Annotated in this window: 42 protein-coding genes (2 of these 42 only partly in view); 18 read left to right on the forward strand and 24 right to left on the reverse strand. The window is 33.0% G+C overall.

The features are described from left to right. Positions 1-2,629, reverse strand: the 5' portion of a protein-coding gene (locus AC2DGP_RS10145) for a SusC/RagA family TonB-linked outer membrane protein (RefSeq protein ID WP_484489947.1). It extends 467 nt beyond the left edge of the window; the window shows 2,629 of its 3,096 coding nt (coding positions 1-2,629); the start codon lies at positions 2,627-2,629; the stop codon falls past the left edge of the window. A 520-nt stretch (positions 2,630-3,149) separates the two neighbouring features. On the opposite strand from AC2DGP_RS10145, the gene AC2DGP_RS10150 reads away from it, so the two are divergent. From AC2DGP_RS10150 to AC2DGP_RS10160, 3 genes are all read left to right on the forward strand, one after another. Then, positions 3,150-3,905: a sensor histidine kinase gene (locus AC2DGP_RS10150; RefSeq protein ID WP_484489948.1), complete on the forward strand. Its 756-nt coding sequence runs from the start codon at positions 3,150-3,152 to the stop codon at positions 3,903-3,905. 13 nt (positions 3,906-3,918) lie between these two features. Further along, complete coding sequence (locus AC2DGP_RS10155) at positions 3,919-4,632, forward strand: LytR/AlgR family response regulator transcription factor (protein ID WP_484489949.1); 714 nt, start codon at positions 3,919-3,921, stop codon at positions 4,630-4,632. Between the two features lie 94 nt (positions 4,633-4,726). Continuing rightward, complete coding sequence (locus AC2DGP_RS10160) at positions 4,727-5,818, forward strand: acyltransferase family protein (protein WP_484489950.1); 1,092 nt, start codon at positions 4,727-4,729, stop codon at positions 5,816-5,818. Between the two features lie 56 nt (positions 5,819-5,874). On the opposite strand, the gene AC2DGP_RS10165 is transcribed toward AC2DGP_RS10160, so the two are convergent. Further along, the gene (locus AC2DGP_RS10165; protein ID WP_484489951.1) at positions 5,875-7,194 is read right to left on the reverse strand and encodes a sugar MFS transporter; all 1,320 of its coding nucleotides are present in this window, start codon (positions 7,192-7,194) and stop codon (positions 5,875-5,877) included. Positions 7,195-7,458: 264 nt separating this feature from the next. Here AC2DGP_RS10165 and AC2DGP_RS10170 point away from each other — a divergent pair, with 264 nt between their 5' ends. From AC2DGP_RS10170 to AC2DGP_RS10195, 6 genes are all read left to right on the forward strand, one after another. After that, complete coding sequence (locus AC2DGP_RS10170) at positions 7,459-9,573, forward strand: Tex family protein (protein ID WP_484489952.1); 2,115 nt, start codon at positions 7,459-7,461, stop codon at positions 9,571-9,573. Positions 9,574-9,648: 75 nt separating this feature from the next. After that, entirely contained in the window at positions 9,649-13,572 is a 3,924-nt protein-coding gene (locus tag AC2DGP_RS10175) for a hybrid sensor histidine kinase/response regulator transcription factor (protein ID WP_484489953.1), read from the forward strand. Positions 13,573-13,700: 128 nt separating this feature from the next. Then, positions 13,701-14,759 (forward strand): twin-arginine translocation signal domain-containing protein, encoded by a 1,059-nt coding sequence (locus AC2DGP_RS10180; protein WP_484489954.1) that lies wholly within the window; start codon positions 13,701-13,703, stop codon positions 14,757-14,759. Beyond that, complete coding sequence (locus AC2DGP_RS10185) at positions 14,759-17,068, forward strand: PSD1 and planctomycete cytochrome C domain-containing protein (protein WP_484489955.1); 2,310 nt, start codon at positions 14,759-14,761, stop codon at positions 17,066-17,068. The genes AC2DGP_RS10180 and AC2DGP_RS10185 overlap by 1 nt, the downstream gene beginning before the upstream one ends. A 5-nt stretch (positions 17,069-17,073) precedes the next feature. Beyond that, complete coding sequence (locus AC2DGP_RS10190; protein ID WP_484489956.1) at positions 17,074-18,528, forward strand: DUF1501 domain-containing protein; 1,455 nt, start codon at positions 17,074-17,076, stop codon at positions 18,526-18,528. 23 nt (positions 18,529-18,551) lie between these two features. Beyond that, positions 18,552-20,678, forward strand: coding sequence for a c-type cytochrome domain-containing protein (locus AC2DGP_RS10195; protein ID WP_484489957.1), 2,127 nt, complete (start codon positions 18,552-18,554; stop codon positions 20,676-20,678). A gap of 74 nt (positions 20,679-20,752) precedes the next feature. Here the strand turns inward: AC2DGP_RS10195 and AC2DGP_RS10200 are convergent, their stop codons facing one another. From AC2DGP_RS10200 to AC2DGP_RS10235, 8 genes are all read right to left on the reverse strand, one after another. Then, complete coding sequence (locus tag AC2DGP_RS10200; RefSeq protein WP_484489958.1) at positions 20,753-21,211, reverse strand: Lrp/AsnC family transcriptional regulator; 459 nt, start codon at positions 21,209-21,211, stop codon at positions 20,753-20,755. A 284-nt stretch (positions 21,212-21,495) separates the two neighbouring features. Continuing rightward, positions 21,496-21,777 carry a pyrimidine/purine nucleoside phosphorylase gene (gene ppnP / locus AC2DGP_RS10205; protein ID WP_484489959.1) on the reverse strand — a complete coding sequence of 94 codons (282 nt, stop codon included), beginning with the start codon at positions 21,775-21,777 and terminating at the stop codon, positions 21,496-21,498. Between the two features lie 302 nt (positions 21,778-22,079). Next, positions 22,080-23,300, reverse strand: coding sequence for a sulfate reduction electron transfer complex DsrMKJOP subunit DsrP (gene dsrP / locus AC2DGP_RS10210; RefSeq protein ID WP_484489960.1), 1,221 nt, complete (start codon positions 23,298-23,300; stop codon positions 22,080-22,082). Positions 23,301-23,333: 33 nt separating this feature from the next. Next, entirely contained in the window at positions 23,334-24,416 is a 1,083-nt protein-coding gene (locus AC2DGP_RS10215; protein WP_484489961.1) for a 4Fe-4S dicluster domain-containing protein, read from the reverse strand. Between the two features lie 33 nt (positions 24,417-24,449). Beyond that, positions 24,450-25,100 (reverse strand): multiheme c-type cytochrome, encoded by a 651-nt coding sequence (locus tag AC2DGP_RS10220; RefSeq protein ID WP_484489962.1) that lies wholly within the window; start codon positions 25,098-25,100, stop codon positions 24,450-24,452. A gap of 75 nt (positions 25,101-25,175) precedes the next feature. Continuing rightward, positions 25,176-25,853, reverse strand: coding sequence for a nitrate reductase cytochrome c-type subunit (locus AC2DGP_RS10225; protein WP_484489963.1), 678 nt, complete (start codon positions 25,851-25,853; stop codon positions 25,176-25,178). A gap of 2 nt (positions 25,854-25,855) precedes the next feature. Beyond that, entirely contained in the window at positions 25,856-28,186 is a 2,331-nt protein-coding gene (locus AC2DGP_RS10230) for a molybdopterin-dependent oxidoreductase (protein ID WP_484489964.1), read from the reverse strand. A gap of 6 nt (positions 28,187-28,192) precedes the next feature. After that, a complete protein-coding gene (locus tag AC2DGP_RS10235; RefSeq protein WP_484489965.1) occupies positions 28,193-28,429 on the reverse strand; it encodes a hypothetical protein in 237 nt (78 codons plus the stop codon). Positions 28,430-28,649: 220 nt separating this feature from the next. Between AC2DGP_RS10235 and nrdG the strand changes: the two genes are divergently transcribed. Continuing rightward, the gene (nrdG, locus tag AC2DGP_RS10240; RefSeq protein ID WP_484489966.1) at positions 28,650-29,099 is read left to right on the forward strand and encodes an anaerobic ribonucleoside-triphosphate reductase activating protein; all 450 of its coding nucleotides are present in this window, start codon (positions 28,650-28,652) and stop codon (positions 29,097-29,099) included. A 3-nt stretch (positions 29,100-29,102) separates the two neighbouring features. Next, positions 29,103-30,893 (forward strand): anaerobic ribonucleoside-triphosphate reductase, encoded by a 1,791-nt coding sequence (nrdD, locus tag AC2DGP_RS10245; RefSeq protein ID WP_484489967.1) that lies wholly within the window; start codon positions 29,103-29,105, stop codon positions 30,891-30,893. A 64-nt stretch (positions 30,894-30,957) separates the two neighbouring features. Here nrdD and AC2DGP_RS10250 read toward each other — a convergent pair whose 3' ends face one another. After that, complete coding sequence (locus AC2DGP_RS10250; protein ID WP_484489968.1) at positions 30,958-31,740, reverse strand: T9SS type A sorting domain-containing protein; 783 nt, start codon at positions 31,738-31,740, stop codon at positions 30,958-30,960. A 208-nt stretch (positions 31,741-31,948) separates the two neighbouring features. Between AC2DGP_RS10250 and AC2DGP_RS10255 the strand changes: the two genes are divergently transcribed. Together AC2DGP_RS10255 and AC2DGP_RS10260 are read left to right on the forward strand one after the other, a co-directional pair. After that, positions 31,949-33,256 carry a T9SS type A sorting domain-containing protein gene (locus AC2DGP_RS10255; protein WP_484489969.1) on the forward strand — a complete coding sequence of 436 codons (1,308 nt, stop codon included), beginning with the start codon at positions 31,949-31,951 and terminating at the stop codon, positions 33,254-33,256. A 264-nt stretch (positions 33,257-33,520) separates the two neighbouring features. Next, on the forward strand, positions 33,521-34,831 hold the full coding sequence (locus AC2DGP_RS10260; RefSeq protein WP_484489970.1) for a T9SS type A sorting domain-containing protein: 1,311 nt from the start codon (positions 33,521-33,523) through the stop codon (positions 34,829-34,831). 531 nt (positions 34,832-35,362) lie between these two features. Here AC2DGP_RS10260 and AC2DGP_RS10265 read toward each other — a convergent pair. Further along, the gene (locus tag AC2DGP_RS10265) at positions 35,363-35,764 is read right to left on the reverse strand and encodes a glycosyltransferase (RefSeq protein WP_484489971.1); all 402 of its coding nucleotides are present in this window, start codon (positions 35,762-35,764) and stop codon (positions 35,363-35,365) included. A 170-nt stretch (positions 35,765-35,934) separates the two neighbouring features. Between AC2DGP_RS10265 and AC2DGP_RS10270 the strand changes: the two genes are divergently transcribed. Genes AC2DGP_RS10270 through AC2DGP_RS10280 form a run of 3 tightly spaced genes read left to right on the forward strand, consistent with a single transcriptional unit; the run spans position 35,935 to position 41,749 of the window. Further along, the gene (locus AC2DGP_RS10270) at positions 35,935-39,024 is read left to right on the forward strand and encodes a hypothetical protein (protein WP_484489972.1); all 3,090 of its coding nucleotides are present in this window, start codon (positions 35,935-35,937) and stop codon (positions 39,022-39,024) included. Then, entirely contained in the window at positions 39,024-40,238 is a 1,215-nt protein-coding gene (locus AC2DGP_RS10275) for a hypothetical protein (RefSeq protein WP_484489973.1), read from the forward strand. The genes AC2DGP_RS10270 and AC2DGP_RS10275 overlap by 1 nt, the downstream gene beginning before the upstream one ends. Then, entirely contained in the window at positions 40,232-41,749 is a 1,518-nt protein-coding gene (locus tag AC2DGP_RS10280; RefSeq protein WP_484489974.1) for a glycoside hydrolase family 2 TIM barrel-domain containing protein, read from the forward strand. The genes AC2DGP_RS10275 and AC2DGP_RS10280 overlap by 7 nt, the downstream gene beginning before the upstream one ends. A gap of 4 nt (positions 41,750-41,753) precedes the next feature. Here the strand turns inward: AC2DGP_RS10280 and AC2DGP_RS10285 are convergent, their stop codons facing one another. From AC2DGP_RS10285 to AC2DGP_RS10295, 3 genes are all read right to left on the reverse strand, one after another. Next, positions 41,754-42,932 carry a glycosyltransferase gene (locus tag AC2DGP_RS10285; protein ID WP_484489975.1) on the reverse strand — a complete coding sequence of 393 codons (1,179 nt, stop codon included), beginning with the start codon at positions 42,930-42,932 and terminating at the stop codon, positions 41,754-41,756. A gap of 95 nt (positions 42,933-43,027) precedes the next feature. Beyond that, on the reverse strand, positions 43,028-44,278 hold the full coding sequence (locus AC2DGP_RS10290; protein ID WP_484489976.1) for an oligosaccharide flippase family protein: 1,251 nt from the start codon (positions 44,276-44,278) through the stop codon (positions 43,028-43,030). Between the two features lie 17 nt (positions 44,279-44,295). Then, positions 44,296-45,432 (reverse strand): response regulator, encoded by a 1,137-nt coding sequence (locus tag AC2DGP_RS10295; RefSeq protein ID WP_484489977.1) that lies wholly within the window; start codon positions 45,430-45,432, stop codon positions 44,296-44,298. 211 nt (positions 45,433-45,643) lie between these two features. Here AC2DGP_RS10295 and AC2DGP_RS10300 point away from each other — a divergent pair, with 211 nt between their 5' ends. Beyond that, entirely contained in the window at positions 45,644-47,707 is a 2,064-nt protein-coding gene (locus tag AC2DGP_RS10300) for a tetratricopeptide repeat protein (RefSeq protein ID WP_484489978.1), read from the forward strand. Positions 47,708-48,213: 506 nt separating this feature from the next. Here AC2DGP_RS10300 and AC2DGP_RS10305 read toward each other — a convergent pair. From AC2DGP_RS10305 to AC2DGP_RS10345, 9 genes are all read right to left on the reverse strand, one after another. Further along, positions 48,214-50,655 carry a DUF4114 domain-containing protein gene (locus tag AC2DGP_RS10305; RefSeq protein WP_484489979.1) on the reverse strand — a complete coding sequence of 814 codons (2,442 nt, stop codon included), beginning with the start codon at positions 50,653-50,655 and terminating at the stop codon, positions 48,214-48,216. Between the two features lie 125 nt (positions 50,656-50,780). After that, on the reverse strand, positions 50,781-51,098 hold the full coding sequence (locus tag AC2DGP_RS10310; RefSeq protein WP_484489980.1) for an Hpt domain-containing protein: 318 nt from the start codon (positions 51,096-51,098) through the stop codon (positions 50,781-50,783). 2 nt (positions 51,099-51,100) lie between these two features. Continuing rightward, on the reverse strand, positions 51,101-52,156 hold the full coding sequence (locus tag AC2DGP_RS10315) for a sensor histidine kinase (RefSeq protein ID WP_484489981.1): 1,056 nt from the start codon (positions 52,154-52,156) through the stop codon (positions 51,101-51,103). Next, positions 52,156-53,289, reverse strand: coding sequence for an FIST signal transduction protein (locus tag AC2DGP_RS10320; protein WP_484489982.1), 1,134 nt, complete (start codon positions 53,287-53,289; stop codon positions 52,156-52,158). The genes AC2DGP_RS10315 and AC2DGP_RS10320 overlap by 1 nt, the downstream gene beginning before the upstream one ends. After that, positions 53,286-55,274: a PAS domain-containing sensor histidine kinase gene (locus AC2DGP_RS10325; protein WP_484489983.1), complete on the reverse strand. Its 1,989-nt coding sequence runs from the start codon at positions 55,272-55,274 to the stop codon at positions 53,286-53,288. Before AC2DGP_RS10325 ends, AC2DGP_RS10320 begins: the two co-directional genes overlap by 4 nt. Before the next feature lie 6 nt (positions 55,275-55,280). Then, positions 55,281-55,820 carry a heme NO-binding domain-containing protein gene (locus tag AC2DGP_RS10330; protein WP_484489984.1) on the reverse strand — a complete coding sequence of 180 codons (540 nt, stop codon included), beginning with the start codon at positions 55,818-55,820 and terminating at the stop codon, positions 55,281-55,283. 1 nt (position 55,821) lies between these two features. Beyond that, positions 55,822-56,238 carry a response regulator gene (locus AC2DGP_RS10335; RefSeq protein ID WP_484489985.1) on the reverse strand — a complete coding sequence of 139 codons (417 nt, stop codon included), beginning with the start codon at positions 56,236-56,238 and terminating at the stop codon, positions 55,822-55,824. 160 nt (positions 56,239-56,398) lie between these two features. Beyond that, positions 56,399-56,575 (reverse strand): hypothetical protein, encoded by a 177-nt coding sequence (locus AC2DGP_RS10340; RefSeq protein ID WP_484489986.1) that lies wholly within the window; start codon positions 56,573-56,575, stop codon positions 56,399-56,401. Positions 56,576-56,719: 144 nt separating this feature from the next. Continuing rightward, positions 56,720-57,178: an RrF2 family transcriptional regulator gene (locus AC2DGP_RS10345; RefSeq protein WP_484489987.1), complete on the reverse strand. Its 459-nt coding sequence runs from the start codon at positions 57,176-57,178 to the stop codon at positions 56,720-56,722. A 107-nt stretch (positions 57,179-57,285) separates the two neighbouring features. On the opposite strand from AC2DGP_RS10345, the gene AC2DGP_RS10350 reads away from it, so the two are divergent. Further along, positions 57,286-57,671, forward strand: partial view of a Crp/Fnr family transcriptional regulator gene (locus tag AC2DGP_RS10350; RefSeq protein WP_484489988.1) — the 5' portion only. 247 nt of this gene lie beyond the right edge of the window; only the first 386 of its 633 coding nucleotides appear in the window; its start codon is at positions 57,286-57,288; the stop codon falls past the right edge of the window.

Here is a 57,671-nt window from a genome sequence, read left to right on the forward strand (position 1 = left end):
TTTTGTATTCAAAATTATTGTTCCACCCTAAAGTATAATCAGGTTGTGCATGTGCAATCGTTTCAAAATCTGTAGATTCTATAGTTAAGTTTCCTGCACCATCATCTGTTACTATTGGTAAACCGTCTGCGTTTCTAACTACTGATCTACCTCTAATTGAACCAAAATCTTCTCCTTCAACTAATGAATACCCATAACCATTTACTCCTGGAGCTGTAAGAACCGCTTCACCATTTTCTAAATCTGGATGTACAGAAACTACTTTATTCTTATTCATTGCAAAGTTCAATGAAGAATTCCAAACGAAATTATCATTTACAATAGGTTTACCGTTAATTACCAACTCAATACCTTCGTTAGAAATTTCACCAGCGTTTACAATATTCTGAACATATCCTTGCGTATTAGGCTCCGCTTGGATGTAAAATATTTGATCTGTCGTTTTTGAGTTATAGTAAGTCAAATCAAACCCTACTCTATTTCCTAAGAATCTCCATTCTGTACCGATTTCAAATGATTTTTGTCTTTCTGGTCTTAATGTCTCTCCTTCTTTTACACCAAAAGTAGGTTTTGCAAAATTCCCTTGTCCTAGTGGAATAGAGTTTAATGGAATTGTAGCATATGGTGGAATATCTTTACCAACCTCTGCATAAGAACCTCTAATTTTCGCAAATGAGATCGCTTCTGGCAACTCAATAATATCAGATAAAACTCCTGTTAAACCAACCGATGGATAAAAGAAAGATTCTGATGCAGTGTTTACCAATGTAGAAGACCAGTCAGTTCTTCCCGTTACATCTAAAAACACTTTGTTATAGAAACCTATGTTTGCTGATGCAAAAACCGACTGAACCTCTCTATTAGATACTGTTTGTTGAATATCATTTGTAGAAGTAAAGTTTGCAATTGTAAAATAGTTAGGATAGTTTAATCCTGTACCATTTCCAGAATCTAAAAAGATTTGATCACCAGTTGAATATTTTGTCAAACTTGTCCCCAACAAAGCTGTTAAAGAAACATTTTCAGAAATATTCTTGTTATAATTTGCTATTAAATCAATGTATTGCTGTGTGTTTTCTGTTTTTTCAACAATATATCGTCCTGTTGCAGGCACAAATGTCAAATCACTACCAGCGTACATTTTTTTGTCAAACGTAAAGAAGGACTTATCATAACTAACTCTTGATTGTAAAGAGAAGGCTTCTGTAATTTTATAATTTACAGATACATTTGCCAAAACTCTTTCTGCAATATCTTGTGATGGATTTCTGTGAATCAACCAATATGGATTTTGCTGAATATTCTCATCAAAAGAGGTTGCATATTGATCCATCATATTTGTTGCCTCATTGAAATATTCATATTTATTTTTATAAATACCTCTATCAATTCCTACAGGATGCAAGTACAAACCTGTTAAAGGATTTGAATACAAACCATTTGTAGGTCTGTTATTAATTCTCTGATCAGACAAACTTACACTTGCATTGATTTGCAACTTGTCTTTATAAAAACTCATCGTTTCTCTTAAAGTTAAGTTGTTACGAATCATTTTGTTTTGAGGAATAACTCCCTCTGCCAAAGTATTTGCATAAGATAAATACGTTTGTGCTTTTTTGGTACCTGCTGTTAAAGCAATAGATTGAATTGCTGTATATCCCGTTTGAAAGAAATCTTCAGCATTATTTGACAATCCATCTGCTTTAGCTCCCCATGATTTTGGGTCTGCAACATTTCCGTTCTCTGCAATAGGTTGCCCTACGGAATTAGATTGATATTCTGATTGTAATTTAGGGGTTACAAACACATTATCCATTGTAAAAGCAGAACTTACGTTGGCAGACAATCTACCTTCTTTTCCTTTTTTTGTGGTAATCAAGATTACCCCATTCGCTCCTTGAGAACCATATAGTGCAGCAGCAGAAGCTCCTTTTAGAACCGACATACTCTCAATATCATCAGGATTGATCATAGACATTGCATCACCACCATCACGGTTTCCTGTTTGACTTCCGAAAACATTTGTTCCTGGTGCTTCACCATTTGAACCGTTACCGCTATTTTGCATTGGCACACCGTCAATAACATACAAAGGATCATTGTTTGTTGTAGAAGAGTTACCCCTTAATACAACCTTTGAAGCTCCACCCACACCCGAAGAACTACGCGTAATAGAAATCCCGGCTGATTTACCAGATAAACTATTTACTGGGTTGGTTTGTTTTACTCTAGTTAATTCAGCACCGCCAACTTCTTGTGCAGAATACGTCAAGGCTTTTTTCTCTTTTTTAATACCAAGAGCTGTCACGATTACTTCATCTAAGGCCTGAGAATCTTCTTCCATGGCAACAGTGATAGAATTCGAATCTCCTACCGTTACCGAAACATCTTTCATTCCTAAAAACGAAACCTTCAATTGCTCACCTGCAGATGCTTCTATAGAGAATAGACCATCAAAATCTGTTGTGGTACCTCTATCAGTTCCTACCACAAATACAGAAACTCCAGGTAGGGGAACTCCATCAGCAGCCGTGGTTACTGTACCAGTAATACTTTTTTCTTGTGCCGAAACCTGAAGGCTAAACAGCATGGAAAAAATCGTAATAAATACTAAGTTAATTTTTTTCATAAAAATATTGTTAATTGGTTTTCATGATAAAAGTATGAGGTGATTGGGCCTGTAAAAAAAAATCTCGCCAAACGACAGAAAACGACCAACCAATGACATTTATTAAGATACAAAGTATATTTCAAAAATTTTTAATCATAATTTTATCATAAAAAATATTACATTTGACAAAACACAACACGTTAAAAAACAAATATTTACCAATAAAAACAGGACTTTGCCGATAGTTAACATCTTAAAAAAAGCCAACTTTAGAATCCCTTTAAAATATCATTTGATTTTTTGGGCGAGTTATTTTACTCTGAATTTTATTCGATGGGGAAGCTACTTTGATGACTATTGGTATTCATTAAAGTCAAACTTGGTCGAATTTCCTCTGCATATTATTTTGGTGTATTTCACCATCTATTTTTTAATACCAAGATTTATTCTGAATAAAAAATATGCTTTGTTTTTTATTTTTTTCACAACCTCTTTAGCAATTTTATACATTACTCGAACAGGCTTTAATTATTTCCTAGTGAGTAAAAATATTTGGCCAGAGGCAGAAGGTGTTCAAAATGCTTTTCAATTCAACCATATTGTTGCAGTAACCCTTGGTGAAATTTATGTAGTGGCTTTTGCCGCAGCAATCAAACTTACAGTGGAATGGATTTATCAAAAACAAAAAGCCGAAAACTTAAAAAAATTACAACTTAGAACGGAATTAAATTTTTTAAAATCTCAAATTCAACCGCATTTTTTTTTCAACACTTTAAATAATTTATACGCTCTAACCCTAGAAAAATCAGATATCGCTCCGAGTGTTGTCTTGAAATTATCAGACATCATGCAATATGTTTTATATGATGTAAAAGAACCATCTATTGCCCTCTCTACAGAAATAAAATACATTCAAAACTATATAGATTTAGAAGAAATGAGACATGGAGAAAGCATCAAAGTAAAGCTATCCATCAAAGGAAATATTTCGGATATTATGTTACCTCCTCTATTATTTTTACCTTTTATAGAAAACGCTTTTAAACATGGAAAAAACGGAAATGACAAACTAAAAGTTAAAATAGGATTCAAAATAATAGAAAATAAAAAACTTATATTTACCACAGAGAACAACTTTGTAAAGGTTACTAAAACCGAAAAACATGGGATTGGCAACCCCAACGTTGCAAGACGACTTCAGTTACTTTATCAAAATTCATATAAGTTAAAGTCGAAAGCTGATAAAAATATCTACAAAGTAAAAATGACGATACCCTTAAACCAGAAGCAATAAACCTAAACATACTGTGAACATAAAAGCGATCATAATTGACGACGAGCCTTTAGCTATAAAAGTGATTGAAACTCATTTACAAGAATTCAATAATTTTGAAATCATAGCCACTTTTAATAATCCTATTGCTGCTCTTGAGACTTTGAAACAAGAAAAAATTGATGTTATTTTCTTAGATATCAATATGTCGAAAATGAATGGTCTAGAGTTCCTAAAAACCGTTGATGTGCAACCAAATGTTGTAATCACTACCGCTTATAGAGAATACGCCCTTGAAAGTTTTGACCTTGATGTGCTAGACTATTTGGTCAAACCAATTCCTTTTACAAGGTTTTTAAAAGCTATTAATAAAATTACTCAAAAAGTACAATTACAACGCGGAGCAACCAAAACGGAAGAAGAAACTAATAATGAGGGTTTTATATTTTTGAAAGTTGAAAAAAAACTTGTAAAAATAAAATACGACACCATTTTATATATTGAGAGTTTGAAAGATTATATAAAGGTATTTACAAATACAGGTGATTATTTGGTGCACAAATCTCTTACAAGTATTACAGAAGAACTTCCAAAAGAAAAATTTTTAAGAATCCATAGATCTTTTACGATTGCCATAGATAAAGTAAACAGTATTGAAGGAAACCTGATAGAAATTGCGACCAAACGAGTACCTATAGGAAGAAAATATGTAGCAACCACCAAAAAAACTATTCTTAACCAAGAATAGAACAGTTGTTTATCGCCTAGATTCTGTTTTCTAAAGAAGTTTTTTATATCTTAATAAGTGTTTTTTTACATTTCATTTGATAAATAAAGATCTTATGAGAAATCGAATACAATCTGTGGATATTTTACGTGGCTTTACGATTGCTGCAATGATTTTAGTGAACACGCCAGGTGACTGGAATCACGTGTACGCTCCTCTTTTACATGCTAACTGGCATGGGCTTACCCCCACTGATTTAATTTTTCCCTTTTTCTTGTTTATTGTAGGGATCTCAATTTCATATGCCTATAAAAACGCAGAAAACAATTCAAAAACCTATAAAAAAATCCTGATTCGAAGTTTAAAATTAATAGGACTCGGATTGTTTTTAAATATTTTCGTTCCTTCTTTTCCATTTTTCTCAGACGTTAATAACCTAAGAATTCCGGGAGTCTTACAACGTATAGGAATCGTATTTTTTATTAGTTCGCTTTTATTTTTAAAATACAATTGGAAAACCCTGCTTTCTATCTCTATAGGAACCCTGGCAGTTTATTGGTTATTTACCAATTTTGTCCCCTTACCTAATGGAAGCATACCTTCACTAGAACGTGGTCCAAATAATTGGGCCAATTATATAGACCTACAATTATTAAAAAATCATACTTGGCAAATTGATTATGATCCTGAGGGAATTCTGAGTACCATCCCTTCCGTTATCACCTGCATTATAGGGATATTGCTTGGGAAAATATTACAGGTACATGCCGATAACAAAATAAATCTATTAGCATTAACTGGATTTACATTGCTTCTTTCTGGATATATTTGGAGCATTTGGTACCCTCTGAACAAGGCGCTTTGGACAGGCTCTTTTGTACTGGTTACAGCTGGTTATGGAACCCTTTTCTTAACAATTATCTATTATTTTTCTGATGAAGTGCAACTGAACTTTGGAAATATCTTTAAATATGCAGGTACCAATGCCATATCCATTTATTTTCTTTCCAGCCTACTTTCAAAATGTTTTTATTTGATAAAATTAAACGAAACAGAAAGCATTCACTCTTTCCTATTCCAAAATTATTTTGTCTCACTCATAGGAGATTTAAAACTAGCTTCATTGTTATACGCCTTTTCTGTAACTCTTTTTTATTTAGGATTAGCATATATCATGTTTCGTAAAAAATGGATCATAAAAGTCTAACAAACAAAAAAGTCCACTTTTGTTAAGTGAACTTTTTTATAAACTATATTTATGAGCTATTTTTTCCAACTATGAATTTTATGCCCTTTTAAAGCAAAAAACAAAATAAACAAATAGCACGGAATTAAAATCCAATAACTACTCGTTGCAGAAACTGTAGTAGCATCTAAAACATCTACCCCTTCGGCTATCATCTCATGCTTACTCGCATCTACCAATCTACCATATAAGGGAGGTATAATGGCTCCTCCTGAAATTGCCATAATCAACAATGCGGAGGCCGTTTTGGTAAACTTTCCTAATCCATCTAAAGTCAATGGCCATACTGCCGGCCACACCAAAGCATTGGCTATTCCTAAAGCCGCAACAAATAATATTGAAACAAAACCAGTGGTACTTAATATTCCAACACTAAAAATAATCCCTAATATCGCACTTACAATCAATGCTTTTTTCTGACTGATATAATTTGGTATCAATACCGCACCAAGCAAATAGGTAACCACCATGGCCATGAGTGTAAAGGTGGTAAAAAATTTAGCATCGGCTTCCTCGAAGCCTAATGAAATACCGTATGAAATAATGGTATCTCCAGCAATAACCTCTGCTCCAACATAAAAAAACAGCGCCAATACTCCGAACCACAAATGTGGAAATTCAAAAATACTAGTTTTCTCTGTCGCTCCCTCTTCAGAAGTTTCCTCAGCAGGTTCTACGTGTGGCAAAGGAGCTTTTCTAATTAATATTCCCAAAACACCTAACACAATTGCCATAATAACATAGGGCATAAAAACACTGTCTGCCATGCTATCCAACAGTCTTTCTTTTTCTTGTTCAGACACAGACTCTAATTTCTTATTCACTTCGCCAATACCTGACAACAACAAAGAACCAAAAATGATAGAACCTAAAGCCCCTGCCACTTTATTGGCAATCCCCATAATTGATATTCTCTTGGCAGCGCTTTCAATTGGCCCCAAAATAGTAATATAAGGATTCGCAGCTGTTTGCAATAAAGTCATCCCTATTCCTTGGATAAAAATCCCGGTTAAGAAAACCCAATACGTTCTTGCCTCTGCAGCAGGAATAAATACTAGCGCCCCAATCGCCATAACAAAAAGCCCCAATGACATCCCTTTTCTGTAACCTATTTTATTCAAAATAGAAGAAGCGGGTAAAGCCATTAAAACAAACGAAATATAAGAAGCAGATGCAACCAAATAAGACTGAGCCTCAGTCAATTCATTGATCGTTTTCATAAACGGAATCAACGCTCCGTTGATCCATGTTACAAATCCAAAAATAAAAAACACTCCAGCAATAATACTAATAGGAATGATACTTGATTTTTTGGTGTTTACTGTAGCTGACTCCATAATACAAATTAAGTTATTGGTTATTTATTTTGATTCGAAAATTCAAAAAGGTGAAAATACAAAAATGAACCTTCACCGAACAATATCGCTCAACATTCATTGTTCAAAAAAATATTTCGACAAAAGACACTATTTATCGCACAAAAAACCAAACTATAAACATAAAATCTAGATAGTTTTGAATGAAAGCAATTATAAAAGTATCTTTTTTTAAAGTATTAATCTATTTTTGTTTCTTCACTATACGTACAGCATATACAAATTATGGAAATCCTTGACTATATAAAATCCAATACTGACCTTAGAGATATCAGTATTATTAATACCTTAAAATTAATTTCTGAAGATTGTACAGTTCCTTTTATTGCACGATATAGAAAAGAAATGACTAATAATTTAGATGAGGTTCAAATTAGCGACATCTTAAGTCATAAAAAGGTATATGATGAGTTAGAAAAAAGAAAAAAAACAATTTTAAAATCTATAGAAGAGCAGGGTTCTTTAGACAGCGTATTAGAACATAAAATCAAGAATACTTTTTCTAATACTGAGTTAGAAGATCTATATCTACCCTATAAAAAATCTCGTAAAACAAAGGCAGACAAAGCAAGAGAACATGGCTTGGAAGGATTGGCAAAAATAATCATGGCCCAAAACTCCAATGATTTAGAGTACACAAGTCATAAATTTATAAAAGGAGAGATTCAATCTTCTGAAGAAGCTTTAGAGGGTGCAAGACATATTATTGCTGATTGGATCAATGAAAGAATTGATATCAGAACTTCATTAAGAAATGAATTTAAAAGAAGAGCTACTATTACTTCTAAGGTAGTAAAATCTAAAGCTAACGACGAAAAAGCCCAGAAGTACAAAGATTATTTTGATTGGTCAGAATCTCTTTTCAGATGTCCTTCTCATCGATTAATGGCTTTATTAAGAGCAGAAAAAGAAGGTTTTGTTAGAATCAAAATTGACATTGATAAAGAACAAGCATTGACAAGAATTGCTTCTAAAATGATTCGATCACAAAACGAGTGTTCAGAACAAATAGAACTCGCTATTAAAGATGCATACAAAAGATTATTAGCTCCAGCACTTTCAAACGAAGTACTTTCTATTGCCAAAGAAAAAGCGGACACCAATGCCATTCAAGTTTTTGCAAAAAACTTAAAGCAACTACTGTTACAAGCACCTTTAGGAGAAAAAAATATTCTTGCTTTAGACCCTGGTTTTAGAACAGGTTGTAAAATGGTATGTTTGGATGCTTATGGGAATTTGAAACACAACGACACCATTTTTTTACATAAAGACAGAGAGGCTATTGGTAAAATTACAACAGCTGTAAATGCGTACAAAATTGATGCTATTGCCATTGGAAATGGTACCGCCTCTCGTGAGACAGAAAGCTTGATCAAAAAAATTAGGTTTGAAAAAGACATTCAAGTTTTTATTGTAAACGAAGCAGGTGCCTCAATTTATTCGGCCTCCAAAATAGCTAGAGATGAATTCCCAAATTATGACGTTACCGTTAGAGGTTCGGTTTCGATAGGAAGAAGACTTGCTGATCCTCTTGCAGAATTGGTGAAAATTGATGCAAAATCTATCGGAGTAGGACAATATCAACATGATGTAGATCAAACTAAACTAAAGGAAGAGTTAGACAGAGTTGTAGAATTCTGCGTAAATAAAGTAGGTGTCAATATCAATACTGCGAGTAACTCTTTATTAAGCTATGTTTCAGGAATTGGTCCAAAGCTAGCGGAAAATATTGTTACTTACCGAAAAGAAAATGGCGCTTTTGTAAGTAGAGATCAAATAAAAAAAGTTCCTCGATTGGGTGCAAAAGCCTACCAACAATCTGTTGCCTTTTTAAGAATTAAAGACGCCAAAAACCCCTTAGATAATTCAGCCGTACATCCTGAAAGCTATGCTATCGTAAAAAAAATGGCCAAAGACACCAAAACGGCATTAGATGATTTTATTGGAAACAGAGAGATCTTAAAAACCCTCGACTTGAACAACTATTGTACTGACGCTGTTGGAATCCCAACTTTAAAAGATATAATCTCTGAACTTGAAAAACCAGGATTAGATCCAAGAAAAAAAGTAAAAGTCTTTGAATTCAACGCGACTATCAAAACCATAGATGATTTAAAAACAGGACAAATTCTCCCTGGGATTGTAAATAATGTGACCAATTTTGGATGCTTTGTAAATATCGGAATCAAAGAAAGTGGTTTGGTTCATATTTCAAAACTTAAAAAAGGTTATGTAGGAAATGTGAGTGATGAAGTTCACTTAAATCAACATGTAAAAGTACGTGTTGAAGAAGTAGACACCGTTAGAAAACGTATTCAATTGTCTATGAATTTTGATTAAAACAACACTTCCCTTTTTTTCAAAATTTTTAAACTATCTTTTACCCCACATAAACAGCGTTTTAAGTAAAAAACCGTGATTCTAAGAAGATTATTTCTAATTGTATTGTTGTGCTGTATCAGTCAAAAAAACTGGTCACAGAAATTTATTGAAGGCTATAAAGTTAGTCACTTTCAATTGCCAATTGAAACCAACACCTATGATATTGCTCAAGATTCATTCGGATTTGTTTGGATTGCCACTTTAAACGGACTTTGGAGATACAATGGTGGTAACTTTAAAAACTACATTAAAAATCCACAAAACAAAACAGGGATTACCGACAATCATATCTCTTGTATTTATGAAGATTACCAGGGAACTTTATGGATTGGAACCTATGGAGGTGGATTATTAAGATACGATAGAGATTTTGATAGTTTTGAGCGTTTTACCCATGACCCAAAAAACCCTAAAAGCCTCTCTTTTAACGAAGTTAGAACCATCTATGAAACAACAGACCATCAACTTTATATTGGTACCGATGGAGGCGGATTAAACTTGCTTGACAGAAAAACAAATACATTTAAAAGATATACTTTTTCAAAAACAGACGGCACAAGCATTAGCCATAATAACGTACTCTCAATCCGAGAAAAGCCAAATGGGAATCTATTTGTTGGAACTTGGATTGGGTTGAATATTTTCAATCCTAAAACTGAAAAATTTACTAGAATTTTTCATGAACCACTAGAACAATCTCAAAGTCATGGTAGCATAGAAATTTTCAACAAAAAGCTCTTATCTTCCTCTAAAAATCATTCACAACTTACAAATACCAACAAATTAGCAACCTTTGAAAGTGACATGGGAGGTTTTACTTTTCTAAAAAAAGAAAATGACAATAATTGTTGGTTTACCGCCGGAAAATATGTTTCTATTTGTGATTCTAGTTTTCACCTAAAACATCGCATTGATTTAAATTCTTTATTTCACAACGAAACTTCCTTCCAAGCAAACACAATATTTCATGATCAAAAAAGCAAAAACACATGGATACTTGATAGATATGGAAGTTTTTTCTTGTTTGAAAGGAAAGCTACAAATTTCAAAAATTTCTTAGGAACCAAACCTAATACCACTGTTAAAGAAACTCTGAATTACTATTGGGTTCTTGAAGGTAATGTGATGCATTTATTTTCAAAAACAACTCATAAGTTATTTAAAACATTCCCTATACCAGGTACTACTATTAATTTCAACAACGCTATAGATAATACTATCTGGGTAGTGAACAGACATCATATTTTTAACTATTCTGAAACAGGAAAACTTCTAAAAACGGAAAAAAAAGACTTGTTTCCATTTTCCTTATTACACACTAAAAAAAATGAACTTTGGATTGGAGAAGTTTTAGGAATCTCTGCCTTTTATCCCAAAACAGGAGATTTTACTCATTATGAATGTGAAGCTGAAAACCCTAATGGAATTGGCTACTTTCATAGTGCAAGAAAAGTTTTTGAAGATCATCTAGGGAATTTATGGTTCGGAACTTTTGGAGATGGATTAAAAAAATATGACACTAACCTTGATCGATTTATAAACTACCGACATCATCTTGATGACAATACTAGTATATCAAACAACTTTATCAATGACATTTATGAAGATCAAAATTACAACCTTTGGATCGGGACCAAAGCCGGACTTTGTAAACTAGACCCAGCATCAAATAGCTTTACACAACTAAACAATCCCATTTTACAAGACAATGTTATTAAATCTATATTAGAAGATATTGAAGGTAACTTGTGGATTGGAACCCTAAATGGATTGATTCAATTCAATCCAACAAAAAACACAGCCAGAATTTTATACGAGCAAGACGGACTTATTTCAAACAAATTCACAAATGCAAGTATCAAACTAAGTTCTAACAAACTACTTTTTTCAACCGCCAAAGGTCCGATGTTGTTTGATCCAAAAGACATTAAACCAAACAATAAAAAACCACAATTGTATATCTCTAAACTTTGGGTAAACAATGAGTTGGTTGCTCCAAATAGCAGCTATATTTTAAAAAATATTGAAGTAGAAAAAACGGTAACACTTGATTATTCTGACAAAAAATTCGAATTAGAATTTCAAGTAATTAATTTTAATAACAACCAGCGTAGTAAATATAAATACAAATTAAAAGGCTACGATAAATCTTGGATTGAGGCACACAACTCACAAAAAGCAACCTATACAAATATCCCCTCCGGAGCGTATACTTTTCTCGTAAAAGCGTCTAATGAATCTGGTATATGGAACGAAGAACCTACAGCTCTTCAAATTCATATTCAACCTCCATTTTGGGAATTTCTTTGGGTCAAAATTTTGATTGGCATTATATGCATTGGATTTCTGTTTTTAATTTATGGGTGGACTGTTCGAAAGGAACGTAACAAATTAAAATTTGAAATTGAAAAAGAAAGAGTTTTACAATTTGAGGAAGTTGCAAAAATGAAATTAAAATTTTTCACTAACATCTCACATGAACTCAGAACTCCCTTAACATTAATCACCTCTCCTTTAGAAAAATTTGCTAAAGAAAACACAAAACCTTCGGACAAAATTTTAGAGATGATGTACCGAAATAGTTCTAGACTTTTAGTGTTAATCAATCAAATTCTAGATTTCAGAAAACTTGAAACCACAAAAAAATTACAGATTAGTCCTCAAACAAACCTATCCGTTTTTGACACTATAAATGCCGCTGCCGAGTATTGGAACAAAGAAAAAAACATCCAATACTCCTATGAAATTCCTAAAGAAAATTACACCTTCTTTTTTGATAGTGATGTCGTTGAAAAAATTGCAACCAACCTAGTCTCAAACGCCTTTAAATATACTTCAAAAGGAGGAATTATAAAACTTACTGTTTCCTTCACCGACATACACCTCAACGAAAAAAATGAGGTAATTCAAGGCTACCTAGAAATTAATGTAATTGACAATGGTATAGGAATACCTAAAGAACTACAACAAAAAGTTTTTGAACGTTTTTACCAACTTGATGAAAATCCAGAATTTGGATACAGCAGTGGAATCGGACTTTCTTTAACATCAGAATTAGTACAACAACATAAAGGAAATATAACCCTTCACAGCGAAAAACAAAAAGGTTCACACTTTAAGGTAATCTTGCCAATCGGCTTAAAAGAGCATAACCTAACGACCAAACATAACGACAAAGTTCCGCAACAAGATGAATTTCAAACCGATAAAAATGTTATTTTACTAGTTGAAGATAATCTTGATATTCGTTCTTATATCAAAGAGGAACTATCAGAAAAGTACCATATTCTAGAAGCTGAAAATGGTAATCAAGGACTCAAGACCGCCATCAAAACAATTCCTAATCTCATCATCAGTGATATAATGATGCCTGACACTGATGGTATTCAAATGGCAAATCAACTCAAAAACAATGAACTTACAGCTCACATTCCACTCCTATTTTTAACGGCAAAATCAGGCGATGAAAATAAAATAACTGGTTTACAAAGTGGGGCAGAAGATTATATTCAAAAGCCATTTAATCTGGCCGAAATAAAATTAAAAATCAGAAACTTACTAGAGTCAAGAAAGCTCTTGATAGAAAAACATAGAAAATCTCCTGCTGAATTATTAGAAAAAACACTTGATAATAACTACATCCAGAAATTAAATAACGCTATAGAAAGTCAGATTGAAAACCCTGAATTTTCTGTGGACCTTATTTGTTCAGAACTGGGTATTAGCAGATCTCAATTATATAGAAAAACACAAGGTTTAACTGGTAAATCAATTATTGAATACACCAACTCCTACCGATTATCTTTAGCCATGAATTTGATCAAAAAAGGAACGTTTACCATGAAAGAAATAGCTTATAAAGTGGGGTATAACGACAGTCGATACTTTAGTAGAATCTTCAAAAAAGAATATGGAAATCCACCATCTCACTTCCGTCCGAAAAAAGGAAACACATGATTTTCATTGAATAAATCCACCTTTTTGAACAAAAACTCCACATAACTTTCTCGAGTTACATGGTATTTTTGAACTCCAAATACGCTTCAACTATTCTAACGAAGCTTATCAAAAGTCAAATCTAACCTATGGAAACTACTCGAAGAAATTTTATCAAGAAAACAGCCCTTGCCACTGCAGCGTTGTCCGTCCCATCTTATGGTTTTACAATTTTAAAAAAACCAGATTTGAAAGATGAAATTATTGGACATGGTGATTTTAAATATCGTGTTCATAAAGAATGGGGAAACCTGAATCCAAATAGTACTCCTATAAAAAACTGCCACGAAATGGTAATGGATTCAAAAGGTAGGTTGATTTTTATAACCGATGAAACCAAAAACAATATCATCATCTATGATAAATCTGGAAAAGTAATATCTACTTGGGGCCATGAATATAAAAGTGGACATGGGCTAACTCTTTTTCAAGAAGGAACAGAGGATGTTCTTTTTATTACCGACCCAAATAGTGGAAGGGTAGTAAAAACCACCATAGATGGTAAACTATTAATGGAATTACCGAACCCGATTGATATTGGTGTTTACACTCAAAAAATGCGCTACAAACCAACAGAAACTGCTATTGCCGCTAATGGAGATATCTATGTAGCTGATGGCTATGGTTCTGACTGGATACTTCAATTCAACAAAGAGGGAGAATTTATTAGAAAATTTGGAGGAAAAGGTTTCAATGACGATCAATTAAGCAACGCCCATGGAGTTGCCATAGATGATCGAGACCCAAATAACATTACCTTGATTTGTACCTCTAGAATGCATAATTCTTTTAAAAGATATACCCTAGATGGTAAATACCTTTCTACCATTTTTTTACCAGGGGCTTATGTTTGCAGACCTGTTATTGACGGAGAAAACATTTATGCTGGAGTTTGTTGGTCTAGGTTGAAATACATTGAAAGAACCCCAAATTCAGGATTCGTAACCATACTAGACAAAAACAACAAAGTAGTTTCAAACCCTGGAGGAACCGCTCCAAAATACAAGAGAGGGGAACTTCAAATGATGGTCCAAGACCAACCTATTTTTGATCATTGTCATGATGTCTGTGTTGACAATGATAAAAATTTATACATCTGTCAATGGAATGCGAACAGAGCCTACCCAACAAAATTAGAACGCATATAATGAGAATCTTTGCCATACTTTCAGTCCTAATTATTCTAAACTCATGTGGAAAAAAATCCGATAATTACTCAAAATTAACGGATGTTTCCGTACCTAAAATTGTAGATTATAATTTTGATGTTAGACCCATATTATCTGATAAGTGTTTCAATTGTCATGGCCCTGATGCAAAGAAACGGTTTGCTAATTTGAGATTAGATACGGAAGAAGGTGCCTATAGTGCACTGAAAGAAAACAAAAATGCACACGCCATTATACCTGGTAACCCAAATGACTCGGAGGTATATAAAAGAATTACCTCAGAAGATCCGAAAAGTGTTATGCCTCCTTTAGAATCCAATCTGACATTGACTAAAAATGAAAAAATCATTCTAAAAAAATGGATAAAGCAAGGAGCTAAATACAAACGTCATTGGGCTTTCTTACCTATTTCAAAACCAAACATTCCTTCCATTAAAAAAGAAGATTGGCCCAAAAATGAGATAGATTTTTTTATTGCAAAAAAAATGGAACCTCATGGCCTTACTCCAAATAAAAAAGCAGACAAAGAGCGCTTATTAAAAAGAGTTTCTTTTGACCTTACTGGATTACCACCAAGCGTTGCCCTTCAAGAAAATTTTTTACAAGACAATTCTGAAAATGCCTATGAAAAAGTAGTTGATCAATTGCTCGCAAGCAAGCACTATGGAGAAAAAATGACAAGTTCTTGGTTGGATGTTGCACGCTTTGCAGACTCACATGGCTATCAAGATGATGACTTAAGAACTATGTGGCCTTGGAGAGACTGGGTAATCCATGCCTTTAATGAAAATTATGGTTATGATAAATTTGTTACATGGCAACTCGCTGGAGACATGATACCGAATAGCAATATAGAATCCACTCTAGCCACAGGCTTTAACAGAAATCATAAAATTAGTCAAGAAGGAGGAATTATAGTTGAAGAATATAGAATAGAAACCCTAACAGATAGGACAAATACTTTTGGAAAAGCCTTTTTAGGCTTAACCTTTGAATGTGCGAAATGTCATGACCACAAATATGACCCTATTTCTCAAAAAGATTATTATAGCACTTTTTCCTTTTTTGAAAAAACCCCTTATAGAAAACATGCTGGTGGTGTAAATGCTACGGTTGCCGAACCTCCTTTTCTTACAATATCAAACGAACTAGCAAAGGATAGTTTACCTTTTTTAAATAAAAAAGAATACAACCCTGTTAAGGTAATGGTCATGGAGGAAAGGATAGAAGACCGAAATACCCATATTTTAAATAGAGGTGTTTATGATGCAAAGGGTGAAATTGTAACGCCAAACCTACCGAAATCTATTTTACCTTTTGATACAGAAAAACTACCTCAAAATAGGTACGGGCTAAGTCAATGGTTGTTCAACCCCAACAACCCCTTGACCAGTAGAGTTTATGTAAACCGTTTGTGGCAAGAGTTTTTTGGAGTTGGAATAGTCAAAACCTCTGGAGATTTTGGAATGCAAGGTGACTTACCAAGTCATGTTGATTTACTCAACTGGTTGTCTAAAGACTTTCAAGAACACCAATGGGATATCAAGAGATTGGTTAAAATGATGGTTACCTCAGCAACCTATATGCAATCTACTGTTGTAACCGAGGAAAAACTAGCCATTGATCCCGAAAACAAATATTTATCAAGAATGCCAAGATCTCGCTATAGTTTTGAGATGATAAGAGATCATGTATTGGCGAGTAGCGGACTGCTGAACAAAGAAGTTGGAGGACGCAGTGTCAAAACTTATCAGCCTGAAGGAATGTGGAAAGCAACTTCCTCAGGTAGAGGACTGCTAGCAACTTATACGCAAGATCATAACGAAGACCTATACAGAAGAGGGATTTACATGTTCTTCAAAAGAACCTCATTACCGCCCGTACCTATGTTTTTTGATGCGAATACAAGAGACCAATGTGAGGTTTCAAGAAGCAATACTATGACTCCTCTACAAGCATTAATTATGCTAAACGACCCTACCGTATTAGAAGCTGCTAGAGTGTATTCAGAAAAGTTGAACGCAGCAAATAATTCCATCTCTAACCATATAGAAACTGCTTTTAGAACCATTCTTTGTAGAAATATTAAACCCACAGAAAAACAACTTTTTTTAGAATATTACCAACAACAAGAAGCTCAATTTAAAGAACAGCCTCAAAAAGCAAAAGCCTTTATTGATGTTGGAGAATATCCTATAGCAAAAAACAGAAATACGATCAAGGTTGCAGCCTTAATGCAAATAATTCATACCATGTACAACATGGAAGAAACTATTATCAAAACCTAATTCTCATGAAAAAAGAAGTTTTTGAACATCAAATAAACATCAATCGTCGTCATTTTTTCAAAAAAGCAGCGATGGGCTTTGGTGGCGTTGCACTTGGCTCCCTTTTGGTTCCAGATTTATTTAGTGGTGCCAAATCAACCACAGAAAAACCCATTCTTGGTTTGAAACATTTTGCCTCTAAAGCAAAACGTATTATCATGCTTACCCAAAACGGAGCTCCATCACAACTAGAATCTTTTGATTACAAACCAAAACTTAGAGATATGTTTGGTCAAGAATTACCAGATTCCGTAAGAGGCGGTCAACGTTTAACTGGAATGACATCCAAACAAACCTCTCTCCCATTGGTGGGATCTAAATTTGATTTCAAACAACACGGAAATTCAGGCGCTTGGGTAAGTGATTTATTTCCAAATATTGCAAAAATCACAGATGATTTATGCATCATAAAAAGTATGCATACTGACGCCATTAATCACGATCCGGCTTTAACGTTTTTGCAAACAGGGGCTCAGGTTGGTAACAGACCTAGTATGGGATCTTGGTTAAGCTATGGGTTGGGAAGTGAGAATCAAAACCTGCCGGCCTTCTGCGTTTTATTATCCAAGGGAAAAGGAAACGGACAGGGAGTATACTCTAAACTTTGGGGAAATGGCTTTTTAGACAGTACACATCAAGGAGTACAATTGAGTGCGAGCGAAGATCCAATTCTTTATTTAAACAACCCAAAAGGAATGGATTCAGAATCTCGAAGAAAAATGTTAAACCATCTAGGAACTCTGAATGAAATGGGATATGATGAGTTTGGAGACCCTGAAATAAAAGCAAAAATAAAACAGTATGAAATGGCATTTAGAATGCAAACAGCAGTGCCAGAAATCACAGATGTATCTTCTGAGCCAGATCATATTAAAAAACTATACGGAGCAGATTCAATGATTCCAGGAACCTATGCTGCGAATTGTTTATTAGCGAGAAAATTATCAGAATCTGGAGTACGTTTTGTACAGCTTTACCATCAAGGTTGGGATCAACACAATAATTTAGGAAATGAAATGGTCGGACAGGCTAAAGATGTAGATCAGGCTTCTGCTGCTTTAATAACTGATTTAAAACAAAGAGGTTTACTAGATGAAACTCTTGTCATTTGGGGAGGTGAATTCGGACGAACTAACTTCTGTCAAGGAAAATTAACCAAAGACAATTATGGAAGAGATCATCACCCAAGAGCTTATAGTATGTTTATGGCTGGTGGTGGTGTAAAAGCCGGAACATCATATGGTAAAACTGATGAACTTGGATATAACATCATAGAAAACCCTGTTCATATACATGATTTACATGCAACCATAATGCATCTCATGGGACTCGATCATGAAAAACTAACCCACAAACACTTAGGTAGAAGATTTAGGTTGACAGATGTTCACGGTCATGTAGTAAATGACATTATTGCCTAACCGGTTTCTTAAAATTTATATTGATGAAAAAACACAGTTCCATTGTTGTAAATACGTTACTATTTTTACACTTTTTATTGGCCTTTTTATTATTTTTTGAAGCGCGAATACAGATTCCTTTTTGGGTTCAACCTTTAGGGAGAATGCATCCACTTATACTACATTTTCCGGTTGCTTTTGTATCTCTTTTGGTATTGCTAAATCTATTCAAAAAGCAATTAGACTTAGATTCGTATCATAAAATTAATATCTATTTATTGTGGTTAACTTCTGTATCTACAGCCATTGCCACTTTAATGGGACTAATATTATCAATAGAAAGTAACTCTTCAGAATTACTAACTCTACACAAATGGATAGGTGTAGGCATTAGTTTTATGTTATTTATTGCAGTATTAGTTAAAGAAAATAAATACGTTTTTTCAAGTCTTATATATCTAAGTTTTATCTCAATCATTTTTGCCGGACATTATGGTGCGAGTCTAACTCATGGAACAAATTTCATCAGTGAGCCTATAATCTCTGAGCTAACCCCGAAAGAAACCAACCATACAGTTTATCAAAATTTTATACAGCCTGTTATACTTGACAAATGCGCAAGTTGTCACAATTCACAAAAACAAAAAGGCGGTTTGAACTTAAGTACTCTTGAGGGCATAAAAACTGGTGGAAAAAACGGAAAATTATGGGAAGCTCATTCCCCTGAAGAAAGTGCCTTTTTAAAAAGAGTAGCCCTTCCGAAAGAAAACAAAAAACACATGCCTCCGGAAGGGAAACCTCAACTGTCAAAAAAAGAGATAGATCTGATAAAACTTTGGATTGCAGAAGGAGCTGACGCTAATATCTCTTATTCCAATCTTGCAAAAAACTCAGCATTGGAAAAACATATTTCAGAAAACTGGATTCAAAAAGGAAAAACAAAAAAACATGCGTATACGTTTTCATTTGCAGACTCAAAAATAATAGAAAGTCTAAATGACCCATACCGAACAGCTGTTCAAAAATCACCAAAAAGTCCGGCTATTGATGTTACTGTTTTTGGAAAATCAAAATTTAAAATAGAACGACTTTCTGAATTGGAAAAAATCAAGAATCAAATCACTTATTTGAATCTTTCTAATTTACCCATAGAACAAAAAGATCTTGCTATAATAAACAAGTTTTCTAATCTCGAAAAACTAATTTTAAACACTACCAACATCAAAGATAACCCCTTAGAATCTTTAAGCAATTGTAAAAAATTACAATCCATTTCTGTTGCTAATACAGGGGTAAATTATTCAATTGAAACTTCATTGGAAAACTTCAAAAACCTAACGGAGATTTTTATCTGGAATACAAACATTTCTTCTGAAGAAACGAACTCACTAAAAACGAAATTCGGAGAAATAAACTTTATTGAAGGCTACCAAGAACAAAAAAAATCTGAATATGAATTAGCTCCTCCCATTCTATTAAGTAAAGGAAATATTATCAACGGTAAAGATACAATTCAAATTGGGCACAAACTAAATGGAGCAATCATTAGATATACATTAGACAACTCAACTCCTAACAAGAATTCTGATATTCTGCCAGAATATATTTCTATGTCTTTAGAAGGGACTAGAAAAAAAACACTTAAAACAATTGCCTCAAAAGCTGGATGGAAAGACAGTAAGGTAAAATCTTTTACATTTTATAGCAAGGGGATATACCCAGACAGTTTTAAAGTTACTTATGAAGGTTTTTACGGAGAATACACGGGTAAGGCAGCTGAAATTCTGATAGATAATTACGTGTTAAATTCACAAAAAATTATCTCTTCTAAATATTGGACAGGATTTAACAAAGAGCCATTAATCGCAATTGCTAGTTTTGAAAACAGCAAGCAAGACATTCAAGAAATTGTATTGAGCTGCGGTTTTAGATCTCGTTGGAACAAAAAATTAAACCCTAAGAAATCTCCCTTAAAGATAGTGGAAATTTGGAGTTCAACTGACAACAAAAACTGGCAGTTGGATAGCAAAACCACATTTCCAAAATTCAAATTTGTAAATAAAAAAACAGTGAGCATCAAGGTTAACAATAAAAGCCATCGCTATTTTAAAATTATCGCACGTCCTGAAGAAAAGTTGACATTTTATGTAAATCAAGTATTTTTTTACTAATTGTAAAAAGATAAAAAAAGAACTCCGAAAAGAACTTCAGAAAAGCCTTCCTTCTCTATAGGTTAAGGAGTCTATCATACAGGGATTGCATAAGTGTTTTTTATCTCACCCATAACAAATGTACTATGTGCACTACCAATATTTTGAACAGAACCTAAGTGATTAAGCACAAAGTTTTGATAGTCTTTCATATCCTTAACCAAAACTTTCAATAAAAAATCATAATCTCCAGAGATATTATAACACTCGGTAACTTCTTCTAGCGTCATAATATCTTTTACAAATTGATTCCCAATTTCCCTTGTATGTTCTTTTAAAGTTACATTGCAAAAAACTATTAAATTCTTATCCAATTTTTCAGCATCTAAAACAGCTACATATTTCTTTATATAACCCTGTTTTTCCAATCTTTTCACTCTCTCAAAAACAGGAGTTGCTGATAAATTAACCTTAGAGGCTAACTCTTTTGTTGTCAAGTCTGACTTATTTTGAAGGATTTTTAAAATCCTAAGATCTATGGCATCTAATTTCATCAAAGCTAAAATTCTGTAATTACAAATGGTTTCACTTCTTTTAGATTTTTAATCTAGAAGACAAATCAAAAATAGACATAAAATCCAAATGTTATCAATATCTATAACGTTATATCCTACAAAACCATCTTTGCAAAGTAATTTAAAAAAATAGAAGAACATAAATGATAGCTATCCATCAAATAACAACTAAATAAAATCAAAAAAATAGGGCTTTCAAATTAATGAAAGCCCTATATATAAATAAATCCTACCCCTAAGATCTAATTACTATATTTTTCGTCTTATTTGTATTGACACAAATAAGAAGTTTGTCCTATTGATTTTACTTTAAATGAACTATTTGCTTCTACTTCAAAAGACGTGCCAGTTTTAAAAGATTTCCATTCAGTCTCTCCTGGAAGTAAAGCAACCAACTCTCCTTCAACAACAATCATAGTTTCATGAGAAGAAGTTCCAAACTCATAATCTCCAGGCTCCATAACCCCTACAGTAGAATTACCCGTTGCAGATTTATATCCTAAAGACTTTACTTTTGAGTCGAAATATTCATTTGATGATATCATAAACTTTTTTTTACATTCGACTGCAAATATAGTTTAAGTTCTCATTTATGCAAACAGATTCAATATTAACCTAATGTTAAGAAAATGAACTTCTTAATGACAGCTATTTTCTCCATAATTATTTTTATAAAATTAACCTCCCAATCCCCTATTAACACTAGGATAACATTAAAACAAATACTTTAACAAAAAATATTAATCTGTAAACCAAAAGTTATTTACGTCTTAAATGAAAGGGTAATTTAGTAGTAGAAACCAGAATATTTATGATTTTCTAAACCTATATTTTTGGATTAGAGCCATTATTTCTTCTTGTAACGAAGTTTTCCTGTTTCAATTTGCACAGCAGTTCTTGCCAATATAGTAAACACAAAAGCTCCTAATGCCCAAATCCCAAGGGTAACACCAATTTCAATTCCAGTTGGTGTGTACTCTGCAATTTTACCATACGGACCAGGAATAAAACCAGGCACAATCAAACCGAAACCCTTTTCGATCCAAATTGCGACAAACAGCATGAAACAACAAATATAAAGAATGGTCAAATTATTTCTAAACTTGTGAAAAGTTAAGGTTATCGTTGCAAGAATATTCAACGGGATGGCTGTCCATATCCAAGGAAGCAGTGCATTTTTCCCATGCAAACCAAAAAATAAATAATAGGCACTTTCACTATGATGTGTAGGAGCATAAAATTCTTTGAATAGCTCAGATACCAACATAATTAAATTGATTTGAGCAGCAACAACCACTACCAACGCTATTTTTTTTATTGTTTTATCTTCAATTTTAAATTCTGTATGCGAACGAATCATGGCTAGTACTAAAATAATCAATGCCGGTCCTGCTGCAAAAGCCGAAGCTAAAAATCGAGGTCCTAACAATGCGTTATTCCAAAAAGGACGTGCTTGCAATCCTTGATACAAAAATGCGGTTACCAAATGAATTCCAACTGCCCAAAACACAGAAAGAATGGCTCCGGGAACATATACTTTAGACAAAGCTTCTTTGCCTTGATAATGACGAAACAAAATATAAAAAGGAATGGTAACATTGATAAATAGATAACCATTTAAAACCAATACATCCCATGTAAGCATTGAGTTCGGGAAATTAAAAACTCCTATTCCAGGAATCATATGCCACAAAACTGATGGTCCACCCATATCCGCCACCACAAAAGCCAAACACATAATCAATGCGGCTACAGCTAGGCCTTCACCAATCAGAACCGCTCTTTTAAAATCTACATCATGCAATACATAAGTTGGCATCACAAGCATTACGGCAGCCGCTGCTACTCCAACTAAAAATGTAAAATTAGAGATATAAAGCCCCCAACTAACTCTATTTGTCATTCCTGTAACCTGCAATCCTTCCTCTAATTGTATAGAGTAACAATACATACCAGCCAACATTACTGCTGTTAAAAAAGCCATCCACAAATGATACTTTTTTGTACCATGGGTTATGATATCCAAACTATCAATAACCAAACTTTTAAATACTTTTAAATTTCCCATTTAAATCAATTTATAAATGATATTTTTTACTTTTTAATCCATGTAATACCAAAATTTAGGTTCAGTACCTAAATCTTCTTTTAACCTGAACACTTTTTTATTTTCCAAAACCCAACGAATGGTACTATTAGGATCTAACAAGTTACCAAAAACCCTTGCTCCGGTTGGACAAGCCTCAACACAGGCAGGATTCTGTCCTTCCCTAGAACGCTGGATACAGAAAGTACATTTCTCCATAACACCTTTCTTTCTCAGCCTGTTTCCTAAATAATGTTGATTTTTATTAATTTCTTCTTTGGGTACTTCTGGTTTACTCCAGTTAAATCGTCTACCATCATAAGGGCAAGCTGCCATACAATATCTACAGCCCACACACCAATCATAATCAACTACCACAATTCCATCTGGTTCTTTCCAAGTTGCCTGAACAGGGCAAACCTCAACACAAGGAGGATTATCACAATGAAAACACTGAGTTCCCATGTAAAAATGTCCTTCCGCAGGTACTTCATGATAATAATTATCATCAGCTTCATTAAAATTCAAAGCCATACCTTCCTTCATTTCATGAATTCGGATATACTCCATCTGAGAATTTCTATCCTGATTATTCTCAGTAACACAAGCGCTTACACAATCCATGTACCCTTGGCATTTAGAAATATTAAATGCATAACCAAACAACACTCCTTCTTCTGCCGATTTAGAAGACATATCCAATGTATCCTTGGTGTTCAATTGATGAGAACGCACCAATCTGTCAACCGTTGCTTTTTTCTCTTCTTCGCTCATCAATTTATAATTCCCTTTAAACTGTTCCTCCCAGTCTATTTGAGCTTTTTCCTTTGCATCATCTCCAGTGGTAACACTACAAGAAGTAGATATTGCACCCGCTCCAACCAGTAAGCTTGCTGTCAACTGTTTAAAAGCATTCCTCCTATCCATTGTTGCTCCCATTACTTGGTCAAAACCATCAACTGGTTTCGCTAATTCGTTGGTTTGATGCGAACCGCAACCACCTGATGTTTTACCACATCCGCAGCCACCTGATTTAGGCTCAGATTTTTTCTTATTGGAAAGTCTTAATGAAAACCATTTATTTTTCTTCTCGCTCATATCTTTTTGGCTATAAAAACACTTGGTGTTTGGTTATTTTCTTTCTTGTTTCTTTTGGGTATTGTATTTAGCTGGCCAACGGGGCTCAAAACTTGGACTATGGGGATTATGACAATTTGTACAAGTCATAGAAGCTCTAGGTGGCGCCCAGCTTTCAATTTTCTTACCATGAGCACCTCCCTTCCAATCTTCAAATTGTTTGGAATGGCATTGACCACATACTTTATAACTCATATTAAAGTCAACTGAATTCCCAGTCAAGGTCTTTAATTCATCTAGGTTTTTGGTATCATGGCAAGTTGCACAATTCATAATATCAGAATTTGCATGTTTTAAACTGATGTTCCAATGTCCTTTTTTAGCGTCCTTCCCTTTTATTTTATTTAAATCATCTGTATGACACTCAGTACAAGCATAAGACTTGATCTGACTTTTTCTTTCTGGTATCAAAAAGGTATGAGCTCCTTCTGTAATCTCAATCAAATTCTTTTCCGCTAGATATTTATCAGACGAAATACTAGTTCCTTTATAGTGTTTGCTTTCCGCTTTTATTTTATCCGTTACCTTATGATACTCCTCATTATGGTGTTTACAAGAAATTATTGAAATCAATACAAGAAAAACAGACAGCGATTTTGTCATTGATTTTATATAATTCTTGTGTAAGGATTTTCTTGTTCTCATAATCGATTTCCTTCTTCTTAGCTCCTTTATTTTACCTAAGAGTATCGAAATATTTGTTGTTTGTATTCCCATAGTTTATTCTCTTATAAAAATTCCGATATCAGTAACTTCTTTATTATTTAGAACATGGCATTGCCTACAATTCACTCTCTCAGGATGTGTAACACGTATTTCTTTTGGGGCACTCGGACCTGCGTGACACGCCAAACAATTCTCTCTTAACTGAATTTGATGTGGAATCACCGGAGGACTTCCTGGCAACGCATTATTAATTCCTACTTTCGGTGCTGGGACTTTTTCAAAATTCGTTGGCTTGAATAGCGAATTTGATTTAGTTGGAACATGACATTGCCTACAATTTTCATAATCAGGATGCGGGGTAACAGGAGCATAGGCATCCCATTTTTTAACAAAACCACCATTTTCATGACATTTTAAACAATCATTTCCTCCCATACTTTGCTCACTTTCCACTTTATGCGGAATACTCGGAGGTGCACCATGATACGCTCTATTGTTATAGTAGGTTTTTAAACTTCTTTGATGTGTTTCATCAATTGGCATTTTTGCATAATCCAATGCAAATTCAGATCTCTTAAACACTCCTTCCTCTGAAGGAATAATACGCATCGGTTCTCTTTCCTCAAGAGGGATATATGCTTGTTCCAAGCCCAACTCATAACTTCTATTCCATAGGGTTAGAAATGAAATTAGAAGAATGGCAAATAATGATAGGATACCAATTCTTTTCATAGTTATGCTTTTTCAACTTTAACGGCACATTTCTTATAATCCGGTTGTTTCGAAATTGGACAAAATGCATCCAATGTCAAATCATTGATCAACATGTTTTCATCAAAAAATGGAACAAAAACTTGACCTTTCTCTGGAACTCCTCTTTCCTTAACGGAAGCAGGTAATTTCATGGAACCTCTTCTTGTAGTAAGTTTCACTGCATCACCAGTTCTTATTTGCATTTTTTTAGCATCATCAGGATGCAGCTCTACATATCCATGTGGCATTGCTTTATGCAACACAGGGACTCTTCTTGTCATAGACCCAGAGTGCCAATGCTCTACAACACGCCCTGTACATAACCAAAAATCAAATTCATTATCTGGAACCTCTGGAGCAGGTTCATATGGTCTCTGCCAAATAACTGCTTTACCATCAGGTTTTCCATAAAAGTCAAAATCCTTATCTGATGCACAAGCAGGATCATATTTAGAATTAAAACGCCATTGGGTTGACTTTCCTTCTACATAAGGCCACATGGCTCCAGGTTGCGTTTTTAAAACTTCTAAAGGAGCCATGGCATGTTTCTTACCTTCATGATGTCTTCTGTATTCATTATAAATCTCCTCAATATGTGTTTCTTTCTTGTAATAAAACTGTTTTTCAAAGCCCATTCTTTTCGCAACTTCCACAAGTTGCCAGGTATCGCTCATGGCTTCTCCAGGTGGTTCTACCATTTGCTCAAAATACTGAGTCCTGCGTTCAGAATTTCCATACATTCCCTCGCGCTCTACCCACATAGCAGAAGGTAAAATAACATCTGCGATATCGGTAGTCGGAGTTGGATAAATATCGGATACTACGATAAATCTACCTTCCTTTTTACAGGCATCTCTATAGCGCTTTAGTTTGGGCATAGTAACCATAGGGTTGGTAACCTGAATCCACATAAACTTAAGATCTCCTCTATCCAAGGCTCTAAACATTTCCACCGTATGTAAACTCGGCTTTGGATCGATGTTCTCTACAGGAACATCCCATATTTCTGCTGCATGTTCTCTATGTGCCTTATTCATAACCACACCATGCGGTAGTTTGTGAGTCAGGGTTCCCACTTCTCTCACAGTTCCACAAGCACTAGGTTGCCCTGTTAATGAAAATGGACTATTTCCTGGAGTAGAAATTTTACCTGTTAATAAATGAATGTTATATACTAAATTATTGATCCATGTTCCACGTGTATGTTGGTTCATTCCCATACACCACAACGACATTACTTTTGTATTAGGATCTCCATAATAAGCAGCCATATATTTGATATCCTTCGCCGAAACACCTGATATTTTTTCTACTTTTTCTGGAGCATAATCTTCTAAAAATTCTTTATAAGCTTCAAAATCTATCTTTTCTGGCTTGTCATTAAAACTATATTTATCTTCCAAACCATAGCCCATATCCGTTAGCCCTTTGCTAAAGTTACAATGGTTTTCTACAAATGATTTATTTACCCATCCATTTTTAATAATCTCGTAACAAATGGAATTTGCAACAGCCAAATCAGATTGCGGATTGAAAATAATAGACTTATCTGCGGCCATACTAGTTCTAGTAGTTCGGGTAGCAAAATCAATAATCTTTACTTTTCGTTTGAGTCTTTGATCTAATAACCTAGAAAACAAAACCGGGTGCATCTCAGCCATATTATTTCCCCATAATACAAAAACATCTGCATGATCTATATCCTCATAACACCCCATCGGCTCATCAATTCCAAAGGAAGTCATAAAGCCTGTTACAGCACTTGCCATACACAAACGGGCATTAGCTTCTACGTTATTGGTACCTATACAGCCTTTGAATAATTTTGAGGCAACATAACCATCAGGAATCGTCCACTGCCCAGATCCATAAATTGATACAGCATCTTTACCAAAGTCCTTGATGGTAGATTGCATTTTTTCTGCAATCAGATCTAAGGCTTCTTTCATACTGGTTTTTACATACTTTCCATTTTTCTTTACTAAAGGATGTGTAAGTCTATCTTTCCCATACATTGCCATGACAGAATGATATCCTTTAACACAGCAAAGTCCTTTGTTTACAGACGATTTCGGATCACCTTTTACTGCAACTGCTTTCCCGTTCTCTACACCAACCAATACACCACATCCTACACCACAAAATCGACAAGGTGCTTTTTTCCAATCTAAATTTGCACCTTTTGGCAAACCTCTTTCTTGTTCCTCTGCAAATAAAATCCCAGGAAACATTGTTGCAGCTGCCGTCATCGCAGACAAAACAGCCATTTTTTTAATAAAGTCTCTTCTGTTTGTTAAAGTAGATGTATACATAGAAATTTAATTTTTTGATGCGTTAAAACCAGAAACCAATGCCAATAATTTGATACTACTTATAGTATTCAATTGCTCTTGTAAATCATCTTCTTGAGAGTTTGACTCTGTATCAGTAATAAGAATCAACAATTCTTTATTTTCCGCAGGAATCACTTCACAATGATTTAATGAGGCTAAGGTTTGCATTAATTCGTTTTTTTTACCTTGATGAGGGTGAGCTAAGTAACTTTTTATAGGCATAATTTAGTTTTAAAATAATTACAGTATAAAGAACCTGCTAAAATGCAGTTTATAACATGACAATTGTCATAACGCAAAAAACAATGCTCTTCAATTTACAAAAACTCATTTGTTTATAACCTTCTTAATAACTCTTAGCCACTAATTTATTTTCTATCTAAATAATTAGATACTTTTATAAAAGACTATTTTATCTTTTATTAAGCAAAAAATAACATCAATGTATTATTATGATTTTCAAGTGGTATTACAGGAGGTACCCGGCGAAATAAGCATCTGCTTTTCCATCTGTGGTTGTCAATTAAAATGTAAAGGCTGTCACTCCACACACTTATGGAAGGAATCCAATGGGAAAATGCTACTCGTAAATAAGTATCTAGAAATTTTAAACGAATACAAAAACTACGCAACCTGTGTATTATTTATGGGAGGAGAATGGCATGAAAATGAGTTGATTGAATTTTTTCAAATAGCACGGCATAAAAAATATAAAACTTGTCTATACACAGGAGAAGAATCCATTTCTGATAATTTATTAGAACAGTTAAACTTTCTAAAAACAGGAAAATGGAACCCCGAACTAGGCGGTTTAGACAAACCAACCACCAATCAAAAATTTACAGACGTTCGACTTAACAAAAACCTCAATTACTTATTTTCAAAAAATTAAAATATGATACGACTTACAAATGAACAAGTAGACAAAAAAATTAATTTCATCGACCGCTACATCAACTCTTCAAACGCAGCAGATGGCTCAAAAGTAGACGCCAATGCAAATGTGACCTCAAAAAACATCGCTACGATGGAAGCCGAACTCAATAAAGACATTAATATTCAGGTAAACAGAGCGCTAGTTACACGAAAAATTAATGAGCTCTTTGGAGAAAAAACGGCTCAGGAATACCTGCGTCAAATAGAGGCTCATGAAATATATGTACACGATGAAACATCGTTAAAACCCTATTGTGTTTCTATAAGTATGTATCCTTTTTTATTTGACGGATTGACCAAACTTGGTGGAGAAAGTCAGGCACCACAACATCTAGAAAGTTTTTGCGGCGAATTTGTAAATTTAGTATTTGCGATTAGCTCACAGTTTGCAGGCGCCTTGGCTACCGTAGAATTTTTAATGTATTTTGATCATTTTGCCGCTAGAGATTATGGTAAAGATTATCTAAAAACTAATACCGACATCATTGAAAATCATCTACAACATGTTGTTTATGCCGTCAATCAACCCGCTGCCGCAAGAGGATACCAATCCGTTTTTTGGAATATCTCCTTGTATGACCAAGCTTACTTTAATAGTATGTTTGGCGATTTTGTTTTTCCAGACATGAAAAAACCAAAATGGGAAAGTCTAAAGAAACTTCAAGATTTTTTTATGAAATGGTTCAATAAAGAAAGAACTAAAGCTATTTTAACTTTCCCAGTTGTAACCGCCGCAATGCTCACAAAAGATGGCAAACCAGTAGATACAAGCTTTACTGAAATGTGTGCTCAAGAATTAAGCGAAGGGAATTCCTTTTTTATCTACCAATCAGAAAATGCAGATAGCCTGGCCTCTTGTTGTAGGTTAAGAAATGAAATTAGTGACAATACTTTTAGTTATTCGCTTGGCGCAGGAGGAGTTGCCACGGGCTCCATCAATGTTATTACTCTAAACATGAATAGGCTTATTCAGAAGAATGCCAATATCATAGAAGAAGTTCAAAAAATTCACAAATATCAAGTCGCCTATAGAACACTTATTCAAGAATATATGGATGCTGGACTTTTGCCCGTTTACCAAGCTGGCTATATCTCTTTAGACAAACAATTCTTAACCATTGGGATCAATGGAATGGTAGAAGCAGCAGAAAGCCAAGGTTTTATTGCTAGTAACAACTCTGATTATAAAAGCTTTGTAAATCACTACCTGAAACAAATTTTTGATGAGAACAAAAAAGCCAAGGAAAAATATGGTTATATGTTCAATACTGAATTTGTACCAGCCGAAAATTTAGGTGTCAAAAACGCAAAATGGGATAAACAAGAAGGACTTTTGGCTTCAAGAGATTGCTACAACTCTTACTTTTATGCAGTAGAAGACAATGATATCAACACCTTAGATAAAATTATTCTACACGGAAACGAAATCATCAAATATTTAGATGGTGGCTCTGCTTTGCATTTGAACCTTGAAGAAGCGCCAAACAAAGAGGGATTTGTAAAATTAATTCATGCCACTGCAAAGGCTGGGTGCAACTACTTCTGTTTCAATATTAAAATAACCGTTTGTAGAGATTGTAATCATATAGATAAACAAACTAAATACCATTGCGAAAAATGCGACTCGAAAAACATAGACCATGCCACTAGAGTTATTGGCTATTTGAAAAAAGTGGCTAGTTTTAGTTCCGACCGACAAAAAGAACATAATTTAAGGCACTATCATACCGAAACCGTGGAAATGGTTTAAATACAAAAAACCTCATATCTATAGATATGAGGTTTTATTTATATTTTGAATTTCTAGAAACCTGTTACTCCTTCACAAACTTTGAAGTTGCAACGCCATTCTCAGAAGTCAACCTAATCACATAAACTCCACTAGTTAAATTAGAAACATCTAGGCTTCCTTCAACAGAAACGGCAGATAAAACCGTGTTTCCTAATAAATCTAATATTTGTGCTGAAATTATAGATTCCTCTGTTGAAATAGATAATTTATTCTGCACTGGATTTGGATAGATACCAAAGTCAAATGCGTTCGTGTTATCAACTGAAGCCGTTGATGAATCAGACAATATAATATTATCCACATAAACAGTAGCACCATCAGTTATTTCAGAGCTATCATTTTTTCTAAAAATAAATTGCCAATTTTCTAAACTTGCAACAAGCCATCTAGATTCAGTAATTGCAATATTATAAGTTGAGTATACATCACTAGCATCAGTCGATATTGTATAGTTGACCGCATTAAACCAACCTGAAGCATCCTTTCCTCTAACACGGAAAAGATCAATCTGAGATGACTCATTACTTACAATGATTTGAATAAATTTATAATTCGCACCATTAATAGGTTGCTTATCCGATGGAGAATACATCACCGCATTTTTTGAATTATTGGCATACGTGATTGCTAATTCACCATTTGGATTATTCGCAAAACTAGAAGACCAAGCTCCTGAGGCTGATCCAGATGTCCAACCCTCCCAAGTGGCACCATCAAAGGTATATTCGATATCCTGCGCATTAACAACCCCAAATGAGGTTAATGAGACTAATAGAATTAATGACTTAAGTAATTGTTTTTTCATAATAAATAAATTAAAGTTTAGACTACAAATTTAAACTCCTTACTCTCATACAATTGAATCACGCTTATCCAAAAGCCTCACTATTTTACCCCCGAAAAAAACAACTTGTAAACATGATAAAAATGAACTAGTTCAAGGTAAAATAAGAGAAACAACTATCTGTTAATGTTTTTAATTTCGGAGTATCACAAATACTAAAACCTTATTTATGAAAACACAACTACTTAAAACCACATGGCTATTTTTTTTAATCACCATACCTTTTATCGGATTTTCGCAAACCTATGATTTCAATGGAGGTGCGCAAAGTTGGGTAAAAGGATATGGGGACGGTACTGTAGATCACGATCCTACAGGCGGAGTTTCTATGGACGGAGCCTTAACTTTAGCTAGAGAATCAAATGGTAATGCCAACATAAGAAGAGGCCAAGGTGGAGACGACACTTTTGTTGTTTTAGACAGAGCTTCTGTTAGCATCATCAAGATTCGCTTGAAAAATGAAACTGCAGCAACACAACTTAGAATTCAAGGGTTATCGAGGGCTGATGGAACCACTGGGGAAGGGGTGGCATTTAGCAACATTTCTTATACTATTTCAGCTGAAATGTCGGACTTTGAAACTATTTTTATAGATGTTTCTAGTATTCCAGAAAATGATGAGGTAACACGATTAGATATTTTAGTTAGAGAAAATGGAGCTAATGATGGCGTAAATACCTTATGTATTTTTGATGAAATCGAATTTCAGCCTGCTCCTACGACAACTTTTTCATCTTTCACATCAAACCCTAGCTTTGAAGATGCTGAATACATTCATGCCTGGACTCCTGACACCAAACCTTATGGGACTGCAGAGATTATTACTACAGAAAATCATGGATCTGGATCTAATTGCATAAAATTTGAATTAACAGATTTGCAAACAAACTGGTGGGCAACTACCAACAACGATGTGGTAGACCTTGGACAAACTTATGCTGAGGGAACTGTTATAGAAACAACACTTTGGATAAAATCAAATCTTGTAGGAGATGTAAATCTTTTCCTTGCTATAATGGATGCTACCAATACAACAATAGTAAGCAAGACGGAGAATGCTATTTCCAACACAAGTGTAGATTGGCAAGAAGTAACCTACACTTTTACACTGGGTGCTGACAAATCCTTTAGTGAAGCAAAAACAAGAATAAGTTTCCCTCCAACAAATGCCTTTGCAGCTGGCTCAATAATCTATGTTGATGATATGACCACAACAATAACCCCACCTGAAGCATCTGTAGAAAAAAACACATTGCAGGGAGTGAGTATCTATCCTAATCCAGCGAGTGATCAAATAAAGATTATTGCTCCTGACAATAGTTCTTATAAATTATACGACCTAACTGGTACTTTGGTCGCATCTGGTTCAATCACTGCCAATCAGAATATTTCTGTTGCAAACATAAAACCTGGTTTGTATATAGCCCAAGTTGCAAACAATGGTAAAACAGCAAACATCAAGGTAGTTATTAAATAACATAACTAAAATTTGAATATAAAAAAAGGGAGCTAATTTTAGCTCCTTTTTTTATGTTAACACCACAGATTAAACATTTTTATCAGGGTTTAAATTTCTTAGAATGATAGTTGATACAAAAAGTAACTCTAAAATAACTTTACCGAAGTAATGGACCTTTTCATCTATAGCTTTAGATCATTCATCTATTAATCATAAACATCTAGCCATTAACCTGTTAATTTTAAGTTTAAATAACATTTTAATCATTAAACACTTAAAATTATGAAACAAATTCTACTAAATTTAAGATTACTATTCATAGTAGCGCTATTCATTAGTTCAGTATCAAATGGACAATCATTTTTATTTGAAGACAATTTAGATAATGAGGGTTGGACCAAAGCTTATGGGGGTGAGGTAAACCTAGGAGTTGATCCTAATGACAATTCTAAAAATTGTTTAATCCAAAGCAACTTATCTGCCGGTCCAAATTCAAACAGAACCATAGAATTTTTAGAAGTAACTCCGAATGGAATAGATGCAACAACTAATAAAATAATGAAAATGGTCCTTAGAAACGACTCTAACAGCGATCAATTCAGGGTAAATAGTTATCTATCTGATGGCTCCACATCTTTGTGGTCTTCAAATGTCTCAATGTCGACTTCAGCTAGTGAATACCAAACAGTATATTTAAATCTAAGTAATACAACAGACTGGACAGGAGAAAAACTTAAATTCAGACTACAATTCAGGAAATCCGATGACCCAAAAGAAGTAGATGGAAATATCTATATTGATGAAATCACTTTTTTCCCTTTACCTAGCATAACGTATTCAACTATAACCTCCAACCCTAGTTTTGACGATGCAGATTTCTTTCATGAATGGACTTCTGAAACCAAAAGTTATGGATATAAAGAAATTGAAAAAGATGCTACGGATCATACAGGAGGAACAAGTAATGTTTTAAAGTATATATTTGAAGGAACCCAAGATTCGTGGTTCGAAACAACAAACTTAAACTATATTGATGCAGGTCAAATCTACACTGAAGGCACAACAATTGAAACAACCATATGGGTAAAATCAAACACAGGAGTTAACGACGCTATTTTTATTGGAGCCTTATTAAAAAATGGAGCCACTGAGTTTCAGAAAACAGCAACAAAAACAACTACTAAAACCGATGGCACATGGGAACAGCTTACCTTCACCTTTTCCATTGGTGTTGGTGAACAATTTGATAGCGGATTAACACGAATTAGCCTCCCCCCATCAAATGCTTTTCACTCTGGAGATATCATTTATTTTGATGATATCATAACCACAATTACACCACCTACGGCAAATACCAATAATAATTACTTAGAAGGGGTGAACGCATATCCGAATCCTGTAAAAGATAATTTAACCATTGAAGCACCTGAAAACAGCACTGGTGAAATTTACAACTCTACCGGATCCATCGTAAAATCATTCACAATACATAAAAACAAACCCATATCAACTTCTAATCTTAACCCTGGAATCTACATAATAAAAGTTTCAAACAACGGAAAAACAATTAACTTAAAAGTGGTTATTGATTAAGTCCATAAATAGCTCTTATTAGAAATGCACCTAAATATTTTAGGTGCATTTTTGTTTAAAAAAAACGAACTTCAAACTAATATTTTCAACCGCTAAGACATGATAAATAGGATATTTCATAAACACAAAAATATAGATTTGCTATGTGCACTAATACTAGTAAAGGTAACTCTCAAAAGTGGAATTCTTCAGATCCATAAGATCTCATCTTAGGGCAGTTCCTTGATTAAAACAATTATATTGATTTATAAGAGAAAGACGATATAATAAAATTATATGTATTCATAGCTTTATTAGTTGAAACTGACAATACAGAACCACAAGTTAATCTTCAAAGAACATATCTAACATTGAAATTGATTTACAACTTATTATTTCAGTCAAGGCTCTTGGAAAAGGAGAAACACAAAGCATTGCATAAACAGCAATGGCAAAAGAATAAAATTATTAATTGATTAATCATCAAAAATTGAATAAAAAAAGGAGCTAAAATTAGCTCCTTTTTTTATTCAATTTTTATTCTTGGTAAGATTATTTTCTGTTAGATTGGCGAACATTATGTACTACTTTTTCATAAAATTCATGTTCATTTACAACAATTGAAGCATCAATAGTTTTTTTTAGTTCTTGGAAACTCATTCTAAAATCAATTTCTATATACTGCACATAATCGATATCTTCATTGGAATTTAAAAATCTAGTCCCTGCCTTTACAACATTACCCTGATTTTTATTTTTTTTGACATCTAATATACTGACCCCTGTATTTGACTCCTTTTTAAAATATTTCAAAATATTCAGCGTATTGTCCGTGCTTCCATTATTAACAAAGCAAAAATGTAAATGAGGGTAAAGCTCTATCAACCCTAATATATTTGATAGATTTAAGCCTTCTTCAATATTCCGACAAGGTAGTATAACTCCAATATTCATAAGTCCTGTTTAGATTTTCAACTAATTTAACTCTTGAAAGACTAAAAAAAGTAAGAACTTCGATGAGTAGCGGTTTTCCTTCGTTGAATATCCTTTAAATTAAGATTATAAATAATTAGAAACTATTAATTTTATTTTAACTAAATTATGCCGTAAAAACTGCTTCTTACATGAAGAAACAAACTAATAAATATCTGATAGTAGCGTTGCTATTTGGTATCTTATTTCATGGCACCGCAATCTTTTTCACACTTGAAAAAACCTATGATGCGTTGATCCATTTGTTTTTTGCTGAGCACTACTCAACTTCATGGTTTGAACCTTGGAATTACAAGTGGTACACAGGATTCACAGTGATGAGTTACCCACCGTTAGTACATCAATTTATTGGTTTACTTTCCTTTGTAGGCGGATTAAAATTTGGTCTTTTCACGGTAGCCTTTATAGCCATTATTTTATTTATCACTGGTAGTTATAGATTTTCTTTGTTGATCACGGGCTCTAGGAAATCTGCTGGATATGCCGCAGTCTTAGCGGTATTCTCATCAACATTTATTGAAACACTGCACTTATTCGGTCAATTACCGAGTATTATTGGTGCTTCTATCTTGATGCACTCCCTGCCTGAAATTTACAATTGGTTAAAAACCGGTAAATATAAATATTTAGGAAATTCCCTTTCTTTAATGGCAGTCATGGTGTGTTCACATCATGTTACTCCAATATTCGGAATGGTTTTCTTCATTTTTCCATTAATAGGCCAAGTAATTCTAGATACTGCAAGTGATAAAGTAGGAAGCTTCCAGAAAGTTAGCTTCAGACTTTTCCTTCAAACCTTTGCAAAACTTTTTAAAAGGATTATCAGCTTTGGACTTGCCTCGTTATTTTTAATTGTTGTTTGTATTCTTCCTTATTGGATCAACACAAAAAATAACCCCATAACTCAAATCCCAATTCCACATGGGTCTCGAGATAATTTCTTAGAAGTTACCTCATCAGGATTAGTATTCTTTTTAATTCCTTGGGGAATTTTATTGGCAATTTTACCTTATGTATTTTACAGATACTACAGTAAAAGATACATCTGTTTTGGTATTTCTATTACGGTATTAACTATTTTAGGAACAGGAGGTACAACCCCTATTCCAAGAATGTTTTTAGGTGAAACAGCTTTTAATATCTTAACCCTAGACAGATTTACACTTTGGGCCTCTTTGATGTCGATGCCAATTTTTGGTGAATTCAGTTACAGAATGACAGAGGGAGATTTAAAGGAGTTGATTCAAGAAAAATATGGCGCCGTATATCATAGGCTTTTTGGAGCCTTGTTGATGTTCTTTTACATCTTTATGGCTATTTTTACGCTAAACCTTGGTTATTTCCGCCCTTCCCAGCCGCAAAAAATAAAAACACTACCGATTACAAACTTTTTAAACCAAGATCAACATGATAAATGGAGATATCTGACTCTTGGTTTTGGTGATCAAATGGCATGGCTCGGGGCAAACACAAAAGCATTAAGTGTTGATGGTAATTATCATTCTGCAAGAAGGCTTCCTGAACTTACAACAAGAGCCATAGAGCGCTTAGAAAATTCAAAATTTAAAGGAATTGAAGGTATTGGATCCTTGCAGCAATTTTTAACAGTTCCCGAAAAATATAGTTTGAAATACATCTTCTCAAACGATAAATTTTACGATCCAATTTTATATTTCTGCGGTTGGCAAAGATTACAGCAATTAGAAAATGGTATTATGGTATGGGAAAAACTAAATGTCCCCCCCATAGCCACAATACTAGAACAAGATGAAATTGCCACTTTTCAAAAAGTAATGTGGGGACTAATTCCTGTAAGCACAGTAATTATAGCAATATTTGTTAATCTTAGAATGATTATTAGAAGGACCCTTAAAACAGAGAAAAACAAAACGGCTCCTTACAAGAAATACGTTTTAAATCATGAAAAATTTCCTTTTAAACTAGTAAAATTCTTACATGTTTGGATTGTATTTCTTATGCTCTGTATCGGTTATGGAGTTTATGAATTTTACATCAAAAACATTTCTCATTATAGTCCAGAAAATGTTGTAAAAGCTTATTACAACGCACTAGATTTTAAAGAATATGAAGCTGCTCATGCCCTTCTCGATCCTAATAAAAAAGTAAAAATTGCTCAATTTATGCTAGAACAATCTGTAAGAGATGGTGTTTTAGGTTCTTATGCTAAATTAGATTCAATGGCAGTTTCTATTACTTATAAAAATGATAGTACTGCTCATGCATGGGTTTATGCCGAGTGGATTACTCCTCTTGAAAAAATTAGCAGAAAATCCGAACATGACATGGTATCACATGATGGGGAGTGGTTTATTAAATTAAAAAAATTAGATTACGACCTTCCTCCAAACCAATTATATGTTGATAATGGGACGCAATATTTCAATCACGGAAGAAGAAAAACGACCACGGAACAAACATTTCATGAGGATGTATTAAAACGTCCTGTATTAGAAATTTTAAGTTCAAAACTAGTTAAAGTAGACAAAAGCTATGCACTAATTGGTGAAATACAAAATATTGATAACGTACCTGCCGATGTAGTTCTAAAAGGAACCTTATACAACGATGAGAATATTGAAATTGCAACATACAACTGCAAACACACTGCAAAGCATAAATTAATGCCCAAAGAAATTACTAGCTTTAAAATTAACTTTGAAGGGATTGCTTGGTCAAAAACCAAGGATTCTATTCCGAGCACCTTTAATCCAGATGAATTCACCCCTGTAGAATTAAGTCATCAGCCTACAAAATTTAACCTTCAAGCAATAGGAAGCGTGACAACTACAAAAATGTATAAGAACAATGTATTAAATAGAATCAAGGTAAAAGAAGATCATATAAGTGGATTTTTATTCAATAATGGAATTCAAGAAATTACAATTCCTCAACTTTTAATTTCTTATTACAACGAAAATAAAGAACTAATTTGGGTAGAACATTTGTTCATAGAAGAAGGAGTTAGGCAAGAAAGAAAACGTTATTTCAAATATAATTTAAAAGAGTTTGGTAGTCTTAACATTATCAATAGTTCGATGGAAAATTGCTTTGTAAATGGTTTTCCTAATGAAGATATTTCAAATGCAGTTGTACCCAATCGAATTCACAAACATCCTGTTCAGAGACTACAAAGCATTGAAAATAATTTGGCTTGTTATATAAAAATTGAATTAAATAATTTTATCGGAAACCCGAAATAATGAAAACAAGATCTTACATACTCATCTTATTTTTTGTTTCCTGTTTTTTAATAACAGGCCAAAACAACACGGATTTACCGAAAATTAAACTTCACACAAATGACACTACTTTTGTTGCTGGAACCTTCCACAGTTTAGACTTTTCAACAACTTATAATTTTACTCCATTGTTATATTTAAACAACAGTTATGGAACTACAGTTATAAAACCTAATAGGATTCAAAAGTTTCTTTTTTATAAAATCCCGAATAACATTTCTAACAAAAGAGGTGTTGTCAACTGGGTACTAACACACAACAAAAAACAACTGCTATCAGGGGAAATTACTATTATTAGTGACACCATTGTTTCTAAAATAGAAACCTACGTTGGCCCTCCAAGTATTGAAGCAGGGGGTAGAGATTTTTCTATGTCTGTGATGATTCCTACAGATACTTTAGACAACCCTGTTATGGATAATTCTAAAGTTATTTTCAAAAAACAATTCTTAACCCGGGAAGACTCCACTGCATTAGCTGTTCGTGATTTATTTTGCTTCAGAAAAATTTATTCTCCAACAAAAACAGGTAGATTTTTAATCTCATCTGCTTGTTATAACAAACAATCAACAGAGCACACCCTTAATGTTTGGGCATCATTACCAACAGATTTCACAATTTCTTCACATAGCAATCACATGTATGCTGATGGTAATCAAATATGCACCATAACCTCTTCTATAATTACGGATGCCTACGGAAACCTTGTGAGTGACGGTACTGCTGTAGAATTAGTGATAAAAGACAAACAAGGAAATATTCTTTCTGCAAACGGAAACACAATTAATGGAGTGGCGATTGCAAAATTAGTACACCCTGATCATGCCCAGACTTGGAACGTAAAAGCTTATGTATATGGTATGGCAGAAAGTAAAACTATTACCTTAAATTTTAAACAGGCCATCAAGGACTTTGAGGTTGTTTTTTCTGAACATAATAGAGAAATTACCATTGGCCCTTTAAAAAGTTTTATGCATCAAATGATTCCTGATGGGTTAAGAATAGAACTGGATATCACAAACCAAGATCGTTCTCATAAATACATGGTCCATACCTCTAAAGATGGATATGCTACTTTTTATTTAGATCCTGAAAATTATAAAAACGAGACCTATAACTTTAAAATTAAAGCGGCAGGGATCTCAAAAATATTTAAAAACAAAAGAGTATGGTAAGTTTAAATAAATTAACGATTCGTATTCTATTAATCCTAATATTTATGTCTATAACTGGCTTATTTGTTTATGGAATTTCTTCTCTTTTTACTTTTCTAAATACCGGAGCAGACAGGTCCAAAATGTTACGTGGTGAAGTTTATAAAACCCAACAGTATATCCCTAACTTAAAATGGGCTCCCATTCGAAATATTGGAAGAAGAATGGATAAACAGACGCTAATGAATGTTGAAAAAAACTATTTAGATGCCTGGTATATAAAAAATGTTGCTTATCAAATAAACTCAATTAAAGGAATTGAAGATTATTATACGGACAGTGCAGAAAAAAACTTGTTTGAATTTATTGATTTTAACAAAGAAGAAAATATCCATATAGAAGCAACTACTTTAGAACACAATCCAAACATCAATTTTTTCAGTGAAGATGGACAACTTATTTCATTAACGGATTACGGTGTCAAAGAATACCAACGTATTTATAAGAATGATTCTTTATTGTTTGAAAACCAGGATATTTTCGATTATAAAGCTATTTTATTGTTAGAAGATGGCTTTTGGAGAATTCGTCACCTAGTTAAAGAGCCTTCTGTTAAAAAAATTAAAGCGACTCCTCAGATGGAGCCTTATCCTAACTTTAAAATAAAAGGCATTAATTACTATCCAAAAAATAGTGCGTGGGACACTTTTGGGGAAAACTTTGACCCTAAAGTTTTGGCAAAAGATTTTGAAATAATTAGAGAGGCAGGACTCAATACTATTAGAATTTTTATTCAATACGAAGATTTTGGAAAAGCAGAAGTTATCCCTGAAAAACTAAATAAATTAAAAGCATTATTGGATGTAGCTGAACAAAAAAATCTAAAAGTAATTGTTACCCTTTTTGACTTTTATGGCGACTATTCTGTTTTGGATTGGACATTGACTATTAGACATGCTGAAATCATTGTGCAACAATTCAAAGAACATGAAGCCATATTGGCTTGGGATGTGAAAAATGAACCTGATTTGGATTTTGAGTCAAGAGGGAAAAAGAAAGTATTATCATGGTTACATCAAACCATATCCACAATAAAAAGAATCGATCAAAAACATGCGGTTACTGTGGGGTGGGCAAAGATTGAAAACGCAACCCTATTAAAAGACAGACTCACATTGATTACATTTCATTATTATGAAGATATTTCCCTATTTAAGGATGCTTATTTAAACCTTAAAAAGAATATTCCAAACAAACCCATAGCATTAGGAGAATTTGGAATTTCTTCTTATCGTGGAATTTGGAAACCCTATGGAACATCTGAACGTGCCCAAGAAGAATTTCATAAAACAATGCAATCTGTTTTCAAAGAAAACAACATCCAATTTTTATCTTGGACTTTGTATGATTTTGACCACATTCCTACGGCCGTTGTAGGAAAATTACCATGGAGAAAAAATGCACAGAAAAAATTCGGTTTTATCAACTCAAAAGGGAAACCTAAAAAATCTTTTACTTATATCTCAAATTAGTAAATTATTTTGTTTTCGATATCTTTTCAAATTCGGTTAGATATTTTCTGGTAATTACTTCCATCGGAAGGGCGGTAGCAGCTTTGTAATTTGCCTTCCCTAATTCAGTTCTATACTTCTCATCTACAGCAATCTTTTCAATTGCATTTGCCAACTCTGTAGTGTTTTCTGGCAAGAAAAACTCTCCACGATACCCTTCCTGCTCCACCAAACTTGCTAGGTCTCCTAAATTAGTCATAACTACCGCCTTTCCATAACTTCCTGCCTGATGTAAAACCCCAGAGCTACCCGTAGTAGAAGTATAAGGAAATAACACCATGGCACTTTCGTTGAACAACGGAGCCACCTCAACTTCTTCCACATACCCCGTAAACACAAGCTGTTTTACATCTTTGTATTTTTCTTTTACACTTTCAAGGTAACCTGGAACATTTGGGTTGTCTGTACCTGCAATCACTATTTCCATGTCTAAATCAGATCTTTTTCTTAATTCTTCAACAGCTTCTATTACAATCTCAACCTTTTTATAAGTACCAAATTTCCCAAAGGTCATAATTTTTAAAGGACCTTCAGGGAGCTGATAATTAGGTTCTTCAGGGATTTCAAAAGTTCCATGAGGAATATGAATAATATTATTGGTTTTGTATTTATCTTGAAGAGTCTCTACATATTTCTCCATAGTTACTGCAACTTTATCAGCTTGTAAAATAAATTTTGTAAGCGTTGTACCAATAAAACCATACACTTTTTGAAGCGTTTTATTTTTGGTAAACCCAGCGCTATCAAGATCTACTTTTTCCATTATATTATGCAACAATACGATGGTCGGAATCTTTTTTAATTTACATCTATAGGGCAACAATAAACTCATTGCAGCAGCGACCTTTTTATCTCCAAATTTCATAAACTGAAGATTGAATAAAACCCCATCAGGTTTTGTTTCTGAGATGGCATTCATCACAGAAAACAAATTGGAATAACTATTAAATTTCCAACACTCTTTAACCGTTATCTTACATCCTTCTTCTTCAAACGCAAGATCCTTTTGCTCTGGAGTATAATCTGTCAATAAAATTAACTCCTCAACATCTTTATGTAACCTAAATGATTTTACTAGGTAATAAGCATATTCAGTTAAGGTAATTTTACTAGGTGGGTAGGCAGTTACAATGGCTAATTTCATATGAGTGATTTTAATTTTTATTAAAAATGCAATTTTTTAAATATTTTTATAGTTACAGTCGCTCAATGACACTTAAACTACGGTGAATTGAACTTTTATGTGGTTATACTCTTTCGTTGATCCTTAAGGTAATATAAAAACTGTGCTACCAACAAGACGAACATAGCAATAATCTGCACCTGAACAACTTGTTCTAAACTTTCATGAAATACTACGATTAACAATACTTGAGAAACTCCTAGTATTGCTAAAAAAAGAACGGGAAAATACCGATCTAGAGACAAATAATAATAAGCGAAAATATTAGACACAGCGAATAAAGAGGTTGCCAAAGCGTATTTCCACAACAAACCTCCCACTCCTATATACTGTTCACCAAACAATAATAATATTATATACTTTGGAAACACAAAACAGACCAGTACAATTGAAAAAGAAATCGCAGCAATATAGCCAACATATTTATAGAGGACTTTGGACGTATTTTTACCTTCTTTTTTAAGCTTTACAACTGTAGGCAACAAAATCATTACATACATCCATGCTATAAAATATACCATTCTTCCAATAAGCGCAAGAGAGGCATACAATCCTGCTTCATAACTATCAAAATAATGCTTCACTAAAAGTATATCACTATTATTTATTACAATCTGAGTCATTTCATAGAGCGCTGTCAATGCGAAAAATGTAGTTATTTGTTTCTTCTGAACTTGACTAAGAGATCCTTTCTGAAAAAAAATTGTTTTTACATTTTTCAAAGGAAAAACTCCAAAAACAAAAGACAAAACAATACCGAAAGAAATTAAAACAGACGTATCTAAATCTAAAAAATATAGAAAAAGAAAGGTAAACAACACTCTGCTAATCATTTCGGCCTGGTAGGTAATAGATAAAAAGACAAATTGTTTTTTTCCTTGAAAAACACCTCGATTAACGCTCATTAAAAAATAAAACGGCACTCCTATACCGAAATACACAAACATTTGAGAGGAAGTTGTGTTTAAAAAACTTTGTAATGTTTTAGAAAAAGCTACAATAATTCCACCAAAAAAAAGTCCAACCAAAATTGCAATTCCAAATATTTTCTTGGTAAAAATTAAATATTCTTCTTCAGACCATGAATAAGAAAATTTTGCGGTAACAAGCTGAAAAGACATTGCAACAAAAGATACAACTAACAAAAACGTGATCAACACGGCTGCATCTGCAAACTTTTCAGGTCCTAAAACCCTACCCAAAATTAAATTATACAAGTAGTTTCCTCCATTAACGAGTAAACCACTTAACATAAATATTTGTTCAGGAGATATTTTTTTCCCTTTCATTACATTTAGCATATCCATAGCAAAATAGACTAATTTTAATTTCTATATTTCACAGCAATCTCTCCTAATTGCCCCACAATCTTTAAAGAATCTTTCATGGAAAGTTTAGACCCATCTGCATGAATCCATCTTTTCAAAGGTTGCTCACAAATCATTGAAACCGCCTTTTCCTTACCATAAATATTACCCATTCTTTTAAATATTTCAACGTCAAATAACCATCTCGTTAAAAATTTATCTTTAAAGACTACTTTCACTAAATCTCTCCTTATGATTTTTGCACCACATTGCGTGTCTTTAAAATTCATTCCTAAAATTTTTCTGATGATAAAATTAATTGTCAAACTAATAATTTCACGTGCAGACTCTTTATTTATATCTGCCCCCATCCTAGCAATACGAGAACCACTTACAATCTGAAAATCTGAATTTTCAATGGTATTTACCAAATCGTCAAAATCTTTAAAATCTGTAGATAAATCGGCATCTAAATACCCTAAATAATCCAACTGAGGATCTTTTACCAAATGCAACATTCCTTGTCGGACAGCTTCTCCTTTTCCCCCGTTTTTCTCACAATCATAAACAGAAATAAAATCTTCTCTACCTTTTGCCAAGTCTTTTAACACCTTCAAAGTATCATCTTTACTTCCATCATTTACAAAACATAAATGATATCCTAAATTACTATCTAGAAAATCAGTAAATTCTTTACTTAACAATCTGGTTTCTTCGTTATAACAAGGGATAACAACCCCTACACAACTCTTTGAAATTTGTGCGTTATTAGAAACACGTTTGCTATCAAAGTTTTCTGGAACCCCTATCAACCTTCTAACCCTTACAGATATTTCACTAAGTTGAACAGGTTTTTTCATATAGTCATCAATCCCTAAATCAAAACCATCTACTATGGTATCCTCATCAGTATTTCCTGACATTATCATAATTGATAATTTTTTGCCTTCGGATCGCAATTGCTTTACAATATCCAACCCAGACATTCCATCCATATTAATATCCACAATCAATAAGTCGGGATTAAAATCATCTATCAATTTCAATCCATCTTTACCATTCTGTGCTGTTTTTATCTCGTACCCTAAACTGGACAAATGCTTCTCTAGGGATAAAAGAACCAATTGTTGATCATCAATAGCTACTATTTTCATATATTTTTTTTTATATTTAAAAGGTTCGGTCAATCATTTTAAACGTATCAACTAAAGTTAGTGAATTTTTTCTAATTTTAGTATAGGTTCAAAACTATTAGAAACAGAAGTGAAAGATCAATTCATTTCGATGAATGACATGAATGTGTCGATGAAAATGCCTACCGTATTGCTTAACTTGCAGTATAACAAATTTGAAAAAATTGTCGCTATGAAAAAACGAATACTCTATGTTATTCTGTTGATGTTAACTTTAACAACCGCCTCTTCTCAAAACATGAAAAAGGGGTTCACCTACCTAGAAACAGGAAAATATCCAGAAGCTGTATCTTTCTTTGAAAAGATTTTAAAAAAATATCCCGATAACAAAACAGCTAAACTTTGTTATGGTAGAGCTGTTGGTTTAAATGGAGACGCTCCAAAGGCTGTGGGTATATTTACAGAAATGTTGAAAGATTATCCAGGAGATTTTGAAATCAAATTAAATTATGCAGAGTCCATGCTTTGGAATAAACAATTTGAAGATGCGGAGAATTATTACGAAAAATTAGCAAATGAAAATGGAACAAGTTTCCCGGCTTTATTAGGATATGCAAATACTTTGTCAAATCTTAAAAAATATCCTGAAGCATTAAAATTTGTGAACAAAGCTTTAAAGGTACTTCCTGGTAACCCGAATGCAATGGTTTCTAAAAAATATATTCAATTAGGTTATGCTGATAGTTTAACCAAACAACAAAAATATCCTGAAGCAATAGCGCTATTAAAAGACAACTTAAAGTTATTTAAGGATGATCCGGATACACAAAAAAACCTTGTGAACACTTACTTGATTGCAAAGCAATATGAGAATGCAAAACAAGTTTATTATGATATTGCAACCTCAAAGAAAGACAGTATCTTTTCATTAAACGGACTTTCTTTAATTGCCCATTTTGAAAACAAAAACAAAACCGCATTAAAAATTAGTGACCAAGCCCTATCGATGCTGCCTATGATTGATGATAAAGAATTAAGCATACAAACAGAATCTAGAAATGTACAAGCCTTAATTTGGAACAAGAAATATAAAAAAGCAGAAAACAACATTGATGAATTGATCAAACAGAACCCTAAGGAAACATGGCCTATATCTCTTAGAGCAACACTTAATGTATATAAAGGAGATTTTAAAAATACCATTGAGGACTATGATAAGATTTTAGCGACAGAAGAAAGTTCCTTTGATGGAAACCTAGGAAAAGCAAATGCTTTAAAAGCATCTGGTAAATACAATGCAGCCTACGCTGCGGCAAATCAAACTTTAAAATATTATGACAACCAAAAAGACGTATTAAACTTTATCAAAGCCTTAGACAAGTCATTTACTCCCTATGCAGAAATGAAAACCGCTTACAGCTACGATAACGGATATAACAATGCTTTGTTTACCCAACTAGAAGCCACATATCCTATTTCTACCGCTACTACATTGAGAGCGAGTTACAACTTTAGAACTACAAAAAACAGCATCACAAAAAACAGTGCCAACGCCAATACTTTTCTAGCAGGGGCTACTCAACAACTGATGCCAAATGTAGCCTTAAATGCTATGATAGGTTTTACTACAACCAACACAAAATCTAATAATTACGGACAATTATTAGCCGATGTTTCTGTAAATCTTAAACCTTTTAAATTACATACTCTTGAAGTTGGATATATAAGAGAAATGGAAACTTTTAATGCGGATTTATTAGAACAAGAAATTGTGAAGAATAATTTTTATGGAAATTATAATTTTGGAACGAATTACAATGTAGGTTGGTTTACTCAATACTATTATACGGTTCAAACTGATGGAAACGCAAGAAATTTATTATTTACATCGTTATATTACAATCTTTACAACAAGCCATTCATAAAAACTGGAGTAAACTTTCAAGCCATTTCGTTTAAAGATCAAGTACCACAGATATACTTTAGTCCTTCAAAATTTAGAGCTTATGAAATCTTTGTTGACATTTTAAAAGATGAATATGGTACAAAAAGTAGAAGTATCTATTACAATTTAAATGCAGCTATCGGGTATCAATTTATTGAAAACGACCCAAAACAAGGAACCTATAGAATTCAAGCAAAATTAGGATATCGTTTTAACAGCAGACTTATTGCTAACTTCTACGGAGTACGCAGTAATATTGCCTCTGCAACGGTAGCTGGTTTTACTTATACTGAAATTGGAGTAAGAGTAAAATGGCATTTTATGGATAAGCCTGCCTTTTCAAAAAGATAGTAATAGGATCCTTAAAAAAAATCTTCTTTTAAGAAGGTTTTTTTTACCTAACAGGCACTTCAACATCAGATTAAAACACCAAATAACTTTCGCACCTCTTCTAAAAAACTACAACAAGCAAGAGGCAGCCATTTTATCAAAAAACAAAGGATATAATTCAAAACAGCACTAAAAATTATTCTGATAGATAAGAAACTAAAACAATTCACACCTTAAATTACTAGGGCTCACCCATAGAATAAAATAGAGATCTCAGCTAAAGAACTTGTCTTTCATGTACGCTAACACTTTAGATATCCTAGTAAAAATAAACTCCTTTAACCAACGTATTTTTACAAACATAAATAAGTACCCTGAAAACATTTTTATATCTTAGAAATAGCAACAAGAACATAAAATGATGAATCCTGCAAATCATGTTCACATCTTACATTTCTCACACTTAAATAAAAAAAGACCCTCTGTTTGAAACAGAAGGCCTTGGAAAGGGGGTACTTAAATATTGTTTATCTAATCATAAAGCTTCCTTTATGTACTTGGTTTGCATCATCAATCACCTGGTAACTGTATACTCCTTTCATATTCGATTTAGACTGGTAGTGAAATTCATTTGCTGTTTTCATTGGTAATGCTTTCGCATCTACTAATCTTCCCATCATATCAAATACTTTAATTGTTGCTGTTCTGGAATCTCTAGGAATTTCAATAATTGTTTTTCCTATAAATGGATTCGGATAATTTCTAGAAATATCTGTTCCCTCACCCTCTGTATCTGTCACACTTGCTACTTTAGGCTCAACTAATTTTACATTTTCAACTTTTACTGAAAAGTCTACTTTATTTACATAGTCTCCTTGTACAGAAAACACTAAAGTTCTAATTGTTTTTAAGTCAATTGTATTTCCTTCATCATCTACAAAATCATTAAATGAGATCATTACTTTTTCTGTTTCATAAGAAGGTGCAATTGTTTTACGTAATCTTTTGCTCCAATCCGTAATATCATCTGTCATTAAAATTACCTCTATAGCATGAGAACTTTCAACTTCAAACTCAATCGCATCAAATTCATTTACATCTAATACTTGATCTCCTGGTCTTAAGTGACGGAACATGTTGATCGTTCCTTTTAATTCTCCTTCTACATTGATATTTCTCTCTACCAAATGCTCTCCTGCTTCCTGAGTAGCTTCTGAAATCGAAACATCAAAAGATGAAACGGCATCAATTTCTGTATTAAAATCTGCTCCCCATGGTCCATCTGCTAAATACAACGCATCTTTTTGAGAAGAAGCTGCCGTTTCAATTGACATTCCCACGTCAAATAAATTCCCTGTTTCTATTACTACTGTTTGATTCCAAGCCCCAGTTAAAGCAACTGTTTTTTGCATTGCTGAGGTATCAGAAACTTCTGTTGCTGAAATATTTGCCGAAAAAGTCATTTCTTTAACCCTTGCTTTATTCACAACTTCTAATTCAACTTTACCATCTTTGTAAGATCCTGATTTCACAAAAACCAATGGCGTTCTATCTGCTATATCTGTACTAGTTAATTCTTTTTCTGCTTCTAATGAATCAAAAATATGATTTGCAATAGAGAACACTTGAGAGAAAGTTGTACCCCAAATTTGGAAGTTATAATAATCTCCAGCTGGATACTGATCTATGTTCCAAAAACTAAACACTTCGTTAGATACTTCTCCTAATTTCACTGAAAACGTTAAAGTATATTCTATTTCTCCATGATTTCTAATAATCTTAGAACTGATAACTCTATGTCCTCTTACCGTTACAGGTCTTACGTCTTCTAAAGATGATTGATTTAAACGATCACAGATTGCTTTTGAATGATCATACACAGATCCTTTAGTTGCTGTTGCCAAAGCTGCAGAAACTCTATTTTCTCCATCATACATATCTATGGCAAAAATCTCAGTGGCATTGGTTACCCCAATTAAATCCTCTGGACTTGAGATTTGAGCCACCTCTGTTTGAAACATTCCAGTTTCTGGTAAAAACTTCTCTAACTGAGTAGTTTCTTCTTTACTAGCTTTTCTTTGTTTTTTATTAAAAATTTGTTGCTGTGATTTTTGATCTGCTTTTGAGTTTGTTTTTTCACGAGTAAAATTTCTTTTGGCAATCAAATTTGCCAATTTACCATTACTTTCTAAACCTCCATTATTTGAAGAGGATACATTAGGTGTTGCCTCACTAACATCAACATAATTTGTTGTTACAATAGCTTCATATGGAGATGCAGTTACATAAAAAATTGCATCGTTAAAATCGTTATCACATGATCCGTAATCTCTTCTAATATCTTCAAACCCTAAAATAATTCTTTCGTGATCTGGATCTTTCAACAATACATTGTGATGTCTTAATTCTTCTTTTGGCTCTGGATTGTAAATAGGGTTAGAAAACACATCCCAGTAGGCATTTCCTACCGCACCATTTCTCCATGCATTGGCCAATAAAACCCACCCAATAGCAGTTCCTTCTTCAAAAGTTCCTAATTTTACTTTATCCCCCATAATCAAACCTCCTCCACTTCCTAAAGCAGATACATTCGGAAAGATGATTGTTATCTCATCCTTAGAAGGTCTTGTTGCTGGAGGATTTCCAACAGGGTAAGTATAAAACCCTAAAACATTTCTATATCCTGCTCCTTCATCAACAAATGTTACAAAGATATCAGCTGTCGCATTTAAATTTATATCTGTATCGTACCCAGATGATATATAATGAGGGTTGTAGTCAGGTACTGGAAAGCTCTCAGGCAAAGCATCGCTTATCATTTCTTGAGTTTCCACAGAAACATCATCTCTTACTTCTTCTAAATATAGGGGGGTTCCATTTGAAGTGTATTCACCTAAAAATTTGTAATCTTGTGCATTAATAATTGTTACAGCGAACAATAAGATTAATTGAAGTAATGATTTTTTCATAAGACATAGTTTTATATATGTCAAATTTACTCTCAAATACTGCTGTTTTATTTAGTTTTCGATACCATAAAAAAAACCATCGGTGAATGGATGGTTTTAGAGGTTAATTGGTTTCAATGAAATTTTTATAATTTTTCAATAAAATCCTGCATAGTTTTCAATATTGACTCAAATTCTTGTCTTAATTCTGTTGAATTATCCAAGAGAAACTTCTCATATTTCACAGCCAATTCATAACCTTGCTCTAATCCTATGATACTCATTTTATGTTTTATTTTATGAACTATTTCGGCTGTTTCCTTAAAATTTTCTTGAGCAATACAAGTATCATATACATTTTTCTCCTCAGGAAATTCTTGTTTTAAAATCTCTATTATTTTTTTTTCAAAATCAAGATCACCGCCTGAAAGCGTTGTTATATAATTTAAATTTGGTTGTTCCATAATTATTTTTTGATGGTGAAATAAAACGTAGTTCCTTCCCCTATTTTTGATTCAAGCCAAATGCGACCTTCATATAAATCTATAATTTTTTTAACAATAGAAAGTCCTATTCCCGAAGAGTTATGCGTATTTTCTAACTTTTGAAATGTTTGAAAAATTTTTTCAAAATATTTTTCCTCAATCCCTTTTCCATTATCTTTTACCTGAAACTCCCAATAATCCTCCTTCTCTATAAAATTAATAGCAACCTTTGCCTTTTCTTTATCGTTATACTTGATAGCATTTTCAATAAGATTTTGAAACAACTGTTGCATTCTAAATTTATCCCCTTGTACAACAGGGTAATTTTCCATAAATATAACTTCTACATTATTAGGAACATAAACGCTTCTCATAATAGTTTCTAAAGTGTTTTTTATATCAACATCATATTTTTCTAATTCAACCTTACCAATGGTAGAATACTCTAAAATACCCTTGATCAAAAAGTCCATTTTTTCAACATTCTCTAAAATAAGATTCACTGTTTTTTCGCCCTCTTGTCCTAGTTTCTCTTTAAAATCCTCAAATAACCAAGTGGTTAAAGTACTAATGCTACGCAATGGAGATTTTAAATCGTGAGAAACCATATGCGCATACTCACTCAGTTCTTTATTCTGATGTTCCAAATCCCTCAGTAACAAATCTCTCTGGGAATTCATTTGTAAAATTTCTTGGGTTTGATTCTCTATATAATCAAATAATTTATCTCCTACTTTTATAGAAGCTTCTTCATCATTTTTATCTGAATCATCCAAAGAATGAATTCGTAACGCAGTACTTATTTCATTCAATCTATCAATAACACGTTTTTGGGATTTGGTTTCTTCTATCAATTTTTGATTGGCAGCAAATAATTCCTCTGAACTTATAGACATCGCTCTTTGAAGCATAGAATGCTGGTCATCAAAATTATTATAAGATAAATTAACAGATTCTAAAAAACGAGCCACTTCTGGAATGGCCAGTATTTCGTCATTTAGATTTTTTCTAATTTGTCTTGCTAGCAATGAATTCATTATTCACTTATTAATGTTATTGTCATTGTTTGGTTGTGTAATTGACAAGAGGTTTCACCATGAAAAGGTGCAATTTCACCATAAGAATAAAATCCACAAACTGTAGTATCCTCATCAACTACTTCAACTACTTCTTCTACTTCCTCCTCTACTCTTTGATCCAAAACAAGTTTTCTTCCAATACAGCTAACAAGAATTGCCAATTGGGCTTTTGTTTCTCTTAATTCTTTCGCTTGAATTGCAGCTCTTTCTGACGCATTTGCAATATTATCTACGTTTGTCATCATTAACTGAACCTTCGCGTTTTCAGCAATATTCCCTGCCAATATCATTGCATTTTCTTCTTCATTGATATTTAAAATAGTTCTAACAATTGACTGCTTTTCATTAATTGATTTTACATTCAAAGGATATAACAAAGCAGCACTTGGAAGATCTTTAGACTTCTCTCCTAAATATTTCTTATACAAATCTAAGGCTGGCATATTGTCTAATTCGTACAATATATTTCCTTTACTCTTAGTAACTGTTCTTTCCGGACCAAATGGCGTCCATCCTCCATATATTGAAAAGGTAACCTCTAACTCTTCACCATAAAATCCAACCGCAACAATTTCTCCTTGTTTTGGATTTTCATTATACGAAGCAACTGTTGACTCAAATCTAGCATCATCTCCGCACAAACCTCCTGTTATTAAAATATTATCATCCATAGAAGAATTCATCCCTTTGGTTAAATCACTTCCATTGATAAAACTACCTTCAGACACAACAAACATATACTTGAGCCCCGTTTTATCAAAGCTATCTAATAAGTCCTTTCCGGTTTTGAAACTATCCAAATCGGTATTTAAAACATTACTTGTTTTTATTTCAAATTTTGTTTTTTCAAACTCAACAGCGGTAACAACAAGACCTTCATTTTCAACAGATTCTTTTGTAATATCTCCAGAAGAAGAACCAAAAACAAAATGTCCACCAGGAAATAATCCTTTCATATTTTCATAAATAGCAGGATCTTGTAACAAGTATTTATTTCCAAATACTAGAACAAGAGGATTGATAAGATCCTTTTTTTCTATAATATATTCCCAATCACTTTCTGGTCTTTTTCTTAATTGTACAGTTTTCATAGCTTTTGTTTTAAAATTGTAAAATAAAAAGTGGTTCCTTTACCAAGTTCACTTTCTAACCATATTTCTCCTTTATATAAATTAATTATTTTCTTTACGATAGACAACCCGATTCCGGAGGACTCTTTATTATCTGTCAATGCCTGAAAGATTTTAAATATTTTATTAAAATCCTTTTTTGCAATTCCAATCCCATTATCTTTGATAGAAAATTGATAATAAGATGCAAATTCTAATACATCCACTTCAATAAGACCTTTGGATTTATCAATATATCGAACAGCATTGCTAATTATATTCAAAAACAACTGCTGAAATTTCGTTTCATCTCCTTTAATAGTGGGTAAACTATTCTTAATTTTTAATTCTATGTGCTCAGGAAAAAACAAAATATGAGGCAATCCTAGTACAACTTCATTAAGATCAACTTCTTCCATTTTTTCATTCCCAGAAGTGATACTAGAATATTCTAATATATCGGAAATTAATTTTTCCATTTTTTCTAAAGTCTTCTCTATAAGATCAAAATTCTTTAAACTTGTTGGATCAAACTTCCCTTCATTATCCTCTTTTAACCACGTAAATAGAGCATTAAGACTACGCAATGGAGACTTTAAATCATGAGAAACAATATGGGCATACTCTTCTAATTCAGTATTACTTTTTTCCAACTTCTCTAACAAGTCAGCCTTTTGTTTTTCTAAACTTCTAAATTCTGTAATATCTAAATGAATCCCTATGGAACCCACAACTTCTCCATTTATGTTATAATGAGGCGCTCCACTAACAAGCCAATTTCTAAAAGAATTATCTTTTAACTTAACTATCAATTCGTAAGAATTTGAATTACCTACAAGTCTATCCTTGGTTTCTTTAAGAATTTCTTTTTTTGCGGTTCCTTCGGTAAATATATCACTAGCAATCTTGCCAACTAGTTCCTTTTCAGCATAACCAGACATATTGATAAAACTTTGATTTGCCATTAAAATTTTATCATCTCTATCTACTTCCAAAAGCCCTAAATTCATATTAGCAATAATGCTACTGTACTTCAATCTTTCCGCTTCAATATTCTGATTGTATCGCTGTTTTAATGTTACATCCCTATAGCTCCACAAGTGTCCTTTATATATTTCATTTTCAAAAATTGGTATAAAATCTCTTTCTAAGATTTTACCTTTTTTCATTTTTAAAACATCCCCTAAAACCACTTGTTTATTTGCAACCAATTCATTAATCCTGGAAACAAAATATTCAGATTCCTCAAATAAATCATGGAAAATATCTGTAAAATTTGCATGATTTTGCCCTTTCATTTTTTCAAGTTCTTCTTTATTAGAAAAGAATTCTCCTAGCTTATTATTCGAAATGACAATTTGGTCTTTTTCATCTACCAATAAGACTCCTGTATCCAAATTTAGAATCAAGGTTGATAAACGATTTTCTGAGGCTTTTAATAATTCTTGAGCTTCTTTTTCTTTAGTAACATCTCTTACAATTCCTTGGGCAGCAATTGGGTTTTGTTTACTATCAAAAACGATACTAGAATTAATTTGGACAAATTTACTTTGACCATTTTTGGTAACAACTTTAATTTGAAAGTTTGTCAATACTCCCTTGGTAGATAATTGAATGAATCCCTCTGTGGTTTTTCCTCTATCATCTGGGTGAACTATATTAAATAAATTTATTTTATCTTTAGTTAAATCATACCCAAGCATGTCTACTGCAGCATTGTTCATTTTGATAACAAAGCCTTGCAAATCCATAACAACATAGGCATCGACAATATTTTCAAAAATCCCCTTAAGTTGAGAGTTTTTTTCGCTGATTGTCCCTTCCAATTCAGTATTGGCTTTGGATAACTTCTGCGTTAACTCATAAAGATTGGCAGATTTTTCTTCCAAAATTTTCTCTGCCTGCTTTCTTGCAGACTTTTCTCGAGCAAGTGCTCTTTCAAGTATTGCAATTTTTTTATCTTCCATGAAGATTTAGTTTTTGTGAATTGTAAATTTCACTTCAGTACCATCTTCGTTAATTTTTTCAAGGTTAATTTCTGCTTTAGCGTTAAAGTGTTCGAAAGTTTTATTCATTAACCCTAATCCAAAATGATGCATAGCCCTACTTGACTTATAAATCATCACTAATTTATTTTCTGTTTTTTCCAAAATCTCAAATGTCGGCAATTCCGCATCATGATATATTTTTTTTACTTCTACGTGTATATGATGCTCTATGGAAGATAACATCTCAATAGGATCTTTATACATCGCAAGCATGTCTGGGTAATTTTTTTCTATCACAGAAAAAAAATGCTCAGCATACACTAGCAATAAATTATCTATTGAAATGGAAGTATTAGCGCTTAAATTTTTTAATAGGCTTAGCATTTCTGAAAAGCTATAAGTTCCTATGGAAGTATACACTCCTCCTGAATCTAAATTAGATTGTTCAATAATGGTATCTACCATTTCCAAACCAAATTTTTCCTCAACTAAATCTAAAAATTCTGTAAAAACAATTCCTTTCATATTATTTTTTTATTAGCTCATTCATACTCCAATACGCCAATAGTCTTACTATTTTTGAAACGTAATCTTCGTATTTCAAAGGTTTTATTACATATCCCGCAATTCCTATCTTGTAACATTCCATCACATCTTTATCGTTGCTAGAGGTAGATAATACAATAGTTGGAAGGTATTTTAATACATCATCCTCTTTTAAAATCGATAAAAATTCTATACCATTCATCTTTGGCATATTTAAATCTAATAAAATAATATCGGGTAATGCGTCTTTTTTACGTAAAATTTCTAGAGCTTCTTCACCATTGTTTGCTTCTACAATTGTGTGATCTAGTCCTTTTGAAGAAATAGTACGATTCAATTTCATCACTTCAATCGCATCATCTTCTATCAGCAAAATTTTTAATTTCTTTTCTTCCATGGTATTTCTATTTAAGGTATAAATAAAATAATAATGCAATAATTATATTCGTTTTTTAGATTAATCGACAATAAGTGTCGACGAATGGTAATTATCTGCAGTTAAACTAAATTAATATTTCTATTAATGGCATGGGGGATCACAAGAAACTAATATCAACCTATTCTTTGGTTAATAAGCTTTGTACTATTTTGTAAACAGCAATAAAGGCACATAAAACGACAAGTAACACTCCATCTTTCAATGCCATCGGTTTAAAAATAAAGTTCGTTTGACTGAAAATTGATGCACTGGAAAAACAGGCAATCAAAATAATAAATTTTCTATAATTTTTCATAATACACATATTTAAAACTCTATACCTCAAAAGTATAAGTTATGAATCACGTGTACTGTAATAAAACGTTGAAGAGTATTTTACTATCGACGAAAGGGAAATAAACTCTGATAAAGAAAAATAAAAATAGGATAAAAAATATTTCTATTCTTGTTTCAAAGCGTCATAATCCTTAAGAGATAAGACCTTATTCGTATCTATTATTTCAGAAGAAAATTGCGCTATTGTTTTATCTCGAAAATTTGCAAGAATCTTATTTTTAAAAGGCGCCGCAATATAATGCACTGGACATGGATTTTCATCTTCACATTTAGAAAGTCCTAAAAAACATTGATTGAACTTATTAGGGCCATCAATATTTTCAACGATATCCCAAATAGAATTTTTTTGATTTTCCTCGCTTAAATAAAATCCTCCGTTTGGTCCTTTAATAGAAGTTACCAGTTTACTTTTTGTCAATTGCTGTAATAACTTTGCCAAAAAAGGCTGCGGTGTTTCCAACTCATCAGCAATTTTTTTTACACCTATTTTTTTTGTTTTATCAGAATACAAAGACAAATATAAAATAGAACGTATAGCGTATTTACAAGCGTTTGATAACATGTGATAGAATTTAAGAAACAAAGATACAAAAAAAGATATTTTTATCTCTCTTTAGACAAGAAACTAACCCAACATTTAAGTATATTTACATGTGAACTTTATAGAAAATGGACAAACAGTTAACACTTCACTACCAACACATATTTGAAGAAACTCTTTTAAAAGAAATCGATTCTATTGGAACTTATAAAAGTTTCAAAGAAGGTGAGAAACTTATGGATATCGGCACCAAAATCACCTATATGCCCTTGCTTTTAGAGGGTGCGATAAAAATTTTAAGGGAAGACGAACAAGGAGATGAATTGGTGCTTTATTTTTTAGAAAGAGGAGATACCTGTGCCATGACATTAAGCTGTTGTATTGGAAATGCAATTAGTGAGATTAGAGCCGTTACCGAAACCAAAACACGTGTAATTATGATTCCCGTTCAAAAAATGGAGGACTGGATGAGCAAATATAAATCTTGGCAAAACTTTATCTTAGAGAGCTATCA

It is taken from the genome of Flavicella sp. IMCC45537 (assembly GCF_057197705.1).

Bases quoted from the DNA above. Each gene is read 5' to 3' on its own strand.
- AC2DGP_RS10160 (WP_484489950.1), top strand. From the start codon at position 4,727: ATGAGAAATCGAATACAATCTGTGGATATTTTACGTGGCTTTACGATT.
- AC2DGP_RS10165 (WP_484489951.1), bottom strand. From the start codon at position 7,194: ATGGAGTCAGCTACAGTAAACACCAAAAAATCAAGTATCATTCCTATT.
- AC2DGP_RS10170 (WP_484489952.1), top strand. From the start codon at position 7,459: ATGGAAATCCTTGACTATATAAAATCCAATACTGACCTTAGAGATATC.
- AC2DGP_RS10180 (WP_484489954.1), top strand. From the start codon at position 13,701: ATGGAAACTACTCGAAGAAATTTTATCAAGAAAACAGCCCTTGCCACT.
- AC2DGP_RS10185 (WP_484489955.1), top strand. From the start codon at position 14,759: ATGAGAATCTTTGCCATACTTTCAGTCCTAATTATTCTAAACTCATGT.
- AC2DGP_RS10190 (WP_484489956.1), top strand. From the start codon at position 17,074: ATGAAAAAAGAAGTTTTTGAACATCAAATAAACATCAATCGTCGTCAT.
- AC2DGP_RS10195 (WP_484489957.1), top strand. From the start codon at position 18,552: ATGAAAAAACACAGTTCCATTGTTGTAAATACGTTACTATTTTTACAC.
- AC2DGP_RS10200 (WP_484489958.1), bottom strand. From the start codon at position 21,211: ATGAAATTAGATGCCATAGATCTTAGGATTTTAAAAATCCTTCAAAAT.
- ppnP (WP_484489959.1), bottom strand. From the start codon at position 21,777: ATGATATCATCAAATGAATATTTCGACTCAAAAGTAAAGTCTTTAGGA.
- dsrP (WP_484489960.1), bottom strand. From the start codon at position 23,300: ATGGGAAATTTAAAAGTATTTAAAAGTTTGGTTATTGATAGTTTGGAT.
- AC2DGP_RS10215 (WP_484489961.1), bottom strand. From the start codon at position 24,416: ATGAGCGAGAAGAAAAATAAATGGTTTTCATTAAGACTTTCCAATAAG.
- AC2DGP_RS10220 (WP_484489962.1), bottom strand. From the start codon at position 25,100: ATGAGAACAAGAAAATCCTTACACAAGAATTATATAAAATCAATGACA.
- AC2DGP_RS10225 (WP_484489963.1), bottom strand. From the start codon at position 25,853: ATGAAAAGAATTGGTATCCTATCATTATTTGCCATTCTTCTAATTTCA.
- AC2DGP_RS10230 (WP_484489964.1), bottom strand. From the start codon at position 28,186: ATGTATACATCTACTTTAACAAACAGAAGAGACTTTATTAAAAAAATG.
- AC2DGP_RS10235 (WP_484489965.1), bottom strand. From the start codon at position 28,429: ATGCCTATAAAAAGTTACTTAGCTCACCCTCATCAAGGTAAAAAAAAC.
- nrdG (WP_484489966.1), top strand. From the start codon at position 28,650: ATGTATTATTATGATTTTCAAGTGGTATTACAGGAGGTACCCGGCGAA.
- nrdD (WP_484489967.1), top strand. From the start codon at position 29,103: ATGATACGACTTACAAATGAACAAGTAGACAAAAAAATTAATTTCATC.
- AC2DGP_RS10250 (WP_484489968.1), bottom strand. From the start codon at position 31,740: ATGAAAAAACAATTACTTAAGTCATTAATTCTATTAGTCTCATTAACC.
- AC2DGP_RS10255 (WP_484489969.1), top strand. From the start codon at position 31,949: ATGAAAACACAACTACTTAAAACCACATGGCTATTTTTTTTAATCACC.
- AC2DGP_RS10260 (WP_484489970.1), top strand. From the start codon at position 33,521: ATGAAACAAATTCTACTAAATTTAAGATTACTATTCATAGTAGCGCTA.
- AC2DGP_RS10265 (WP_484489971.1), bottom strand. From the start codon at position 35,764: ATGAATATTGGAGTTATACTACCTTGTCGGAATATTGAAGAAGGCTTA.
- AC2DGP_RS10270 (WP_484489972.1), top strand. From the start codon at position 35,935: ATGAAGAAACAAACTAATAAATATCTGATAGTAGCGTTGCTATTTGGT.
- AC2DGP_RS10275 (WP_484489973.1), top strand. From the start codon at position 39,024: ATGAAAACAAGATCTTACATACTCATCTTATTTTTTGTTTCCTGTTTT.
- AC2DGP_RS10280 (WP_484489974.1), top strand. From the start codon at position 40,232: ATGGTAAGTTTAAATAAATTAACGATTCGTATTCTATTAATCCTAATA.
- AC2DGP_RS10285 (WP_484489975.1), bottom strand. From the start codon at position 42,932: ATGAAATTAGCCATTGTAACTGCCTACCCACCTAGTAAAATTACCTTA.
- AC2DGP_RS10290 (WP_484489976.1), bottom strand. From the start codon at position 44,278: ATGGATATGCTAAATGTAATGAAAGGGAAAAAAATATCTCCTGAACAA.
- AC2DGP_RS10295 (WP_484489977.1), bottom strand. From the start codon at position 45,432: ATGAAAATAGTAGCTATTGATGATCAACAATTGGTTCTTTTATCCCTA.
- AC2DGP_RS10300 (WP_484489978.1), top strand. From the start codon at position 45,644: ATGAAAAAACGAATACTCTATGTTATTCTGTTGATGTTAACTTTAACA.
- AC2DGP_RS10305 (WP_484489979.1), bottom strand. From the start codon at position 50,655: ATGAAAAAATCATTACTTCAATTAATCTTATTGTTCGCTGTAACAATT.
- AC2DGP_RS10310 (WP_484489980.1), bottom strand. From the start codon at position 51,098: ATGGAACAACCAAATTTAAATTATATAACAACGCTTTCAGGCGGTGAT.
- AC2DGP_RS10315 (WP_484489981.1), bottom strand. From the start codon at position 52,156: ATGAATTCATTGCTAGCAAGACAAATTAGAAAAAATCTAAATGACGAA.
- AC2DGP_RS10320 (WP_484489982.1), bottom strand. From the start codon at position 53,289: ATGAAAACTGTACAATTAAGAAAAAGACCAGAAAGTGATTGGGAATAT.
- AC2DGP_RS10325 (WP_484489983.1), bottom strand. From the start codon at position 55,274: ATGGAAGATAAAAAAATTGCAATACTTGAAAGAGCACTTGCTCGAGAA.
- AC2DGP_RS10330 (WP_484489984.1), bottom strand. From the start codon at position 55,820: ATGAAAGGAATTGTTTTTACAGAATTTTTAGATTTAGTTGAGGAAAAA.
- AC2DGP_RS10335 (WP_484489985.1), bottom strand. From the start codon at position 56,238: ATGGAAGAAAAGAAATTAAAAATTTTGCTGATAGAAGATGATGCGATT.
- AC2DGP_RS10340 (WP_484489986.1), bottom strand. From the start codon at position 56,575: ATGAAAAATTATAGAAAATTTATTATTTTGATTGCCTGTTTTTCCAGT.
- AC2DGP_RS10345 (WP_484489987.1), bottom strand. From the start codon at position 57,178: ATGTTATCAAACGCTTGTAAATACGCTATACGTTCTATTTTATATTTG.